We start from the raw sequence: 57,671 nt of genomic DNA on the forward strand, positions 1-57,671 counted from the left end.
CACTTTTACCTTCAGAAAGCCAGAGAATAGTTTGGGCACGTTGTCTTTCACGCCAATGTTTTGCATGCTTGGCCAGAAAAATGAGTCGTTCTCGCTGTTCTAAACTAAGTGGTACAGAAACAATTCGAGGCATGTGTGAACATCTGTTAACTAAAAAAACTTTTTCGCATGATTAGTTATTTTTGTCAACTTACAGGTAACTTACCAATATATTGTAAAGTGTAATCTATAATTAAATTATCAGTACTCGTTATCGTATTAATTGGTAGCTCATGGTTAAAAAGACTTAAATTCTTAATTTGTGACTCTAATACCGTCATTTTATTTAAGACTTGCTCAATAGCTTCACTTTCTGCAATAGATTTATTTTCAACCTTAGCAACTTCAAATTTCCCAAAATAACTTAAAAAAGATTGGTAATCATCTTTTTGAGAAGCTTCATAAGTTTTGACAATTTTTCTACTTAAGTCATCAATAAATTTTTCGACTGTACTATGTCTTAAATCTTTTCTATATGGTTCATGTTGTATATTGCCTGTATCAAATGAATAGTCCGTCTTATCATCTTTAACAATCACCACTGGTTTATTAAATGCTAATCGCATCCCAAGTTCAAACATGACATTGGCATTTTTATTACTCACATCACATACAATAATCGCATCGTTGTAAATATTATTAATGATTGAGCCATGAATAACCGTACTTTCCTCTGAATCGCTAACGATACGAGGAATAAACCCAGCTCTTTCAATCGACTTATGTAAAATTTGACGTATATCTGACCAATGTTCCGCGGTGTATTCTGATGACATAGTAGCTATTGGCATAATAATTCCACAAGTGAGTCTAGTATCTTTTGACTCTTGTGTTGTTACTTCTTCCCCACTTTGAATATCAACTTTTTTATTCATTATTTTTACCAAATTAACTTTACCTAAATCATATCTAAAATGGCACCAATTAACTAGCTACATTAATTCATGTATGTCGCCACTTAGGAAAAGAACTTTCACTGCAAATTTAAATCCCCCTTTGAAAAGGGGGACTTTGTCACGTAATCAAATTGATACACGTAGTTCCCTCTCTTTTTTAAAGGAGAGGGCTAGGGAGAGGATTATTATTTAATTGTCAAAACTTTAAGAATACAATCAATACAAACACTTCACACCAAGAATAACATGACCATCAAAAAAGTATCCTCCATCGCCAAACTCGAAGACTTAGGGCGCGTCCAGCTGTCAAAGTCCTTTTTTATGCGTAATTTCCTTTATAGTGATATCGCCAATTGGTACGGTATTCCTAACTTTCCAGACCATCCTGAAAAAGCCATCTACACAGGCACACAACTGTGCGAGCAACTGCTCGAACCACTCCAAGATAAATTTGGACGAATTGCGATTCGCTCGGCGTATCGCTCACCAAGCGTGAACCAACTCGGAAATGAAAAAGGACATAACTGCGCCAGTAACGAGAAAAACTTTGCCAGTCACATTTGGGACTATCCCGATGCAAAAGGTTATGGGGCAACGGCGTGTATTGTCATTCCATCATTTTTAGAGCTATATGAAAAAGATCAAGCCAATTGGCAACAACTCGCCTATTGGATTCATAACCACTTGAACTATAGTTATATGCAGTTTTTCCCAAAACTGTGTGCTTTTAATATTGGTTGGCATGAACAGCCAACACGGGAAATTTATAGTTATATCAAACCCAAAGGCTATTTATTACGTGGGGAAGCGGTGAATCAAGAATTTGAGCAGTTTTATCCTGATCTTATTTAGTTTTCTCTTTTAAATTACCCTCCCCCTTGCGCAGCAGTACTGCTCATCCAAGTGGGAGAAGGAGCTTCCATTACAAATTAAATGCCATCAAAACTTTGATATTGGAAAGGTCTTTAAAACAAGCACTAGTGATAAACTGCACTGTGGTGCAAGGGAGAGATAAATATTTAAATTTTAAAATGAAGAGCAGATCAGAAATTATGCGCTCCTCACTTCATTCCTCTCAACATATTCTTAGCCCCTGCGTGATTATAATTTTTGGCTAAATTCTGCAAAATGCGCTTGGCTTGCACTTCTGCGTTTGGAAAACGACTGCGATAACTCGACACACTGGTTAAACAACGTGCCACCAACATGCCAGATTCTGTATAAATACGCGTACCCTCTGCGCCCTGTAACTTGCCATAGTTATAAGCACGTTGCGCATTATTACAGGCATTAATTTGATTACGCCCACTGTTTAAATCACGACGTGCCGCCACATATAAACGTGTCTGTTGCTGTTGTGGTGTTTCGACCACACGTGGTGGGGCTGTTTTTACTGGTGCAGTCACTGGCTCTTTTTTCTCTTCAGGTTTTTCCTTCGCTTCAGCAACTTTGGTTGCATTAGTTGTTTTTGGATTACTTGGAGCTGCTTTAGGTACGGCCTTTGTAGGTGCAGAAGCCGCGCGGTAAAAGCGTCGCGCTTCATCTTCAGACATTATTTTAGTAACCAAACTCACCACTCGCGCTTCACCACGCTGTTCCAACTGTCGCTCCGCCACTGGCTCAATCGATACAATCCAACTTTCGCCCTGATTACCTACACAACGGTATGCCCCAATCCCCTGTTTTACATCTCGATAAGTATTGAGTAATTTTTTAGACCATGCATTTTTAACTAAACTCATTGAGCTTTTATAGGCAAGCGTTAAGCGTCCATTTTGTGACTGACAATAGCTGCCCATATATTTACGTGGAATCATAGATTCAGCAGGCTGATCTTTGCGCTGTGGCCCCCAATAATAGACATATTCTTTAGCAGCACCACTGGGCTGATTTAAGTTTTTTTGAACAATCAGTTCTTGTGCAGATGCAAAATGCTTCACCGAATTTGGGCTATATTGATCGACTGTTGCACAACCAAATAATAGGCTGCCCACCCCCCCCATCAAAAGTATTTTTTTGCAGGTCACGTTTCAATTCTCAATTGTTTTTATAGGAATGAAAATATATGAATTAGCGGAAAATAACAAATCTAACACCTTGATTTTATAGTTAAATAATCATCGCTTTATTTGAATCGCGTTTGATATTTTTATAAAACAATACAATTCATCACAGTTTTTTATGATTTTGAATACTAACACTCATATTATTTTTTATACAACTGTTCAGATCTATTTATATTTAGCAATCATGGCTCTGAACATGTGAACGCGACATCCACAACAAATCATGGATGTCGCCACCACAACTAGTGATCCAATGTCGATTCAAATGCTTTTAAACGCTTATAGATAGACAAGAGCTCAATAATGGTTGGCCAAGATGCAATCAGATACTGAAAAGATTCACGGACTTTGCCAAATACGTTGGCAATTTGCATCATCAAACCCAATGTAATAGCCCCTGCGGCAATACTTGGGAACAACACAAATAAACCATAAATATTGTCCAATTGCATGTACCAAATGCGTACCAAGTTAAAATAGGCATAGTGGAAATATAAACGGAAATAGTTCAAACGCACTTTGCTAAACAGTTCTTTTAAACTCAGCGGATCAGCACGTTCAGCGTGATCTTCACCATAAACCAATTCTTTACGATAAGCCGCCTCAACTTTTTGGTTATTAAATTCCAGACCTGGTAACTTCGCACCCACCACAATTAACACCACTGTACCAAATACTGCCCAACCCACTGCAGCCCAAACTAAGGCATACGAAATTTCCCCCACTATAGGCAGGGCTTTGACATGCACAGACAAACTAAACAGCACAGGTAAAAATGCCAACAAAGTCATTAGGGCTTCGACTAAATTTACCCCTAAAGTTTCCATGGTTCTGGCAAAGCGCATGGTATCTTCTTGAATACGCTGTGAAGCCCCTTCAATATGTCTGAGTTTTTCCCAATGTGCGGTGTAATAATTATTCATTGCCGTACGCCAACGAAAAACATAGTGACTAACAAAAAATAAATTCAAAACCATTAAGGTCACTGCCACCATGGCGATGTATAAAAAGGTCAGCACACCTGCATAGAGTTCATTGACATCTCCACCGCCACTACTGAGCATTTTTTGAATCAGGTCATAAAATGGGTTGTACCAGGCATTCACCACAACATTGACTTGTACCCCAAACCAAATATTAAACAGGATGAATGCCGATCCCCATACCGACCAGCGCTGCCATGGGTGATTTGCTTTAAGTTTCCAGAAAATGGCAAACAGCGTCGTTGCCACAAAAAACCACAGATAAAACCATAAAAATGCAGGTGACCAAAAACGGCTGACATCGATGGGTAATGTTGCTTCGGCATAGCCTTGCGGGAAGCCAATCCAACTACCCCATGCGCTACCGCCCGAGTACCATAAAGCCAGATTGATCGCGAACCAAACAAGCAATGAAATAAAAAACCACTTTGGATTTGGAAAAAATGACTTAAACATGCAGACAAAAAGCCTTTATTTTTTAAATTTGAATGTAAAACCCAGTGCCTTCACCACTTAAAAAAGCGTGAATGGATACTTTAACTTTTATACTTTATACGCTGTTTTTTCAGCAATAATTTTATTTTTATACTGAAAACTGTAAATTTCATCAATCGGCTATATTTTACTGCGCTGTTCATTTGCCATTCATCTAAGAAATTACATCAAATTTCAATTTCTTATATTTTTAAAATGTCAAATTATGAAGTATTGGGCAAATTTATTGCGATTTTTTGACCAACAATTCAAGTACAAAATATTTAAACCCGACACAAATTTACGATTTTGTGTAGATTATTCATCAATTTACTATATAATACAGTTGATTAAAAATAACTCATTTAGGGTGCGGTATGGAATCTCCAACAGAAAACATTGCTATTGAGCTACTTGAACCTATTGTTCTACGTAAAGAAAACTGCGCACCAATTGAATTCGAGCAAGGTACAATTTTAAAAGTTTTATTGGTTAATCCTAACTCCTACTTGGTTACCGTAGACGACGAATTTAACTTTACTGTCTCTTTAGAAGATGAAAATAAGGTGTGGCGTAAACTTTAATTACTGAGTCGCCACAAACTTTAATGATTGAATGTACGCAAAGCACATTCAATCATTAGATAAAGCTTGATAAATACGCTACTGCTTTCATGGCTTATAAAAACTAAACTTTCATTACACCTATCAATCACAGCATCCTTTTAATTTTTCAGAAGTCCACTTCGGGTATGGCTCTCTGAAAATGTTGCCTAAGATTCAGTTTTCAATCCTCTGTATATCATTGTAGATTTTGCAACAATCTCATCAAAATCACCTTTATATTGGGCAAAATGAGATAAAAATTAGCTTTAAATTTTCATCTTATTTTCTCTATAAAAATCAATAAAATATACCAATTGATCAAACCAAAACAACAACAGCAATGACTTTAAATTCACTTTTACAACTAAGCAAAACCAAAATTAATCAAAAATTATGATAAGATCATGCTTCTTGTAAAACACATTTTTTTATAAAGATGAGTTGCTTAAGCAATTTTTACTGTCTTTAGTGTGTTTTATTTTTTCTATTTTTTTAATTCACATCCTATTTTGACAAGATCTACTTGATCTCTAAATTTAGGATTGTATTTGCTTATTTTTATAATGCGGATATTTAAAATCCTGAATTGTGTCACTCAAAATTGGAGAAGTAATTAAGAACTCAAAAACTAATGGAGATAGCAATGGATCGAATTGCAATTATTGGCGCTGGCCCAAGCGGCATGGCCCAATTAAGAGCGTTTCAGTCAGCAAAGGCCAAAGGTCTACAAGTTCCTGAAATTGTATGTTTCGAAAAACAAAATGATTGGGGTGGACTCTGGAACTATACTTGGCGCACAGGTATAGATGAACATGGCGAACCTGTCCACGGCAGTATGTACCGTTATTTATGGTCAAATGGCCCTAAAGAAGCGCTAGAATTTGCCGATTATACTTTTGATGAACACTTCAAAAAACCAATCGCGTCTTATCCGCCACGCGCAGTGTTGTGGGATTATATTCAAGGTCGTGCAGAAAAAGCACAGGTGAAAGACTTAGTCCGCTTTAATACCGCCGTTCAGCATATTCATTATGATGATGCGACGCAAAAATTTACGGTTGATGTCGAAGATTACGCACAGCAACGTCATTATTCAGAACAGTTTGATTATGTTGTGGTGGCCTCTGGGCACTTTTCTACCCCGCGTGTCCCTGTTTATGAAGGCTTTGATCAATTCCATGGTCGTATTTTACACGCGCATGATTTCCGTGATGCACTGGAATTTAAAGGTAAATCAGTGCTGTTGGTGGGCAGCAGCTACTCTGCCGAAGACATTGGTTCGCAATGTTATAAATACGGCGCCAAACAAATTTACAGTTGCTATCGCAGTAAAGCCATGGGCTTTAAGTGGCCCAAAAACTGGTCTGAAAAACCACAATTACTGCGTGTAGATGAAAATACTGCTTATTTTGGTGATGGAACATCGGCCAAAATTGATGCCATTATTTTATGTACGGGCTATTTACACCACTTCCCGTTTATTGAAGATGGCTTGCGCCTCAGAACGCATAACTGCCTTTATCCACTAGGTTTATATCAAGGTGTGGTTTGGGAAAAGAATCCACGTTTGTTCTATTTGGGTATGCAAGATCAATGGTACACCTTCAATATGTTCGATGCGCAGGCATGGTTTGTCCGTGATGTGATTTTAGGCAAAATTGCATTGCCAAGTACAGATGAAATGCAAAGCCATACCCAAACCTTGCATGAAAAAGAACAACGCTTAATCAGCGATGAACAATCTGCACGTTTCCAAGGGGATTACATCAAACGCCTGATTGCGCAGACCGACTATCCATCTTTCAATATTGATGCAGTACACGATATTTTCATGCAATGGAAAAAGCATAAAAAAGAAAATATTATGGGCTTTAGAGATAAAGTTTATCGCTCAGTGATGACAGGAAAAATGGCTAAACCGCATCACACACCATGGCTTTATGCACTAGATGATTCTCTGGAAAGTTATCTAGAAGATGAAGCTCAACGTGAGGCGATGTAAGGCGTGATCTCAAAGATTAAAGCAGGCCTGCCGTAACGGAAAAACAACTACAAGCCTCATAAACATTGCTGATGAGGCTTGTGGTTTAAAGATTCATTTCAACTTATCATTGTTTAGAAATAGCGCTAATTATAAATCTGACTTGGCGCGTTTTAAGGCTTGTTGCCAACGCGATAAATGTTCAGCCCGCTCTGCCTCATTCATTTGAGGTTCAAATACCCGATCTAACTGCCAAGATGCTGAAATTTCAGATAAGTCAGAAAATACACCCGCCTTTAAACCTGCCATAGCTGCTGCTCCCCAAGCGGTTGATTCCAACATTTTAGGACGTAACACAGGCACATTTAAAATATCGGCTTGGAATTGCATCAACATATCATTTTGACTAGCACCACCATCGACTCGAAGCTCTTTCAGTGGATGATCTAAATCGGATTGCATCGCAGTGAGTACATCCGACACCTGAAATGCAATGGATTCCAAGGCAGCACGGGCAATATGTGCCTTGTTGGTGCCACGTGACATTCCACATAAAAGGGCTCGCGCTTCACTGTCCCAATGTGGCGCACCAAGCCCTGTAAATGCAGGAACTAGCACTACACCATCGCTAGAAGTTACACTATTGGCAAGTTGTTCCACATCGCTGCTTTTTTGGATAATACCCAAACCATCGCGCAGCCATTGCACCACCGCGCCTGCCATAAAAACACTGCCTTCAAGGGCAAAATGGGTTTGATTTTGACATTGCCACGCCAAAGTGGTAAGTAACTTATTTTGGCTAAATTGCACCTGATTGCCTGTATTAAACAACATAAAACAGCCTGTACCATAGGTGTTTTTTGCTGTTCCAACTTCAAAGCACGATTGCCCAAACAACGCCGCCTGCTGATCGCCTAAAATACCTGTAATTGGGATATTCGCGCCCAATAAACCCGTTGCGGTATCTGCAATATAGCTGTCGGATGCAATAATTTTAGGTAAAACTGATGCGGGAATTTGAAATAATTCCAGCAATTCTTCATCCCAAGTTTGGTGATGTAAATTCATCAACATCGTTCTTGAAGCATTACTCGCTTCAATGACATGCTCTGCGCCTTGGGTCAAATTCCAGATTAACCAACTGTCGATGGTGCCAAAAGCCACATGCCCCTGCTGTGCCAATGCTTTTAATCCATCGACATGCTCAAGCAGCCACACCAGTTTGCCTGCACTAAAATACGGATCTATACGCAGACCTGTTTTTTCCTGAATCAATTGCATCTGGTTATTTTGAATCAACTGATGACACCAATCAGCCGCACGACGATCTTGCCAAATTATGGCAGGTGCCAGTGGTTTGCCTGTGCGTTTATCCCACACTACAGTCGTTTCACGTTGATTGGTCACGCCAATCGCGTGAATGTCTTTAGCCAAAATACCTGCAGTCGCCAGAGCCTGTTGCACCACAGCAATTTGATTTGACCAGATTTCTTGGGCATCTTGTTCCACCCAACCTGAATATGGGGTCTGGATATGGGTTTCTCGTTGTGCCGTTGCCTGAACTTGTCCGTGTTCATTAAAGATGATGGCACGACTAGAAGTTGTGCCTTGGTCGAGTGCTAGTAAATAACTCATATTTTTTATTGTGTTTGACTTGAAAAATAAAATATTAGCGCAATTATGTAACTAAGCGCATCGAAATGTGTAATTGTGCAGAAAATACATCGTAATTTTTGCCAGCTATGCTATGATTGCGCTGTGATATGGGGGTGTTATTGGCTTCGACGCTGATGATGAAGCTCATAGATGCATGCCGAGAGCGCATTTTCTCTCGTAAATCAAATTTGCATTAAAATAGTCGCAAACGACGAATCTTACGCTCTAGCTGCCTAAGGGCCGCTTGTCCGCTTCACTGAATACTTGTGGTCAGTGAACCCGACTGAAGCGCACGCACACAAGTCCGTATAGAGTTGAGCCTCGGGACTTTATACCAAACTTAGAGGATCGCACTTTGAACCCTGTTCGTCGGGTCTTAGAGTGTTAAAACAATAGACGATATCTAAGCATGTAGTATTCTCGAGTGTAGTGTTGGCGGACGCGGGTTCAACTCCCGCCACCTCCACCAAATTCTTAAATTCATATGAAGTTACATAACTAAATATGACTAAAAAAGCCTTAAACATCAGTGTTTAAGGCTTTTTCTATGGGTTTTGCGTCCAATGCTATCCAGAACAAATTGACCCAAATTTGAATAAATTGGGTCAAAATTGCGTCAATTTGACCCACAACTTTTAGATCTATAATGACCTGAAGCGAAGTACATCTCTCAAACAACCCTTGTCATAAATTTGTAATGTTTGTTGCTTATAAATTCTTAGAAATTTCAACTTTATATTTTAAGGTTCAGGAATGTCAGCAAACATCAGCTTAAAGTATCTAAATTCATTGATCAGTGATGCTCAGACTAAAGGCAATAAAATTGAGAAAATATTATTGGGCTATAAGGCTTATTATTTTTTCATGTCAGATAGTGATTTCCATAAGGCAGTGACTAGCTCTGCACTCTCGCCAAGCAAACGTAAATATAAAGACCATAAAATTAAAGTGACCCAAGACGACTATCAAATTGAGGTAAAACTTCACGAAAAATGATCAGGATTGCTCACTTTTGCACAATACAGGTTCAAATCCACTTTTAGGATTTAAGCCTTTTTATTGGACGGTTTATTCATCTCCAAACATTTTTCGCTTTCACTCCCCAAACCGAATAACTCCCCCGCACAACAACAAAATAGATTATATTATCCTTAATTGATAAAAAATTATGCGGAGTACACATGCAGGTATTTCCCTTAGGAAAGCGAACTATTTCCGTGATTGTGGTCATTGTAGCTCTGGTTTTATTGTTAATTTACGTGGTCTTACGCACAGGCCCATTTGCCCCTGTCAACGTCACCCTCACGCAAGTCAAATATCAATCCATTCAACCTAGCCTGTTTGGCGTAGCAACCGTTGAAGCGCGTTATAATTATAAAATTGGCCCAACTGCAGCAGGTCGCTTAAAAAACTTAAAAGTAGATATTGGCGATAACGTACAAGCAGAACAACTGTTAGGCGAAATGGATCCTGTCGATCTAGAAGATCGTTTATTGGCTCAACGTGCGATAATCCAAAAAATTACCGCTCAGCAACAAGACACTCAAATCCGTCAAAATTTTGCGCAGCAACAAGTCAATCGTTATCAACAACTAGCTAAAATCAATGCCACCAGCCAAGAATCTTTAGCCATTAAACAACAAGAGCTCGATTTGGCAACGGCGGCACTCAGCGCGATGCAACAAGAACTCAATAAAGCACGTGCAGACCTGAATACCTTACAAGCACAGCGTGATAATTTAAATTTAGTGGCCACAGCTGCAGGTGTCGTCACTGCACGTTATGCAGAACCGGGTTCAACGGTGGTAGCAGGTCAAACCGTACTAGAAATTGTCGATCCTAACTCCATTTGGATGAATGCCCGTTTCGATCAATCCAGTGCGATTGGTTTAGCTGCTGACTTACCAGCTCAAATTCATTTACGTTCACGGCAAAATAATGCTTTGGCAGGTCATGTGTTATGGGTAGAACCTCGTGCCGATGCCATTACCGAAGAAATTTTAGCTAAAGTGGTTTTTAATCAACCTCCAACGCCTCTTCCGCCTTTGGGTGAGTTAGCAGAAGTCACCATCAGCCTCGCACCATTGGCACGCAGCTTAACCATTCCCAATGCGGCAGTTCACCGTATCAATAACCAAGTAGGCGTGTGGAAAGTTGTGGCCGAAAAGCCGCAATTTGTTGAAGTTCAATTAGGACGTTCAAATTTAGCGGGCGATGTGCAAGTGCTCGCAGGCTTATCCGAAAATGATCAAGTGGTGCTGTATAGTGAAAAACCCCTACATGCCAAAAACCGTTTACGGGTTGTCAAGCAACTTGCAGGAGCAGCTAAATGATTAGTCTGGCAGGTCGTGATATTTTCCATTCATGGGGTAAATTTGTATTTACTGGCTTTGGACTCGGCTTGCTGATTGGTGTGACCTTAATTATGGCTGGCGTGTATCGCGGCATGGTAGATGATGCCAAAGCCCTGCTGAATAACAGTGGTGCTGACCTATGGGTAGTGCAGCAAGATACACTTGGCCCTTATGCAGAACCTTCAAGTGTGCGTGATGATTTATATCGCAGCGTGATGAATATGCCCGGGGTGGCGCATGCTTCAAATATTACTTATTTAACCATGCAAGTGCATCATCAAGATAAAGATATTCGCTCGATGGTGGTCGGGATTCAAACAGGTGAACATGCGTGGAATAACTTGGGGTGGCCGCCACATTTATTGGCAGGACGTCAATTGACCCGCGGGCACTATGAAGCCGTAGCCGACATGAGTACGGGATTAAAGTTGGGTGATCGTATTAAAATCCGTCGTAACACCTTTACCGTGGTGGGTTTAACCCGACGCATGGTGTCTTCGGGTGGTGACCCGATGATTTTTATTCCGCTGAAAGATGCACAACAGGCGCAATTCCAAAAGGGCAATGCTGCCATTTTACAAGACCGTAGACGAATTGCAGTAAACCCAATTTATAACCGCCCTGCTTATCCTGACTTGCTTGAAAGCGTACTCAATGCACAAAGTAGCAACCGTTATGTGAATGCTATTTTAGTCCGTTTAAATGCAGGTGCTTCAGCTGAAGAAACAGCAGCACATATTCAGCGTTGGCAACAACTAACAGTCTATACCCGCCCGCAGATGGAACACATTTTAATCAGCAAAATGATTGCCACATCCGCAAAACAAATTGCCATGTTTTTAGTGATTTTGGCCTTGGTCAGCGCCGCGATTGTGGCATTTATTATTTATACCCTGACTATGGACAAAATTCGTGAAATTGCGGTCTTAAAATTAATCGGCACACGCAATCGCACAATCGCTTGGATGATCTTGCAACAAGCACTCGCGCTGGGATTAATTGGATTTGCTGTCGGTAAAATCAGTTCAACTTTTGCAGCACCATATTTCCCGAAATATGTCTTATTGGTTCCACAAGATTCGATTTTCGGATTTTTTGCGGTGATGCTGATTTGCATGTTAGCCAGTTTGGTTGCAATTCGGATGGCACTGCGTGTTGACCCTGCCGAAGCAATTGGGGGATAACATGACACACGGCATTTTAATTGAAGGTTTAAAAAAGCGTTTTGGACAAGGTGACAATGCCTTTTATGCCTTAAAAGATGTCAATATGCAGGTTGCGCCCGGTGAAGTAGTTGGGCTGATTGGCCCCTCAGGTTCGGGCAAAAGTACCTTACTCAAATGTTTAGGTGCAGTGATTGATCCTACCGAAGGACGCATGACTTTGGGCGATGAGGTGATTTTTGACCAACGTTGGTTAGTCAAAGACTTAAGTGCCTTACGCCGCGATAAAATTGGTTTTATGTTCCAAACCCCGTACTTAATTCCTTTTTTAAATGTTTTGGATAATGTAGCGCTGCTGCCGATGTTAGCAGGCGTAGCCAATGACATTGCCCGCGCCCGCGCATTGGAAATTTTAACGGCGCTCGATGTGCAGCATCGGGTACATGCCATGCCTGGGCAATTGTCTGGTGGTGAACAACAGCGTGTCGCCATTGCACGTGGTTTGATTAATCAACCGCCTGTGATTTTAGCCGATGAACCCACTGCACCATTGGATAGTGTACGCGCGATGACCGTGATTCGCTTATTACACGAAATGGCAGAAAAATTTCAAACTGCAATTATTGTAGTCACACATGACGATAAAATCATCCCTACCTTTAAACGCTTGTACCACATTCGAGATGGTGTGACTTATGAAGAACAAGGCGAAGGACGTCCTTTTAAGTAGGCTCTAAAGTTTTCAGCGCTGGAAACTGATGTTTTAGCTCAATATCAAAAGCAATAAAATATCTGCATTTCAAGTTACATGCGACACAATGCTAAAAAACGGTTGATGTGGTATTCTGATAGCATCAGAAATGCAAAAATATAATACTTACTAGCTTCATACTGTTCTTGGAATTTAATCAAAATACGCATATATTGATTAAATAGAGCAATTTATTCTTAATCCAAGAATTGACGCGCTAACCATGAAACTTAATCACCTAGAGGTTTTAGATATGTCAACTAGAAACCGAACCAATGAAAGTGAAATCGCTACAGCTGCAGCTGACGTTTTGCGTGAACGCTTCATTGCAGTAGCTCACAGTGATCGAGTACTTTATGTGGAAAATGATGCCTTAGTCAGCAAAACCCCGAATGGCAAACCAGTTTTAATCAAACAGTTATCTGGTCGGAACCCTGATCTAGCCCGCCAGTTTAATGGTCGCAGAACCTTTAAAATTAGAAAACGTAACATAGAGGCTACTGCAGAATAATTTATGTTGCCAAAAACACCTCGAATCAGAATGTTTGCGGGTCCAAATGGATCGGGCAAAAGTACGATGATTAATGGTTTAGATAGCCGTTTATCTAAATTGTTTTTGAATGCTGACAACCTTGAGCGCGATCTTAAAGCCACACCCATTCTTGATCTAAGTCAATTTGATATACGCATTAATGCAAACATATTGGTTGATTATCTTACTCAAGCAAGTCGACCACTAAAAAATGCAGATGGTACTCTAAGCAAAAGTCCTCTCCTCTCAGTAGATCCTGTGATTGATGGAAGCTTAATCGACTTAAGCGGGAACACGATTGATTCCTACCTCGCAGCCCGAATTCTTGATGTCATCCGTAAAGAGTTACTTACGCTTAAGGTTGGATTTACATTTGAAACCGTAATGTCTCATGAGAGTAAAATCGAGTTTTTGCGAGATGCTAAAACGCAAGGCTATCGTACCTATTTATACTTTGTGACGACTGAGGACCCTGATATTAATGTGGACCGAGTTAAACAACGTGTGAAAAATGGTGGTCATCCAGTCGAAGAAATTAAAATCCGTGAACGCTATTTCCGCACTATGCACATGTTGATTGATGCGATTGAAGTATCCGACCGAGCGTATTTATTTGATAACTCAAGTAATGCGACCAAGAATATGGCTTCTTATATCTGTGAAGTGACTAACGGAGATACATTGATCATTAATCCAGATTTTAAAGGAGAGTTTCCGATCTGGTTTGAAAAATATGTACTTGTTCATTTGGTTGATGAAGAATAAAAAAACCGCGCTTGAATCATTCAAACGCGGTTTTTTAAATATTCACAGGTCAGTAAACTGAACCCATCGGCATCTTACTCAGCCAACATTTTACTCAGTATTCATAGCCATTGTTGATTGACCATTGCTGCAATTTGCCATAATAGATTTCATCGTTGAACAGTAGGTCTGCTTTAGAGGCAGCATTACTTTCTTCAGTTGGGCAGAAACCATCATCACAATCGGCATCGACAACCCAGCAACCACGAACGAACAATACTTTATTGCCTTCTTGCTCCAGTTGTTTCTGAACGCGATCAATCGCTTCATGTAAGTCATCTGCGCCTAAATATGCGGTCAAATACGCATAAGAGCCTGTTTCATCGGATGCTTTACGGAACTCTACACCCACACAAAATAAATGTTTTTTCATTCTTGGCTCCTTGTCATCTTATACAACTAAGCTAATCTTTAATTTGGTCTAGGTCTAGTGCTTTTTCTTACACTTAACAATACGTTACCTATTCACAATACTGCAGTTCAAAGTAAAAACATAGTATCCAAATATTAGACTTAAGCCATAATCGCTGTATAAATGAGGTAGAACGCAACACCAATAACTGTCGTAGCAAATACCTTTTGTACAGTATTGCTATTCATGCGATGTACCAAAGTACGTCCAAGTAACATCCCGACAATACATGCCAGAACAAAGGTGATGGTGACTGCCATTGGGTACTGAAAGCCATCTAAAACGTGTGCTGAAATACTCACGCCACCAATCAGGAAAATAATCATCAAAGAGGTTGCGACGATACTGCGCATATCCAAATCGGTAAATTTACGCAATAACGGCACAATAATAAAACCACCGCCCACACCCAACAAACCCGTCAATAAGCCTGCAATTACACCCACACCACCAAGCAAAGACGCCGTTTTAACATTCCAAATTAAGCGTCCTGTGTTTTGGTTTACCTTACACGGTGGATTAACTTGGTCGTTGACTTTATTAAAGAAAATACGATACGCCACAATCAACATGACCAGACTGAACGCCAGTGTTAACCAAATGGGCGGGACAATACCTGCCAAATGCACCCCATAACGTGCAGATGGAATACTGATTAAGGCAATCCACAATGCAGCACGATAACGCACAATACGTTTGAACAAGCCTTCAACTGTGCCAACCAAAGCCGCCAAAGTGACTGCCAATAAACCGACAGGTGCAGCCTGCGCCACAGTCCAGCCCTGACTTGCCATAAGTGCAGGAACGGCAAGAATACCGCCCCCTGCCCCAGTTAAACCCAGCAAAGTACCAATCGCCAAGCCTTCTAGGATTAACATCCACATGCGTATTTCCCCCTATTCCATCACTATGTTGTGCTGTGCAAACATCACTTGCCACAAACTTTGTTGGCAGGCAAAGCCACATCAATATGTTTTGGATAAGGCAGGTTTAAATTCTGCATGAGGGTAATAAATTCCGCTTTGGTACGTCCTTGTCCTAAACGCGAGTTATTGCGTTTTTCCTGCCCAACGGTAGAAGATAAACGCCCTTTATAGTCATGCCCTGGATACACCAAAGTGTCATCAGGCAAGCTAAAAATTTGTAGATGAATGCTGTCATATAAAGTCGCTGGGTTGCCTTCCTGAAAGTCAGTACGACCACAACCATCAATTAACAACGCATCGCCAGTGAATACCATGCCATTGACCACATAGCTGGTACAGGCGTTGGTATGACCCGGGGTATAACGTGCTTCAATCAATAATTCACCCACACGAATGGCGCTGCCATCGGTAATGAAAATATCGCCACACACCACACCTGAATTACGATGTAATACAGTTTTACAACCAAAACGTGTTCTGAGTTCGTTGGCAGCAGTAATATGGTCAGCGTGTACGTGCGTATCTAAGCTATACACCAATTGCAAATCATGCTGTTCTAGAAAAGCAGCATATTGCTCAACCTCTGAAATTACAGGGTCAATCAGCACCGCTTCACGGGTTTGTTCAGATGCCAATAAGTAAGTATAGGTCGAGCTGTCAGCTTCAAAAAATTGATGAAAGATCATGAGATAGATACTGAGTTTTATATTTTGTTATTCTTAATTTTGCAAATATAGTGCCAACTTAATCTCTTTTAAATATATTAATAAAATACAATATATTAAGAAATATTGTTTAATTTAGATCATCCTCCATGTTTCACATCTGTTGCATTTTATGTTTCAATTGAATCAATAATGAAACAAAAGATGAAACATCATGAATGCGATACATGACTTTGAACAACAAGCCAGTCTTGAAAGCTTTTTGTTTCATTTACAACAACTTTGTCCAGACAGTTTGCTCTATGTTTATGACGACATTGCTCAAACATGGATTTATGAATATGCACAAGATGCTTCTGTTTCTGCAGCTACGGGTAAAACATTAAAAAATCAATTATTGAAATTAAAACTACAATCACAATCAGCATCACAACCACAGACAGGTCTGCTGCAACTCCCGAATAGTGCTAAGGCATGGCACTACCACAGCTTAAATATTCGTGTCCATACAGCCGATTTCACAGGATGTTTATTCTTTCTGCAGCCTAGCGTTGCAACAGTGTCATCACAAACACTCACCCCATCTGCCCAAGCACAAAATAGTTTGGCGGAGTTTTTCCATAGTGATTCGCCACAAATGCAGCATATGTATTCCATTATTGAACGGGTAGCGATTACTGAGTTTCCTGTTTTGGTGCGTGGTGAATCTGGTAGTGGTAAAGAGTTGGTGGCGCAAGCAGTACATGCACGCAGCCAACGGCATGCACAAGTCTTTATTGCGATTAACTGTGCTGCTTTAAATGCCAATATTTTAGAAAGTGAATTGTTTGGGCATGTGAAAGGTGCATTTACAGGGGCAATTCGTGAGCATAAAGGTGTGTTTGAACGTGCTGCAGGTGGTACTTTATTTTTAGATGAAATTGCAGAAATTCCACTGGAACTGCAAGCCAAATTATTGCGAGTATTAGAAACGGGCGAATTCACCCCTTTGGGCGGTGAAAAAGCGATTAAATCGAATGTCAGAATTATTACCGCAACCCATCGCGCTTTACGTGAAGAAGCGCGTTTAGGCAGATTTCGCCAAGATTTACTTTATCGTTTACGGGTGATTCCAATTTTTGTGCCACCACTACGTGAACGTAAACAAGATATCCCTAAAATTGCAGCATTTATTTTGCAACAACAAGCCCAGTTTCAGGTCACGCCACATTTGACCGAGCAAGTACTGAAGGTATTAATCAATTACGACTGGCCGGGCAACGTGCGTGAATTAAAAAATACCTTGCTGTATGCATTGACCATGTCAGCAGGTAAAACGGAAATTGATCAACACGATTTACCCGATGAAATTGTGCATGCTAGTTTGAAACTCGCCACAGCTCCCCCAACGCCACAACCTATTGAGCTGCCCATCAAAACCAACAATAAAGTAGATAAAGACACACTGCAGGATTTACTGGAAAAATATCAGGGGCAAACTGAATTGGTGGCACAAGCCTTGGGCATTAGCCGAACCACCTTATGGCGTTATCGAAAAAAATATCATTTATGAGGCGGAAGTTTGCTGAATAAAGGACGCTTTGCTTTGATCTGCATATTCATAAATGGTGTCTAAATCTTTTTGAATGGCAGCTGCGACTCGGCTAGGCATCAACTGATTAAGTTTTACAAAGACTTTTTCAGGATAACCGACCTGATAGGATTGACGGTCTGTTTGTAAAAATTGATACAGTTCTTGTGCCACAAATTCAGGTGAATCCACTTTTGTACCCATTTTGATATTCATTTCAATCACATCGGGATTATTCATACTGGTATTGGTCGCGCGTGGGGAGAAATATCTAAAACGAATGGCAGTCTGACAATACTCTCGCGCCAACGCTTCAGTTGCACCACGCAAGGCAAACTTACTGGCGCAATAACTCACATAGCCAGGATAGCCGATGCTGCCAAAAGTCGAGCCAATATTGATGATCTGACTCGGCTGACTGTCCGACATATATGGAATCACATCCTGAATCAGTTGCAGCGGATAAGCCACATTGACCAACATCATTTGCTCAATGGTATCCTGTGATTGCTGCGCAAACAGACGAAAATCATTCATGCCTGCATTGTTAATATAGTAATGAATCGGCTGTTTTAATGCGGCAAGTGCCTGAATAAAATCATGACGACTGCTGGCATCAATTAAATCACAACGCAGACTGTGTAATTGCAACTGAGGATACTGCTGCGCCAGACTTTGCTCTAGTTGTTGCAAGGTGTCTTGCTTACGCCCAACCAAAATTAAGTTTAAGCCTTTTTTAGCAAAATGATGCGCAATCGCATGACCAATCCCGCCTGTTGCCCCGAAAATCACCGCAGTTAAATTTGACATAAAAGATACTCTCAATTTTAAGATATTCGATACAACTCAATTATAAAAATGCAGGATTCAGTCCCAAGCCCATACAAATATAGAGTTTACGATCTTCTAATGGCACCAATATTTCACGTCTGCCATGCATAAAGCGCTTGTTATCAATGAGCACCACATCACCATCTTGCCAGTCAATTTCTGAGGTTTCACGCTCGCATCGCTCTGCCAACTCTTCCAATAATTCCGCTTGGATTTCGCTGCCATCAGCAAAGTAAAAACGCGGCTTTTCGTAATTATAAGAAGGCCCCAACAAGGTGTTGGCAAAGGCAGGCACAGCTTTTAAATTGTCATGGCGAATCATCGGCATGTGCAAGTCATACTGCACACCTTCATCATGCGCAGGACGAATCCGTTGTCCAGGAATCATCTCAATAAAATGAGCGAGTTCCTGCTGCCCGACCTGTACGGCATCGGCAATATTGAGTGCTGTCGCCACATACTTTTGCCACATCGCTTTGGGTAAGTAACGGCTGATGGTCATCGGTTCAGCAAATTTCTGCTTCAGTGTATCAGGCAGTTTTTGCCATACCTCATGTCCATCACATAAAGTAGTCTGCGAACCACGCGAAGCACTTTTTTCACTAAAAAAAGCAATAATATCAGGCGGCATTGGGGTTGAACCATTTTCTATATGCAGTCCCATTGCCTGCGTACCTGCATCTACTTTTTGCGATTGTCGGGTCACATTTTCACGTGCAGGGTCATAGGTCAGCTTTTGGCAAATATTGCTCATCAGCCCACTAAACGCATTCACATCATAATGTTCATTTCTAAGTAAAACCCAACCGTGCTCCACCAAACGATCTTTAATTTGTTGTGGGGAATGTTTGAATTGCTGTTGTGCAATATTCATGTGATTTCTCTCTATCTCTATTGATGACTGACAGGTTGATGTCTATCTGTGAAACATCTCCAAGATCAGCCATTAAATACGTTGTAGGATGTGCCAAAGCTGTCTGATACTGTTGCTGAATGACTGCTCTACGCAATTTTCCGTTATCGGTTAACATCTGATTATTTAAAGAAAAAGGTTGTTCAGCACGGCACCAGTGTTTAATTTGGGCATAATCAGGCATACGGGTATTGGCACGATAAATCGCGGCTGCCAATTGCGCATCTGAACGATGTTCCTCGGCATAAATCACTGCAGATAATGACGGCTGCGCTTCACCAAACACGGCAATCTGTTGAATTTCAGGCTCACTCAAACTGTTCGATTCAACCCATTCTGGTGAAATATTGCGCCCAAAACTGCTGACAATAATTTGCTTGATACGCCCCGTGATATATAAATAGCCATCTTCATCAAAATAACCTGCATCGCCTGTGTGAATATCGGCTGATACCGCATCCTGCTCACGCCCAAGTTCATGCATATATCCCAACATGGCATTGCCCTTGACCACCACTTCTTGATTGGCAGCAATTTCGACTTGAACATGCGGTAATACGCGGCCAACACTGCCAATTCTGCGAGCTTCAGGCAGGTTTAAACTCACGACCGATGCACATTCAGACAGACCATAACCTTCATAAACAGGTAAATTGAATTGCTGACACTGCTTGAGTAAATCTGCAGACACCTTGCCACCACCCACGGCAATAAACTTCAAAGTGCGCAAGCCCAAATCGCCGTATTGATGGATATATTCCACAATCGCTTTGAGCATTTGCGGCAATAAAATCACGCTTTCAATGCAATATTGCTGCACGGCATCGACAAAGCGTGAAACATCAAACTCATGGTTGGACAGCAAACCGAACTGGATGACTTCAGCCACCACCACTGCACGTCCCATGTGAAAAGGCACATACACGCCTGCGATATTTTCAAGCAATGTTGCAAATGGAATTAGACACAAATGCCGCCCAAGCTGGCTACTTTGTAATGCCTGACTTAAAGAGTGTGTAATTGAATTGATGGTGGCTTCTGCCAAACACACACTTTTGGGTGTACCTGTACTGCCCGAGGTATAAGTAATTTTTGTAGGCTGCTCAGCAGAATTTGGGGATAAATGCGGTTGTGCTGTTTCAACGCTTAGACGAAACAACTGCCCTTGATATAAATCTGATGGTGGCAAAACCTGTGCCTGAACTGCATCAATCATCTCCAACAAAGCTTCTGGAATAGCAGTATTTCCAATAGCCGAGTTAACATTGGACGGAGTATCGCTTTGTGCAGTATCCGTCAAAATACACAGCAACTCCGCTTGGCTGTCTTGCAGTAAATGTTGCACTTGTGCAGCAGTAAAAAATAAAGGCACAGGAATGACTGTCATTGCAGCTTTACGTGCGGCTAAATCGACCACAATCCAATCGGCCTGATTCACACCCCACAACGCCAAACGCTGTACTTGATAAGTTGCCAATTCTGCACTGAGCAACTCAACCCGTTGCTGTAATGTGGCATAACTCAGTGTGGTTTGTGCCGTCACAATTGCTTCACGCTCAGGGTCTGTTTGGGCATAGTGATTCAGGTTTTCAAATAACTCATTCATCTTTCAATTTCCGCCTTTCTGCATGACCTTAGGCATAAAAACAATATTGCTGTTGCGTGACCGCCAACGCTGCTGCAACGTCAATCGCCAGTACATAAGGCTTCTGTTGGTAATAACTGCCCCATTGATGCTGTGCATCGCCCAAGGCTTCGGGGTTGGCTTTTTCTAGTACCTGAAAATGCAAACCCATTTGCTGTAACACATAGCGCACTGCTGCTGTTCCTGTGCAAACTGCCCACGACACATTGTTCTGCGATAAGTGAAAGACCAAAAAAGCCACCATCAATTTGGCTTTGCTCATGTCTTGCGCTGCCAAGTTGCCAATTTCAACAATCTGCGCGCGCGTTACAGGCACTTGGCTCAATTGGGTTAAAATGGTTTCAATGGGTGCATCTAAATACTGTTCCAAAAAGGCTTGGTTTGCGCCCAATGGTTGCATGCCAATCACCACTTGCATGTCGTGGTTTACATAGCCTGCAAACAAGGTATCTGAAAAAGTATTTATGGATGCCTGATGGACTTTTTGGTATTTATCTCGAATAAAATGCTCTAATGCCAAGCGTTGTTTGCTAGCATCTTGGGTCACAGTTGTCACATTTAAATGTTGTGCTGTTGTGTGTGCTTGAATCACCGAGGCATAGCTGTGTAATACATCTAAATGTGGCTGTTCTAGGTTCAACTGTTTTGGGTTCGTTTGTGGTTTATACGGCTGCGCTACAGATGCATACCCGTTGAATTGTTTTTTATTTTTTTTCTGATGAAAATTCGCATCCAGAAAATGCGTTTGACTGGATGATTGAGCATCAAAATTAAATTTGATCATGTGCATCACATTGGATAGAAAATAACTCAATGCTCAAGATAGAAATCTAAACTTAAAGAAAACTTAAGTCGCTACAAACTGTCACAATTCAAAAAACTCTTCATGCACACAAAAAAAGGAGATGATCACTCAACTCCTTATATGTTTAAAACAATAAACTAATCAAAAATAAACAGTCATCCAATTATGCAAAACACAATTGTTCGCGCCCTACCTTAGATTTTAATAGGCATAAGATGCAATTGCCGTTGCAATTGGTTTATCTTCATCATTGACCATCGTCATACGCATGGTGCAGCCTTTACGCCCTAAACGCAAAGTTTCCGCACGGGCAATAAAATACTTGCCGCGTCCCGGTGCTAAATAATCCACTCGCATATCTACGGTAGCCAAACGAGTGACTTTTTTAATGGTATCGGGCAAATCGTCAGGTTCTGTCCGTTTATATAACTCCCCCATTGCCACAATACCGCCCACACTGTCCAAAATGGTTGCAGCAACACCACCATGTAAAATTTGGAAAGCCACGTTGCCCACCATATACGGTTGCATCTCAATATAGGCTTCAATTTGACCATCTACCACACGCATGCTCATGCCATTGTGTTGAAAAAATGGCGATCCATTAAATGCATTGACCAATTGTCTTAGCACGACATCAATATCGACTTTCGCGCCTAAATGTATATTCCCAGTCCAATTTTTCTCTGCATTACTCATAACGTGCCCAAAAGTCCAAACAACTCAATTTACCAACAATAAAAACAGCCAATGTATGCCCAAATGAAATTTAAGGGGCTACAATAGTCGTCTAGTTTAATACTGATCAGTGAGATTTTTATGACCTATACGTTCAATCGCCCTGCATTTCCTGCCACTCGTATGCGTCGTATCCGTAAAAATGATCAATTACGCGCCATGGTTCGCGAAACTCACTTAACCACAGATCACTTGATTTATCCTGTATTTGTTTTACCGGGACAAAATCAAACCCAAGATATTCCAAGCATGCCGAATATTCAGCGTTTATCGGCAGACTTATTACTCAAAAAAGCCGAGCGTTTAATGCAGTTGGGCGTGTCTAAACTGGCATTATTTCCAGTCACACCACAAGAAGACAAAAGCCTGACCGCAGAAGCAGCATGGCGTGAAGATGGCTTGGTGCAAAACACACTACGCCTGCTGAAAAAAGAATTGCCAGAGATGGTACTTATTACCGATGGCGCACTCGACCCGTACACCACTCATGGTCAAGATGGCATTATTGATGACACAGGCTATGTCCTGAATGATGAAACGGTTGAATGTCTAATTAAACAGGCTTTAAGTCATGCCGAAGCGGGTGCAGATGTGGTTGCGCCAAGTGACATGATGGATGGCCGTATTGGTGCGATTCGTCAGGCGTTGGAAAGCAACGGGCATATCTATACCTCTATCATGGCTTATTCAGCCAAATATGCCTCTAGCTTTTACGGTCCTTTCCGTGATGCAGTCGGTTCTGCCAGCAACCTAAAAGGCGGCAACAAATACAATTATCAAATGGATATTGGCAACCGTGCCGAAGCCTTGCATGAAATTGCACTGGATATTCAAGAAGGTGCAGACATGGTGATTGTAAAACCAGGCATGCCTTATTTAGACATTGTACGTGAAGTGAAAGATAACTTTGGTGTGCCAACCTTTGTCTATCAAGTGAGTGGTGAATACGCCATGCTTGCTGCCGCGATTCAAAATGGCTGGTTGTCGGACAGTGTGATTATTGAATCGCTAATGAGTTGCCGCCGTGCAGGTGCAGATGGTATTTGGACATATTTTGCCGAAGAAGCAGCACTCAAACTTAAAGATATGGCATAAACAGGCGACTTTCATGCACATCGCAATCATTGGTGCAGGCATCAGCGGTTTGTTGTCTGCACTCGAACTGGTAGAGCAGGGCTGCTCTATCAGTATTTTTGATCAACAACAAGCAGCACAAGCGGCATCATGGGCAGGTGGTGGAATTCTTTCTCCCATGTATCCGTGGCGTTATCCTCAAGCGGTCAATGACTTAGCCCAATTTGCCAAACCGCAGTACCAAGCATGGAATGAAAAACTCAAACCTATTACAGGCATTGATTTTGAAATCCATGAAACAGGCATGTTGATTTTTGATGAAGATGATTTTGAGATTGGTATAAATTATGCCGAACGTCATCATGAACCGATGCAGCAAGCTGAATGTCTGAATCGGGAACAGCTCGAACAAATTAACCCGCATATCCACCCCAAATTTAAACAAGCCCTGTATTTCTCACAACTTGCCAATGTGCGCAATCCGCGTTTATTACAATCGCTCACGCAATATTTGAAACAACATCCGCGCGTGCGATTTTTTGAACACTGCCCAATTCAGCAATTTCAGATCACTGAAGATCGTATTCAAGCCATTCAATCTGCCGATGGTCGCTTGCATCGTGCAGATCATATCGTGCTTGCGACAGGTGCATGGTCACAGCACTGGGCGGCACAACTGGGTTTAGAGATTCCTGTACAGCCTGTACAAGGGCAAATTGTGTTATTTAAAACCCCTGCACAATGGTTGCCAAGCATGTGCATGAACAAGGTGATGTACTTGATTCCACGTCAAGATGGGCATGTGCTATGCGGTTCCAGTATGCGTCACGTTGGTTTTGACACCACACCAAACCCGCAAACCCAACAAGATATTTTAACGGCTTGTTTTGAAATGGTGCCTGAATTGGCACAGTTCCCCATTGTGAAACAATGGGCTGGTTTACGTCCAGGCTCGCCTACAGGTGTGCCGTATATCGGCAAAGTGCCAAGCCTAAATAATGTATGGATGAATTTCGGACACTTCCGTAATGGCTTATGTATGGGCACTGCTTCAGCGCAGTTATTAAGACAGCTCATGCTTGGGCAAGAAACGATTGTTGATCCTGCCGCTTATGATCCAAAGCAGTTACAGCCCACCTCAATCTGTGCATAACACTCAGCAGCATCCTCTGTTTAAGTAGAGGATGATGCACCCAGACAAGCCGCTAGCGCCTGTTCAAGTTTTGGATATTGAAAGCAATAGCCTGCTTGTTCTAACGCTTGTGGTTTAACATATTGCCCATTCAGCACCAATTGCGATTGCTCGCCCAATAACCAACGCAAGACAAAAGCAGGTAACACCAAAAATGGACGACGTTTTAAAAGCCGAGCTGCGGTTTCGGCAAAGTCTTGCTGACTGGTTTTTTCAGGTGCAACCACATTCAAAATTTTGGCGTCTACAGGTTGCGTCATTAACCAGTGAATGGCCTGTAAAACATCTTGTATATGCACCCATGCAACAGGCTGCCGTCCATGCCCAATCCGCCCGACGGCATTTAAACGAATTGGTAATAACATTTGCGGTAAAATGCCACCACCGCGCCCAAACACCACGCCCAAGCGCATAATTTTAGTATTTTGCTGGCTGAAGCTTAACGCAGCCTGTTCCCATTGCTGGCACAACTGCGACATAAAAATATCTTGTGCTGCACTGTGTTCGGTACATACTGCTGACCATTGTTCCTGCGGGTCAATTCCGTAATACCCCACTGCCGAGCCTGAAATAATACACTTGGGGAAAATACGGCGCTTTTCAAGATATTGATATAAGTGCAGTGTGGTCTGAACTCGACTATCAAGCAATTTTTGTTTGCGTGCTGCTGTCCATCTGCCCTGCCCAATACTTTCTCCCGCCAAATTAATCACATAATCAATTTGTTCGGTGTCGAGTTCATCTAACTGCTGAATCCAGCGTAATTGTGGATGTTTGGATACTCGATTGGGCTGTCGGGTTAGCCCCACCACCCGATAATCCTGTTGCAATAAAAACGGCAACAATTGTGAACCAATAAAACCACTTGCCCCTGTTACCAGTACCAAAGGTTTATGCATCTTCCAATCTCAGCATGATGAAAAATATAGTTTTAGCTATACGTGATTTAGACTGAATGTTCAAGTCTAAGCAAATCATCATCACATAACTGATCATGTATATTTGAAGAAAATCAGATATTAACAACTTCTTTTATCAGCCAAACATTTTAACTGCCATACGCTGTGCCTGTTTACCATAAAACCAATAGGTCAGCAGATACAATGGAATTGCGATCAACAAGAACATGATCACCACCACACTCATAAATTGCGGCTGTTGCAAATACTGTAAAAAATCTTGCCAAATGCTTGGGTTTTGGCGAGAAAATATCGCCAAACCTAATAATAAAAACGCCAAGTTATAGCCCCAAAAAATCAGGCTAAATCCTAAAGTAAATGTCTTGCGTTCCTTGTCATTCGGCGCACGGCGTTGTTGTTTTAAAAACTTATACAGCACTAAAATCATGGCAACCAAATAAGGCACCGCAGTTAAAATCCCGCCTACACCCGCAGGTAATAATGCAGCCAATACGCCACAAATACAGGTCATCACAAAGCAATACAAGAAAAACCAGATAAAATAACGGCTTAGCGATACCATAAAGATGACTCAGACAAAAGATTCAGCCTAGTATAAAAAAAATTGATTTTTTTTTCATGAAATTGTCAACCGAATACAAAAGCCTGACGTTATATAGGCTACAAGGTCACAACAACCGTTAATGTGTATGGCATCCACAATATTTTCGGTGACCTGACTAAAGCAATAAATCGCATACAGTCATGCTTTGAACAGCAGCCAAAGCTTTACTGTATCGCAAGTTTTTCTTTGACCGACGATTTCATCATCACTCGAATCGTCGGTCTTTATTTTTTAAGGTCTTTTTTTAGCCTTTCTAACATCAGTATTTTAACTCTCTATATTTTTCTATACAGATCACGACAGATTTTACTTTCCCTTCTCTTTAAAATCTCTGCGACCTAAATTGTCGCTTTAAAAGCAGAAAACTGGTTTTTTGCCGCAGTGTTGCGCTCAGTTATGTTAAGTTATCCCATAATTCAACATCAAGATTGGAACACGCATGGCTGTTCATTTTTTACATACGTCTGATTGGCATTTGGGGCAATTTTTCCATCACCATGAACGTGAATATGAACATACTGAATTTTTAAATTGGCTCTTAACTCAAATTAAAAGCAAACAGCCGAATGCCCTGCTCATAGCAGGCGATATTTTTGATGTGGTCAATCCTGCTTCGAGCGCTCAGAAACAACTCTATCAATTCCTTACCGATGCGCATGTGCTTGCTCCACACATGCAAACCTTAATGATTGCAGGCAATCATGACTCTGGGTATCGCATTGAGCAAGTTGAACCCTTTTTAGACCGCTTCAACGCCAAAGCTGTGGGCGTGATTGGTAAAACAGCCGAGCAAAAATTAGATTTAGATAAACTCCTAGTGCCTATTTATGACGCTGCGCAAAATATTGTGGCATGGTGTCTGACCCTGCCCTATTTACGCAGTGCAGAAATTACAGGTTTAAATGAACATAGCAGTGACAATCAATCTGCGGTTGCTTACTTACATCAACAACTGATTGCAGAAGCCAAAGCCCGTAAACAACCCGATCAAGCCCTGATTTTAATGTCACATGCACACATGCAAGGTGGCGAAACTTCCGACTCAGAACGCCCAATTGTAGTGGGGAATGAAGAAGCCTTATCGACTGCGCTGTTTGATGAGGTGATTGACTATGTCGCACTCGGACACTTACACAAACCGCAACAGGTCGGACAGCCACACATTCGCTATAGCGGCTCACCCATCCCTTTATCATTTAGCGAGCTGAATTATAAACACCAAGTCCTTGAAGTTAGGATTGATCCATTACAGGCAGATGCACAGCGTTTCCAATATGAAAGCTTGCTTATTCCACGTACGGTAGAGCTGCTTCGGATTCGCTGTGAACTTTCTGAATTAATCACCGAACTGAATAAATTGCCAAAAGATGAAATTGCAGAAGTTTGCGCACGGCATTTTTTAGAAATTGAATATATCAGCGATGCCCCGCCACCCATTGATTTACGCCAACAAATTGAACAAGCACTGCCTGCCAACCGCTATCGTTTACTGCGCATTGCACGACGCTTTCAAAACTGTGAAAACTCGAACGTGCAACAATCAAAAATTGATTTAGAGCCGCCTACGCCTGAAAAATTATTTTTAGATTTATGGGAAAAAATGGGCTATCAACCTGACCCAGAAGTGAGCCAAGATTTTTTACAGCTTTTGACCGAAGCCCAACAAGAACTTGATCAGAATAAAGCTTAAGGATTTGCCATGAAAATTTTACGTTTAAGTTTAAATAATTTGGCATCTTTGGCAGGCACGCATGTCATCAATTTTGAAGATGAGCCACTGGCACAGGCAGGTTTAATTGCAATTACGGGCAAAACTGGTGCAGGCAAATCGACTTTGCTGGATGCCATGTGTTTGGCACTTTATGACGAAATTCCACGTTTGAGAGGTGCTACAGGCAGTCTGACCGATACCGCAGGCAAAGAAATTTCCTTAAAAGACTCTAAACATATTTTACGTCGTGGTACGACTTCTGGCTTTGCAGAACTTGAATTTATCGCGCTTGATCAAAAACGCTATTCGGCACGTTGGCAAATTCGCCGTGCACATAACAAAGTGGATGGAAACTTAAAAGTTGAACGTGCCATTACCTGCCTAGATGAGCAACGGGTTTTAAATCAAAAAATTTCTGAAGCTACGCCGATTGTAGAACAACTGATTGGTCTTAGTTTTGAGCAATTCACACGCGCAGTATTATTGGCACAATCGGAAGTTGGGGCATTTTTAAAAGCCAAAGACCATGAACGGGCAGATTTACTTGAATATTTAACCAATTCGCAAATTTTTACCGAAGTCAGTAAACGTGCAGCCGTTAAATTTAGTGAAATTAAACAAAAGCGAACAGATCTTGAAAATGTCATGGGGCATGTGGTGCTCCTCAGCGAGGAAACACTAAAAGACTTAGAAACCCAACAACATGACCTAAGTCAACAATTAGCTTTGCTGACCCAAACCGAAAAACTGTATGAAAATGATGTGAAATGGCACAAAGATTGCCATGAACTCTATGCCAGCACCCAAGCTAAAAAAGAAATATATGATGTTCAAGTCGATGCCGATCTTAAACTCGCCTCTCAAAAACAATTGCTCAAACATTTAGATGAATTTCAAACCATCCGCGAGCAATTTGTCTTGCGTCAGCAAGCAGATACCGAGCTAAAAAATCTGAATCAGCAGCTTTTGAAATTTGAACCAAACTTGCAACAAGCGGAATACGCACAACAGCAAGCGATTAGTCAGCAACAGCAAGCGGAAAAAGACCTTCAGGCATGGCAGCAGCATGTTGAACAATTGAAACCACAACTTGAAATTGCGGCACAGTTACAACATGAAATTTCTAGCAAACTTCAACAATATACCGCTTTGGATGCTGCACAAAAATTATTTGCAGAGCAGCAAATTCAGCCTGTGCAAAATAATTTGAAGCAACTGACGACTCAACTTGCAACCGAGCAACAACAACAGCAACATTTACAACAGCAATTCAAACAGACTGCGGCATGGGCAAATTTTGATGATAATTTAGCCCTTACGTTGCAACGTCTGCAAGATTATTTGCAGCTTGAACAGCAGCTACGTCAGCAAAACCCTACGCTGTTCCAATCTGCATTAGATACTTTAATTGAGCAACAACAACATACACAGCAACAACTGTTGGTTTGGGAAAAACAATATCAACATCCTGAACAACTTGAGCAGCAACTCACGGCAGAGCAACAGCAATTACAACATGCTTTAAAGAGTGTGCATGTTTTAGAGCGCTTGCAACAGGCACTTGAACAATGGCAACAACAGACCACCCTATTTGAGCAGTTACAACAGCGTCAGCAAGAAACTTTAAGTCTGCAACAGCAGACACAGACTCAAATTCAAACCCAACAGCAGCAAGTGCAAATTACTGAACAAGCCTTGCAACAATTACAGCAGATCTTTGAACAGCAGCGTTTATTGCAGCATCAAAGTGTGCAGGATTTACGTGCCCAATTAAAACCGAATGAAGCCTGTATGGTCTGCGGCAGCCATGAACATCCGTTTATTCAGCATGAAAATTTACTCAGTGACGCTTTAAACCAATTGCAGGATCAGCAATTGCAGCAGGCCAAAACTGAATTTGAGCATGCGCAAAAACAGCTACAACAATTGGAGCGTGCTCGCAGTCAATACGATGCAACTTATCATCAACAACAACAACGCAGTCTTGAACTGCAACAGCAACTTGAACAACAACAGACATTGGTGCAACAGCTTGCAACATCCTTATCTTTAGATTTGGATGCAGCGCTGCCTGTTGCAAAGCAAATTGAACACGTACAGCAACATTGGGCAACAACACATCAATCCACTCAACACTTGCAGCAGAGTATTCAACAAGCAAACGATACCCTGAAACAATGGCGCAATGCTGCACAGCAGGCAGAACAACTCAAATATGCTATTCAACAACGCCAAGACCTCGCTCAGCGTTTACAGCCTATTTTGTCGCTTTTAGATGCAGAACAAAGACACGCTTGGCTCAATCAACCGATTGAATACTTTCAAAATGCCTTACAACAGTTAGAGCAACGTCATCACTTGCAGCAGCAGCAAGTTCAACTGAGCAAAACGATTGAACAACTGACTCAACAACAGCAGCAAGTGCAAGAAAAGTTGCTATTTTTACAACAGCAACATGCAGAGAAAACCCTACAACTGCAGCAGATTAAAACTGCAGGAAGTGAGCTGCGTGATCAAATTAAGCAGCTTACAAGAACTCATGCGGGATGTGAATATCAGACCTATCAAGAATGGCAGCAGGCTTTAGATCAGCAACAACAGCAACTCAATCTTGCACTTAGCACACAACGAACTGTGCTTAACCAAGCAGAACAGGTGTTAAAAGACTTACAACTACAAAAACATGGTTTGGACAGTAAAATTCAACAGCGCATGCAGCAACACACTGAATGCCAGCAACACATTGCAAACTGGCAAGTGGCACACACGCACTTTCAAGCCAGCGTCATTGATGAATGTTTACAAATTTCTTATGCCGAACATCAACAAATACGCAAGATGCTACAGCAACAGCAAAACAGTTTGGAAAGTGCCAAAACGGCTTGGCAAACGCTAGAAGAACAATATCAAAAGCACTTAAAACAACAGCCAGAACTGAGTTTTGACGAGGTCACCACGCAACTGGCAGCACTGCAAACAGACAAAGCCAAACAACAGCAAAACTATAATGAGATTGAGGCACAGCTACGCCTGAATAGCACCAATCAAGGGATTTTTGCTACCTATCAAACTCAAATTGAAAGTATCAAAGCTGAAGAATACCGCTGGGGACGTATTTACGATTTAATTGGGCATAAAGAAGGTACGAAATTTAAGAAAATTGCTCAAGAACATCACTTGGATATTTTGGTGGAATACACCAATCAGCAATTGCTGCCACTGAGTTCGCGTTATCAGTTGCATCGTATTCCTGACAGTTTGGGGTTGGCGATTATTGATTTAGATATGAACAGTGAAATTCGCCCTGTTCTGTCTTTATCGGGTGGCGAAACCTTTTTGGTTTCTTTAGCTTTGGCACTGGCAATTGCCAATATGGCATCTGGCTCAATGAAACTGGAATCGCTATTTATTGATGAAGGCTTTGGCACTCTCGACCCGACTTCCTTGCACATGGTGATGAATGCCTTAGACCATCTGCAAAGTCAGGGACGTAAAGTGGTGCTGATTTCGCATATTCAGGAAATGCACGAACGAATTCCTGTGCAAATTCAAGTCAAACCAGTGGGTGCAGGGGCAAGTGAAGTCAATGTGGTGGGTTAAAGCCAATACTGCCTAAAATCTGAAGATTATTTGTCGATTGAAGAATTATTGAGATGACTGTGAGATTTCAGATTTTAGGCTTCCATGAAGTTGTATTGAATTTATTTTAAAATCACCCACACTTTAAGTACTTAATTTTATGGATATAAAAACGATTATTCTCTTTGCTGTATTGCCCAGTTTAAGTATTATTTTTCTCACATGGTTAATACGTTTCCCTAAACCTTGGGTTTTTAAAGCGGTTTTAATTTTTGAAATCATTCTCACCGTCTGCACTTTAGTCATTGAGTTGGATGCAAGAAAAACACCTGGAAATAGCGGTTGGACCATCATTTTCACAGGCTTCTTTCAGTTCTGTTTTTTGCTATTTTTACTGATTGCCCGTATTCGAATCTGGATAGAAAATAAATCTTGAATGTCTACTTCACCTATTTACTGGACGGGAGTGGCGCTTTCTAAAAATAGTGAAGGTTATTAAAAATAATCTACACAAGCCAAAACTTTGACAGCTTTACAGCATACATAACTAAAAAAGCCTCGACATCCTGTCGAGGCTTTCTAGATTCAGTTTTTGGTATAACTCCTGTCGTACCAAGCACTTCCGTGTTGTTCTATTTCTTATTCTTCTTATTTAGGAAACTCCCTGTTTCCCGATAAGTTCATATTAAGAAAATCCAACCTTCAGCACTAGCCGCAAAATTCCGCATTTAATGTCAGCCAAAACGTACAAGATAATGTTTGCAAAATCTTGGCAGATTCTTTGTTCATCTAGCAATTAAGCCTTGGAATAGTCACGTGCGCCAAACAATGCTGTACCAATCCGTACCATAGTTGAACCTGCTGCAATTGCGGCATTTAAATCGCCCGACATCCCCATACTCAAAGTATCCCAATCTTCAGGTTGTGCATGTTGTGCTTTCACTGCATCAAACAATTGTTTGGCATCTTGAAAAGCTTGAGGATGATCAGGTGCAGGAATCACCATCAAACCGCGTAGTTTTAAATGCGGTAATTGGCTGATCTGTCGGACTAATTCTGCAACTTCGCTCGGCTGACAACCATCCTTCGTGTCTTGCGCATCAATATTTACTTGTAAACAAATATTCAGGGGCACTTGTTGAGCATCGCGCTGATTCGATAAACGCTCGGCAATAATCAAACGATCTACCCCATGCACCCATGCAAATTTTTCTGCCAAATGTTTGGTTTTATTGCGCTGCACATGCCCAATAAAGTGCCATTCAATTTCTAAATCACTCAGGGCCTGCATTTTATCCAAAGCTTCTTGCAAATAATTTTCGCCAAAAGCGCGCTGCCCTGTCGCATACATTTCACGCAAGGCTTCACTCGGATGAGTCTTAGACACTGCCAACAATTGCACCGTATTTGGCTCGCGCTGTGCCAACTGGCATGCCTGTTGAATTTGTTGCAAAACCTGAGTGCGCATAAGCTGCAGATTATTCATTGATGCATTTCTCATTTCATTCATCTTTTTTTACCTTGTCCAGCAACTAACAGTTGGTTAAGCTGATGGAAAGCCGTATTATTCTATCAAAATAATTAAGATTTAATTGATCTCGGGGACTTTCATGGATATTACAGAATTATTGGCGTTCTCCGCTAAAAACGGCGCTTCGGATTTACACTTATCTGCGGGCATGCCACCACTGATTCGTGTGGATGGTGAAATTCGTCGAATTAACTTACCAGCATTAGAACATAAAGAAGTACACAAATTAGTGTACGACATTATGAATGATAAACAACGTCGTGATTATGAAGAAAATCTAGAAACGGACTTTTCTTTTGAAGTCCCAGGCGTGGCTCGTTTCCGTGTGAACGCATTTAACCAAAACCGTGGTGCAGGTGCAGTATTCCGTACCATTCCTTCTAAAGTTTTGACCCTTGAAGATTTAGGCATGGGACAAATCTTTAAAGATATTTGTGAATATCCACGTGGTTTGGTATTGGTGACAGGCCCAACGGGTTCAGGTAAATCAACCACACTTGCCGCGATGATTGACTTTATTAATGACAATCGCTACGACCATATTCTGACCGTCGAAGACCCAATCGAATTTGTACACCAATCTAAAAAATGTTTGGTTAACCAACGAGAAGTACACCGTGATACGCATGGCTTTAACGAAGCATTACGTTCGGCACTGCGTGAAGACCCTGACATTATTCTAGTGGGTGAGATGCGTGACTTAGAAACCATTCGTTTGGCACTGACTGCTGCTGAAACGGGTCACTTGGTATTTGGTACGCTACACACCACCTCTGCAGCAAAAACCATTGACCGTGTGATTGACGTATTCCCTGCCGAAGAAAAAGACATGGTACGTGCCATGTTGTCTGAATCTTTACAAGCCGTCATTTCACAATCCCTGCTCAAGAAAAATGGTGGTGGTCGTGTAGCTGCGCATGAAATCATGATTGGTATTCCTGCAGTGCGTAACCTGATTCGTGAAAACAAAGTAGCTCAAATGTACTCGGCAATTCAGACTGGTGCCAACTACGGTATGACCACCCTTGACCAGAGTTTGAAAAACTTGGTATCGCGCGGTGTGATTAGCCCACAAACGGCTCGTACGGTTGCAAAACAGCCTGAATCATTCTTATAAGTTTAAAATTCGAGATACGCGATGGACTTTAATGATTTACTGAATTTAATGATTCAGCAAAAAGCGTCTGACTTGTTTATTACAGCCGATGTTGAACCTTCCATGAAAATTCATGGACAAATTGTGCCTGTAGCCAAAAGTAAACTTACAGGTGAAATTGTCGGTCAGCTGCTTAACTCAATTATGAGTGAAAAACAGCGCAAGGAATTTGCCGAAACCCGTGAATGTAACTTTGCGATTACCAACCGTGAAAAAACAGCACGTTTCCGTGTCAGCGCATTCCAACAACGTGATGAGCCGGGCATGGTACTGCGTCGGATTGAAACCAAAATCCCGACCATGGATGACTTGAAACTGCCACCTATTCTCAAAGATTTGGCGATGACCAAACGTGGCATCATCATTTTTGTAGGTGCGACTGGTACAGGTAAATCGACTTCTTTGGCGTCTATTATTGGTTACCGCAACCAAAACTCCAAAGGTCATATCATTACCATTGAAGACCCGATTGAATTTGTGCATGAACATGCAGGCTGTATTATTACCCAGCGTGAAGTCGGAATTGATACTGACTCCTTTGAAATCGCCTTAAAAAATACTTTGCGTCAAGCACCTGACGTGATTCTGATTGGTGAGATTCGTTCCCGCGAAACCATGGATTATGCAATTGCCTTTGCCGAAACAGGTCACTTGGTATTTGCCACCCTGCACGCCAACAACGCTAACCAAGCAATTGACCGTATTATTCACTTCTTTGAAGCAGACCGACATAACCAGTTGTTCATGGATTTGTCGCTAAACCTGAAAGCGATTGTGGCACAGCAATTAATTCCAACCATAGATGGCAACTCACGTCGTGCTGCGATTGAAATTTTAATTAACTCACCATTAATTGCAGATTTAATCCGTAAAGGTGATGTGCACGAAATTAAAGACCTAATGAAGCGTTCTCGCGAATTGGGCATGCAAACCTTTGACCAAGCTTTATACGACCTCTATAAAGCCAAGCAAATTAGCTACAAAGACGCACTTAAACACGCCGACTCGCCAAACGATTTGCGTCTACAAATCAAACTTGCAGAAGAAGGTGGCGAGCGCTTGTTACATGCAACTTCGAATATTACCTTCGATGGGCAATAACATCACAACAACGCTTAAACACAAACAAAATAGGCTTCCATACGGAAGCCTATTTTTTATGCTTACAGCAAATTATTTCTTGCGTAAGGCTTCACGACATTCTGGCGCATCACAATAACCATATAAATTCAGCGAGTGCCCTGTGAGCTCAAAACCAAATTTTTCAGCTACATCATGCTGTTCTTTTTCAATGGTATCGTTAATAAATTCAACCACTTTGCTACAGTTCAAGCAAACCAAGTGGTCGTGGTGATCTTCCTGCATAATTTCAAACACAGAATGATTGTTCTCAAAATTATGACGCTCAATAATGCCTGCAGCTTCAAACTGTGTTAACACACGATACACAGTTGCTAAACCCACATCTTCACCCTGATCGAGTAAAGTTTTGTAGATATCTTCTGCACTTAAATGATGTTGTTTTGAATTTTCTAATAATTCTAAGATTTTAATTCGTGGAAGGGTAACTTTAAGTCCAGCTTTGCGTAATTCTTGATTTGAAATAGGCATGAAAAAAGGTCTCTCAACAAAATTAAAGTTGGAATATGCAACAAAGTTAAGATGCAGTATGATCTAACACTGGATCAAGATCAAATGCATCATAATTAATTTGGGATAGTGTAGCAAAATGCAAAAAATCATGTTGACGTTATTGGTCACTTCACTGCTCGCAGGCTGTTCGACCTTGGGCGTTTATAAAGTCGATATTCCACAGGGTACACCTTTAACCCAAGCTCAAGCGTCTAAAGTCCAAGTCGGTATGAGTCATCAACAAGTCCGCTTTTTGCTGGGCAGTCCTACCATCGCCGACCCGATGAATCCATTACGTTGGGACTACATTTACAACTATATCCCAGGAACTTATGCTAAAAAAGCCAAGATCCCTGCCGCGCATGGTCAGCATTTGAAAATCTTTTTCAATCAAAATGGTATTGTAGAAAAAGTTGAAGGATTGGAAACGATTCCAGAATCTCAACCAGGCCTACCAGGATCGAAAGAAGCGATTCTCAACGCGCCACCACTATAGCCGCTTTAGAATAAAAAGAAACCCCTCACTGAAATTCATCTGAGGGGTTTTTTAAATCATTGCAATTGTCTCAAGCGATTGCTTTTGGCATAACGCCCTACAGGGTTCTTTGCGGCACGTTTACGACGAATATCTTTCGGGTTAATGGTCAAAGCACGATAAATCTCAACCCGATCACCTGCTTGTAATACATACTGCGGCTCAACCCGCACACCAAAAATACCCAGCATCAACGGTTCAGGTAAAGTCGTTGCTGTCGTAAGTCCACTTTGCTGAATTGCATCTAAAGCGGTCATACCCTGCTGAAATGCGACAGCCACATGCCATTGTTGTTCGGGTGTGGCATACGCCACCCAAACCTGCGCCATTTGACTCATGCGATCCACTGTCCAATTAACGCCACCATCGCCACTACGATAGATACAGGTAACACCACACGTACTGCAATACGCCAAATGTTATAAAACGCTTCACTGCTAAAGTTCATGGCTTTACGCAAATGGCTGATTTTCATAATCCAGCCTGCAAAAATAGCGTAAATCAAACAAATAACTAAGCCCCAAAGCAACAAGGCAAAATTAAATACAGGACTAATGGCAGGAATTGCCCAAACCAAAGTTGCTGCAATCAATACAACCCACTGAATCGCAACCGCCATTTGACGTTGTGCCAATTGTTCACGTGCCAATTGTAATAAAACCGCTGCTGCTGCAACAGTTGCCGCCACCAAAGCCAATGCTGGAATTTGTGCTTGCACGGCAAAGAATGCAAAAGCAACGACTGCCAATAGCTGAGCAATCCAAATTGGCAATACCGTTGAAGTTGCTGCAGATTGTTGCTGTACTTGCGGCAAACTAGTTTGCCAGTACAAGCCCATGCCTAAACCACTGGCCACCAAAGCCAAAACGGTTGCACTGCCCCATTCGCTAAACTCAATTGAGGTGACTTGCCATGCAGGGAGTTCTGAACCCATCACCATCGATAAAACCAAAGCCGCCACAACAGCAACAGCGGTACATAGCAATAAAATTTGACGCGGCACTAATGACAATGCCAGTGCTAAAACAGCCACAATCACAAATAAGACATGACTAGCCAAGTCTGCAGCGGCATATTGATTTAAAATTTGCGCAGCATTAGACAACAAACCGCCTGCTAAAAATGGAATGAACACCACTGCAAGCCAGCCCACCAAACGCCATTTTTGAGAAGCATCGGCATCACGGGTTAAACTTAAAAGTGCTTGTAATGCTGTCGTTTTTGAGCGTTTGGCTAAGGCAATTTCCAAATAAGTAATCGGTAATGCCAAAATCAGCATAGTTGCTAGCCACAACAACCAAAAGTCGAGCTGACGCTCAACCTGAATACCTGTCATTGGTGCGAGTGTGGCAATAATAATGAATGATAAACCAAATGCCATCAGCGGCGATAACCATCGTGACATAGCATTGTCCTGCATGACGCTGTCCTAATAAAAATCTACGGCTATTTTGCCTTTGTCATCAAGGAAAAGCAAAACCTCAAAAAAGAAAAAGCAAACTATCGTTAGATAGCTTGCTGCGCAAATTTATAATTTTTATTCTTTCATTTTTTATGGCTTCAGACTTATGAGAAGAAACGAGCGAACCAGCCTTTACCTTTCTTCTTCTCATTTTCCTTAATAATACCCATCATATTCTCTTTCACTGCACCGACATAATCGGCGTCATCGTGTTGAATATGATTAATTAACCATTTTGATAAGACTTCATGCAATTCGCCTTCAATGGATTGTCCCATTTCATAACGATCGCGATAAGACTCAATTTTTTTAATGAATAAATCATGCACACGTTTATGTGGTACGCGGTATTTATAACCCGCTTCTTCTTGTAATGATTCTTCAAACGTAAAATGCGACTGGGTGTAATCAATAATATTATCTAAAATCTGCTTTACACGTGCTCGATCTGTACCATCGCTAATTTCAACAATTTCATTAATATAATCGAGGATACGTTTATGCTGATCGTCAATCACATCGATACCAGTATTGTATTCTGGAACCCATTTCATCTTCATACGACCACCTTACAGAAATAAATGATTAATCACATTGCGGAATGGTAGCCGTATTTCCCATAAATAAAAATGAAGCGAATTGGTAGGGATTGGTTTAAATCGCACAAAAACAACACAAGACATTGATTTAAATAAATTTTAACAAAAATACCCGACTAAAAGAATCAATTATTAATTAACCAATTTATACATTTTCATTCTTGATTTAATTGAATTATACAATAATAAAATGAATATTTTTCAACCACACATACCCGTATAAATTAGTATTGATCCGCTTTGGTGATCCGTCTTAATTCAGGATTTAAACGCTCACGTTCCAAACGCGCAATATGTGTCATTTGGGTTTTAATTGGGCGTCCATGTTGAAATAAAATCATTTCACCTGGCTGAAATGCTGTCCATGTTTCATTTTGAGTCAAGGGTTCAGTGGTAATCACTGCCACACAATCCTCTGCTGTGGTGACTTGGCTAAAATCAACCTCAACATCTAAATCAATTAATTGTGCAGGCTGAAATGGATAAGCACGCACCAACCAATGTAATTTGGTCACCGCATAACTAAATAATGCCTGACCATTGGACAAACAAAAATTAAAAGTGCCATGTTCTGCAATTTTAGGAGAAATTTCGGCTAACAAGTCAAAAATTTGCGTCAGGCTCGGTTCATCATAACCAAAATGATTTACCAATTGATCTAACAAATAACAAAATGCACGTTCACTGTCGGTATTGCCCACAGGGGTAAAACGACCTGATAAACGTGGATGAAAGTCATGTAAATCACCATTATGGGCAAAAATCCACTGGCGTCCCCACAACTCACGACTAAACGGATGTGAATTTTCTAAATTAATTTTGCCTTGTGTCGCTTTACGAATATGGGCAATCACATTACGCGATTTGATGGGATAGTTGCGGATCAATTCTGCAATGGGTGATTCCACTGCAGATTGATTATCTACAAATAAACGGCAAGCTTTATCTTCAAAAAAAGCAATGCCAAAGCCATCAGAATGGTCTGAGGTAATTCCTGCGCGCTGCGAAAATCCCCGAAATGAAAAGGTAATATCGGTAGGTGTCGCACAATTCATTCCAAGCAACTGACACATAAGGCCTTATCTTTATACAAATAATGAAATTATCTGATTATTGTGCATCAGCCATGTGGATAATTCAAATCTGAAAAAAGTAAATAGATTTCTACAGCACCATTTCATAGATATGCAGTGCTGTAGAAATCTCTGCTTAATTATGCTAGTTAAGATGCTTTCACTTTCTTTTGGCGAATAAAATGTTTCGCCATTTGTTTCACATCTAACAAAACAAAATAATCTAGACAGTTAAACTCACGGTCATAAAATGCTTGCTCAGACAACTTGGCATTCATTTTCAGATAAACATCAAACAATTTAGGAATTCGTTCATCTTGACTAAAACTATGACTTGGGCAACTTGGCTCAAACGGCTGCTGTGACTGAATATCACAGCGCTGATTTTCTGCCAATTGTTGAATCGCTTGATGGGTATGATACGCGCGTGCTTCATTACCTTCCAAACGAATACTGACACAGCCAATCATGTGTTTGGCACGCATTTCCCATAACACTTTAGGCACTAAATTCAGCCATAAAATAGAGAGTGTTTTGCCTGAACGATAACGTGGATGTACACAAGTACGCCCCATTTCGACAATATTCGAGAGATGCCCTAACTCATCTATAATTTTAAACTCGTGCGCACTATAACTGTTGGCTAGCTCATGCCCTTGCCAAAGTTTTAAACGAGTATAAGCAACAATTTCACCCGTAGATTTATCTCTGAGTACGGCGTGTTCACATCCAAAATCGTACAAGTCCTGGTCTAAACCCGATTCAAATTCAATGCCAAATTGCTTGGAAAATTGCTGTGCGCGAAAGCGCTGTACTTCTTGTAGTTGCTTTAAATTTTCAACCCATTCAAATGCATATTGCGTGGCTTTGCTGTTTTTTTTCTGTGCTTTACCCACTTTAACCATAGGAAAGCTAAACTGCTGACGATACTGATTTAATTTTTGTAGCATCATAGATACCTCATGTTTTCTCCTACACTAGGACAGCAGCATGACACTATGATGACCGCGATTTTAGCGACTACAATTTTAAGATTGCAGGATGGGTGCAAAGCAATTTCAAGGATGCTGAATCAACAAAATTTCAGTTTCCTGCCGTAAATTTGACATAAAAAAGAGCTTCGATATTGAAGCTCTTTTAGGGATCATCTTATAGAGTTTTATTTACGCGTTTGGACACGGTTGGTAATTAATGTTCCCACACCATGATCAGTAAAGATTTCCAATAAAGTAGCATGTGGCACACGACCATCTACAATATGTGCACTGATTACACCGCCTTTAACTGCATCCAATGCACAACCCACTTTTGGAATCATGCCACCGTAAATCACGCCTGTATCAATTAAACGATCTACTTCCTGCGTAGTCAAACCAGTTAACAGGTTTTTATTTTCGTCTAATACACCCGTAATATTGGTCAGCAAAATTAACTTTTCCGCACCCAATGCTTCGGCAACTTTACCTGCGACTAAATCGGCATTAATGTTATAGGTATTGCCTGCATCATCGACACCTAAAGGTGCAATCACTGGAATAAAGTCGCTGCTGGTAAACATTTCCAACACGTCGGTTTTGACACCCACCACTTCACCCACCAAACCAAGGTCAATTTGTTGTACTTCGCCTGTTTCAGTAGTTTTTTGCATCAATAATTTTTGTGCGCGAATCAAGTTACCATCTTTACCCGTCAAACCAATGGCACGACCGCCATGTTGGTTAATCAGATTGACGATAGATTTGTTGACGCTACCACCCAAGACCATTTCTACGACTTCCATAGTCGTAGGATCGGTGACACGCATGCCATCAATACGGTCAGACTCACGTCCCAATTGCTTGAGCATAGAATCCACTTGTGGGCCACCGCCATGCACCACAATCGGGTTTAAGCCTACAGTCTTTAACAACACGATATCACGAGCAAAAGAACTTTCCAGCTCAGGATCGGTCATGGCATTGCCGCCATATTTCACAACAAGGGTCTTGCCCGCAAAACGTTGAATATACGGCAAAGCTTCAGTCAAAATTTGCGCTTTGTCGATACCAGTCTGTTGATGTGGCATTCGCCTCTCCTTATTGAGCATCTAAAATGTCTTGGGCGATTTCAGGGTATCGCTCACTTAACATGGAAACAAATGTATCGCGAATATCATTCAGTCGTGATGGATTATCGGCATCAAAACGCACCGTAAAATATTCGCCTGTATTGGATGCTCGAATAATGCCAAATCCATCTTCAAAATCAAGTCTTACACCATCTATTTTACTTAATTCTGCACCACTGCGATGGCTAGAACTTTCAACATCATTTAAAACCGCACTCGGTTCAATATTCCGTGTGCTGATATACGTGTCTTCAGTGCAGCAACGCTCAGGGTATTTCTGCATCAATGCCGAAAGGCTGCTGTAATTACTGTGGCTTAAATATTCCAACACGCGCAGCGCTGCGTAAATACCATCGTCATAGCCAAAACCACGTCCATCATTGAATACATAATGTCCTGCGTATTCGCCACCGAACACAGCCTTGCCTTGCGACTGCGCCAAATAACGCCGCAAGAAGGTACTGCCCGTGCGAATCATCACCGCTTCGCCACCCAAATCACGCACGGTATTGCGCACCATAGTGGAGCATTTTACATCAAACACCACTTGATGCTGAGGATGAGTTTTTAAACACATTTCTGCAAATAAAGACAGCAAACGATCTGCTGAAAGCACATTGGCATGTTCATCCAAGAGGACGACACGATCACCATCGCCATCTAAAGCAATTCCAATGTCTGCCTGATGTTCACGCACCGCAGCTTTTAAATGTTGTAAGTGTTTTTCTTGTGATGGATCGGGTGCATGTTCTGGAAAATGACCATTGGCTTCGCAGCGTAAAGCAATCACCTCACAGCCCATTTTTTGCAAAACCAAAGCAGCGCAATGACCTGCCGAACCATACATCCCATCTAAAACCACTTTAAAAGTGCCCGCCAGTTGAATATCGTTCAACATTGCCTGCTGATATTGCTGACACGCATCTTCAATAAATTCATGTGAAATATTGGTGGCGTGTTGTGAGGCGATGGATGGTGCTGCATCGGTATTTAAATAATATGGCGCTGCATCGTGTGCCACGTGTTGAATCATTTCAGGGGTTGGCGGTTCGCCCTGCACAATCCATTTAATGCCGTTGTCTGATTTTGGATTATGACTGGCCGTAAGCATAATGCCATTGCCTGCCGTGTGTCGTGCCATAAAATACAACATCGGGCTAGAACAACAACCCACCATCGTCACTTGAAATTGATGGGCAAGAAAGACTTGGCGCATAATTTCAGCATAAGCGGGGCTATTTAAACGCGCATCATAACCAATACTAATTTGAGTTTGCTTTTCTTGTTGATATTGTTGCACCAATCCTTGTGCAATGGCGTGTACCAATTTCGCGGTCAGCACAGTTTCTTTGCCACGAATGTCGTAAGCGCGAAAAATATGCTGAGGAAAAAGTGTTTGTGGATTGTTCATAGGCTTACAACTACAAAGATGAGCCAACATAAAGTGAATAAATCTTGGCTCGAGATATTTTGAAAATTCTAATTAGATTTTTTAATAGATGTGCAATGGTCTCATCAGAGCTAGTGATTTACTTGTCATTATTAGTACATCTTTCGTTACTTTTCAAGAATTGTTGGTAAAGTTTCAAGTAAAACCTTACCAAACGATTTAGGCTAAAACCTCAGTAAACTCAGTTTTTACCCGTATGCCCAAAACCACCTGCACCACGTTCAGTGGCGACAAATTCATCTACCTGTTCAAACTCAGCCTGCACCACAGGTACCAAAACGTATTGCGCTAAACGCTCACCAGGTTCTAAGCTAAATGCTGTTTGGCTACGGTTCCACACCGAAACCATCAATTCACCCTGATAATCTGAATCAATCAAACCCACCAAGTTCCCCAACACGATGCCATGTTTGTGACCCAAGCCTGAACGCGGCAAAATCATGCCTGCAAAACCTGTATCTTGAATATAAATCGCTAAACCTGTTTTGACCAATACTGTTTGACCCGGCTCAATCACGGTGCTGCTGTCTACACAAGCACGTAAGTCCAACCCTGCCGAACCTGCGGTTGCATAAGTTGGCATTGGCCATTCTGTGCCTAAACGTGAATCTAAGACTTTAACTTGAACTTTCATGAAGTTTATCCTGTTTTTAAATTTTCAATGTAATTTCGATATAAATTATGCCCTTTGATGCTGTACTTGCATCAACACCGCTGAATGTTTTTCAGCGCTTAATCAGAGCACGTAAATTTTCCAAATAATGCTGTGCCTGTAATTTCGGATCGACATCACCGGCTAACTTTTTCTTACGTCCGAGCCATTCCAATTCATCTTGTGGTAATTCATCCAAAAAACGACTTGGGGTCATTTGTTTCATTTGCCCGCCCGCTTTGCGCTGCTCTGCCAAAGTAATGGTTAAGCCCTGACGTGCACGAGTAATCCCCACGTACATCAAACGGCGTTCTTCCTCGACAGTATCTGCCACAATTGAGTTTTTATGCGGTAAAAGCTCTTCTTCCAAACCAATCAAATACACGTACGGAAATTCCAAGCCTTTGGACGCATGCAGGGTGAGTAAATTGACTTTATCAGTGTCTTCTTCTTCCTGTTGCTGTTCGAGCATATCGAGCAGCACCATTTTACGAATCACGCTTTCAATATTCTTTTCATCGACATCTTCAGCACGGTTAATCAAACTTTGGATGCTGCTATATAGAACTTCGATATTATCTAGCTTGGTTTTTTCCTGCGCAGGGGTAGCTGCTTGCTCTTTAATGTAGTCGATATAACCTGCTTCGAGCATCATTTGACGGATGATTGGCACAGGTTCATCATCTTCCAATAAGTTACGCGTAAAATTGCTAATAAAATCTGAAAACTCTGCCAACTGCGTCGTGGCTTTTTTCGGAATTGCCATGGTTAGGCGCTGATCACCTGCAGCAGCCAATAATGACAAATGGTTTTCTTGTGCAAACAGCCCTAGTTTTTCCAAAGTCACAGGACCAATCGCGCGTTTAGGCGTGTTAATAATGCGTAAGAATGCGCTGTCATCTTCAGGGTTAATAATCAGACGCAAATAACTCATGATGTCTTTGATTTCAGCACGTGCGAAGAATGACTGCCCCCCCGAAAGCTTGTAAGGAATTTGCATTTGACGTAATTGGGTTTCCAGAATACGTGCCTGAAAGTTCCCTCGGTACAAAATTGCATAATCTTTCCAGCTTTTACCATTCATCAGTTTATGCGTGAGTAAGTCTTTAACCACGCGTTCTGATTCATCATCATCATTGCGGCATGTAATTACCCGAATCACTTCACCATGACCTTTATCTGACCACAGTTTTTTGTCAAAAATATGTGGATTATTGCCAATGACGGTGTTGGCCGCTTTTAAAATGCGACTGGTCGAGCGATAGTTTTGCTCAAGTTTAATCACTTTTAAATTCGGGAAATCATCTTTCAGCAAGGCCATATTTTCAGGCTTGGCACCGCGCCATGCGTAAATCGATTGGTCGTCATCACCTACCGCAGTGAACTGCCCCATCACACCCACCAATAATTTCACCAAGATATACTGTGCGGTGTTGGTATCTTGATACTCATCGACCAATAAATAACGGACACGGTTCTGCCATTTGTCACGCACTTCAGCATTTTCTTGCAAAAGTCGTGTTGGCATTACAATTAAATCGTCAAAATCTACCGCGTTATAGGCACGTAAATTACGTTCGTAAAGTTGATATAAATGTGCAAATTGGATGTCTTCTGGCGTTTCGCACGTGGTATGTGCCTGTTCTGGTGCGATCAGATCGTTTTTCCAGTCCGAAATCATCTTCATGGCTTTGGCAATCAATTCTTTGCTTTCTGCACCCGACAAATTATCGCGGTGCATTAAATCCATCAGAATACGTTTACAGTCATCGGCATCCAAAATAGAGAAGTTGGCTTTTAACGGCGTGTGTTTTAATTCAAAACGTAATAAATTCAGACCAAAGGTGTGGAAAGTCGAAACCGATAATCCTTTAGCTTCTTCACGTGACAACAATTTGGTCACACGCTCTTTCATTTCTCGTGCTGCTTTGTTGGTAAAAGTCATCGCTGTAATACGATGCGCAGGAATCCCGCAATGCTTAACCAAATAGGCAATTTTTCGGGTAATCACCGAAGTTTTGCCTGAACCTGCACCTGCAAGCACTAACAAGGGTCCTTGAGTGTATTTCATCGCTTCAAGTTGCTTGTCGTTTAACTGACTTGCCAGTGTCATAGTATTTCCTCTATTTCGGTTCGAGCTCGATTATAGTCATCTCCGCCAAAGATGACTAATCTAAAATGCTACTTTAGACGTCATTGTCTATTTGCTGAGTAGACCCTAGAAATTGCTTGCATAAAAAAACCGCCCGAAGGCGGTTCTTTACAATCTATACAATGCCAGATTATTGGATTGCATAAATGCTGATTTCTACACGACGGTTTTGCTCACGACCTTCTGCAGTAGCATTCGATGCGATTGGGTTTGCAGCACCGTGACCTTGTGCATTAATACGTGAAGTTGATACACCACGGCTAGCCAAGTAGTTTGCAACCGATTGTGCACGTGCTTGTGACAATGGAATGTTGATTGCGTCGTTACCAGTGCTGTCAGTATAACCTGTTACCAAAATACCGCTCTTGTTATCTTGGGTTAGCGTTTGCGCTACTTTGTCCAAGGTAGAATAGAAGTTTGGTTTGATGTTTGATTTGTTAGTATCAAACGTGATGTTACCCGGCATGATCAAGCCAACAGAACCATCGGCATTACGGTTTACTTCTACGCCTGTACCAGCCATTTGTTGACGAAGTTGTTTTTCTTTATTGTCAAGATAAACACCCGCAGCAGCACCCACTACAGCACCAATCGCTGCAGCACGGTTGTTTTGTGCGCTTGTATTTGCGTTACCTTTAGAGATGCCATAACCCGCAGCAGCACCAATTACTGTGCCTAACGCAGTTTTGTCATATTCCATACCACCAAGGTTGTTACCAGTCGTTTGACAACCAGTTAAAACCATTGCCCCTACGACTGCTGCCGAAATTGCTAATGCACGCATGGCATGCCTCCTTACTTGTGTTTTGTTGTATATGCTGAATATTGAATGAAAAAATATACTTAGACCATTGATTTTTTGTTAATAAAAAAACTTTTACTTACAAATATACATGATCATGTACAAATCTTGGTATAACTTCATCACAATTTCTACACACTTTCACTTCAACACTTTTTTATTTTAAAAACAACATTTATATTGGAGTCATCTACAAACACGTGACGCATTGGACGATTTATCTTCAGGATTGATTTATATGTCATCGCAAGCAAAGAAACACCCTTTATTAAAAAAAATCACAAAAGGTCTCACCGTGGGTACAGTCATCACTGGCAGTACATTTTTTCACGGCCCTCCTGTGTTGGCTTTGGGCTTAACCAAACTGTTAAAGCAGTCACGTAAGGTCGATGAAACCAATATTCAAATTACCAACAGTTGGCTCAGTGTAAACAACTGGCTGATTGATCATGTATTACCCAATACCCAATGGGATATCAGCATTGATGAAGATTTGCAACTGAGCATGCAAGGTCGTTATCTCATGACCTGTAACCATCAAAGTTGGGTCGATACCACAGTAAATCAGTATTTTGGCTTAACCCGTATGCCATTGACCCGCTTTTTTACCAAGTGGGAACTGATCTTTATTCCCTTTGTAGGACAAGCCTTTAAAATTTTAGGCTTCCCAATGATGAAGCGTCACAGCAAAGCACAAATTGCCAAAAAACCTGAGCTGAAAGACCGCGATATGGAAGAAGCGCGTAAAGCCTGCCAACAGTTATTAAGTCAGCCCTTTACCCTGCTGAATTATTTAGAAGGCACACGCTTTACCCAAGAAAAACATGATCAACAACAATCGCCTTATCAACATTTATTAAAGCCAAAAGCTGGTGGTTTAGCTTTGGCATTGAATATTTTGGGTGATCAAATTGATGCCTTGGTAGATATGACCATTGTGTACCCAGATGGCGTGCCGGGCTATGGCGAGTTTTGGTTAGGTGAGGTGCCGCGCATTGCGGTGAATTTACGCAAAATTAATATTCCAGATTGGGTGTTGGGAGGCAATTACGAAGATGATGCTGAATATCGTGAGCGTTTTCAGCAATGGGTGCATGAACTGTGGCTGGAAAAAGATCAATTGATTGAAAGCATGCAACAAAAACTTGCAGCTCCGACTGCATAACCATTCAGGTACGCCATGAAAAAGTCTGAAGAACCTGTCATCAAATCCTCTTTTCATCCCCTGCGTAAAGATTCATGGGGATGGAAAATTGCCTTGGCTTATGACTTGTTTTTGATGGGTTTAATCATCTTTAACTTGTTCTGTTTAAGTGCCAATGCCATTTTAATGAGTGATTTTGGCGAATGGTTGTTCGATTTTATTCGTCTACCTGAAATTTTACAGTTTTATCGAACAGAATTGCGCCCTTGGGTGGTGATTACCGAAGGCTGGTTTACCACGTTTTTAATTGTAGAGTTGGGCGTGCGTTGGGGTATTGCAATTATTTTCAAACATCATCAGCGTTGGTGGTTTTTCCCGTTTATTCACTGGTATGAAATTCTTGCAATTATTCCGCAATTGCGTTTTTTACGTTTATTACGTGCCATCGCGATTGGTTACAACCTGCATAGCCATGGCTATAAAGTCATTCCAGACAGTTGGTATAAACGCGGCAACTTTTACTACAACTTGCTAATGGAAGAACTGAGTAGCCGTGTGGTGCTCACGGTACTTAATGGTGTGCAACGTGAATTGACCACCAGTACCACTCACAAACAATTTATTGATGATTTGGTCGAGCATCATCGTCAATTACTCGCGATTGCCCTAGCCGATATTTTGCAGGAATCCTTAGGCAAAGAATTACAAATGCAGCGTCACATGATTGCGAAAAATGTTGGGTTGGTGGTGAATCAAGCCATTGAAGATACGCCTGAACTGACGCAATTGCTGCGCCTGATTCCATTGGTCGGTGGACGTATTGAACAGCAAATTCAAAGTATCGGACAGCGATTGGGTGAAAATATCACCCAAGGTTTAATTGAACCTTTTGCACAGCAGAATCAACAAGTACAAAATCCAACTTATCAAATGATTGCTGAAAAAATTAGTCAGATTGAGATTGAACATAATCAGCATATTGATAAATTAGTGGAATCGGCAATATTTGAAAGTTTAGAAGCGATTCGCAAACAAGTAAAAGTTAAACAATGGCAACAAATTTTAAATGAAGGACAACAACACGATATTTCATAAAGGTCTTTCGATAATTTCAGCTAAAACAATGTGAAATATTTTTAGTAACTGAACTAGAGAATTCACCCAATTTGTTCTAGGATTTGCTCTATTTATAAGATGACTTCAACAACCAGCAAAGTTAGAAGTGTTAAGGAATTATTATGGCTGACATACGGATAAAAGGCAGATTGGTCAATGCGATTCGCATTAGCTTAGACACCAATGATCATGATGCGATCCGCCAGCAACTAAGCCCAATGTTGCAAAAATCATTTCCACCAGGGGTTTTGGTGGTCATTGAAAGTTCAGTCGAACAAGAATTGATTGCGCTAATTCAATTGCTAATTAGCCTAGAAGCACAGCCAATTGCTGTGACTGAAGGCATTATGGCAGATCAGGCACGTGCTATTCAGTTCCCTGTCATCCCGCAAGACCGTCCATTGCAGGAAGTGAAAGCCACCAAAGAACAAGTGGTTGAAGTAAAACCTGAACCTGCGGCAGAACAGCAACAGACGGAAAATCAAGTCGCTGAAACTGCACCTGCTGTGGCGCATATTACGTCTTATCACGATGAAATTTTGCGTACAGGTCAATGCTTGGTACAACATCAGGGCGACATTATTTTAACCGCAGGCATCAACAGCGGTTCTGAAGTGATTGCTTCAGGAAATATACATATTTATGGTAGTGTACGTGGTAGAGTCATTGCCGGCGCGGGCGGGAATATTGCGGCACGAATTTTCTGTCATTCCCTAGAAGCAGAATTGGTATCTATTGCAGGCACGTATTGCGTGGCGGACGATATTCCTCAGCATGTGACTAAAAAACCTGTGCATATTTACTTAAATGATAACCAAGAGCTTGTATTTGAAGCTCTACAATTTTAATGTATAAATAATCACCAAAAATCCCCGAAAAAATATAGGGGAATTTAAACCATAACAGGAGTGGATTCGGTGGCGAAAATTGTTGTCGTAACATCAGGCAAAGGTGGCGTAGGTAAAACCACTACAAGTGCATCTTTTGCAACAGGTTTAGCCCTACGTGGTCACAAAACTGTTGTTATCGATTTTGACGTGGGTTTACGTAACCTTGACTTAATTATGGGTTGTGAACGTCGCGTTGTTTATGATTTTGTGAATGTATTAAATAATGAAGCGCGTTTACAACAAGCATTAATTCGCGATAAAGATATCGAAAACCTTTATATTCTTCCAGCTTCACAAACCCGTGATAAAGATGCCCTCACCGATGAAGGTGTGGCACGTATCATGGATGAGTTGGCACAAGAATTTGATTACATTATTTGCGACTCACCTGCAGGGATTGAGCGCGGTGCCATTCTTGCAATGTACCATGCCGATGAAGCGATTATTGTGACCAACCCTGAAATTTCTTCAGTACGTGACTCTGACCGTATTATTGGTATGCTTGACAGCAAAACCAAAAAAGTAGAACAAAACGAAGGTCGTGTGCGTAAGCACTTGTGTATTACACGTTACAACCCAGAACGTGCCGATAAACAAGAAATGCTGACCATTGACGACATTTCTAAAGATATTTTACGTGTACCAACTTTAGGCGTGATTCCTGAATGTAAGAGCGTACTTCAAGCATCTAACGAAGGTAAACCTGTCATTCTGTATAGCGATGCTGCTGCAGGTCAGGCGTATGATGACTTAGTTGCACGTTTCTTGGGTGAAGAACGTCCGTTTCGTCATATTGAAACAAAACCGAAAGGTTGGTTAGCACGATTATTTGGAGCGTAGACATGGCAGGATTTTGGAGCAAATTATTTAGCGGTGAAGATAAGCCATCTAGCGCACAAACAGCAAAAGATCGCTTAAAAGTGATTGTTGCTTCTGAACAAGGTCTAGGTAAACGCTTAAGCCAAGACAAAATTGATCAGATGAAAAAAGAAATCATGCAAGTGGTAAATCGCTACGTGCGTGGTGTCGATGAACAACATATTCAAATGTCTGTGCGTTCAGAAGCCAATATTGAAATGTTGGAAATGAATATCAATTTGCCTGAAGAGCGATAATCTGAATACTGATTAGTCAAGCAAATTGAATCAGGGCAAAATAACACTAGTTATTTTGCCCTATTTTTTTCAAAAGAATATAAAGGAGATTGCCATGGCATTATCTCAACCTGCGACCTTTAACGAAGCATGGTCGGATGAACGTGTATTTGCCTATTTGAATCAACTTCCACCTGCAGGTGTGAATGCAGATTTTCACGTACTCTATCACGCATTTAAACACATGCGTCCAAGCGACTATGAACGTCTATTGACACAATTTGTTGCCGATGGTCGCGATGTCAATGCCACTAATCCTGAAGGTCAGCGTATTCACGATGTGATTGCTGAATTTCCACGTCAAAAAGATGGTTTTTTAGCAGTTTTAGCCAAGTTTGCTTAAACTGTTTAAACACAATCTCTGGCTAAATTCAGCCAAAAAGATTGAGTGTAAAAAGAAAAAATCCCGCAATTGAATTGCGGGATTTTTTTATAGCACTACTTGATTCAAAATCAAACAGAAAGTGAAAGCTTTACACTAAAATTTCACGTTTCCCATTTGCTCCTTGCTCGCTCACAATGCCTTGCTCTTGCATCTGATCGACAATACGTGCCGCACGGTTATAGCCCAAGCTAAATTTGCGCTGTAAAGATGAGGTCGACACTTTACGTGTTTCCAAAACAAATGCTACACACTGATCATACAACACATCACGGTCTGGACTGCCTTCACCATCTTCAAAACCACGTGAAGATGGTTCTTCATCAAATGGCGTCAAGATTTCATCGACATAGTCAGGATCGCCACGCTCACGCCACGCATCACAAATACGGTTGACTTCATCATCCGAAATAAATGCGCCATGCACACGTTCTGGCTCAATTTTACCCGGCCCTAAAAATAGCATATCACCATGACCAAGCAGGTCTTCTGCACCGCCCGCATCCAAGATAGTACGTGAGTCAATTTTCGAGTTCACACGCAAAGCTACACGGGTTGGAATGTTGGCTTTAATTAGACCTGTGATCACATCCACCGATGGACGCTGAGTTGCTAAGAGTAAGTGAATCCCTGCTGCACGTGATTTTTGTGCCAAACGGGTAATCATTTCTTCCGCTTTCTTGCCCACTTGCATGATCATGTCTGCAAACTCATCTGCCACAATCACAATAGATGGCAATGGTGTTAAACGCGGTGCACGTTCTTGCGTTGCTGAATCTCCCGGCTTCCAAGTTGGATCAATTAAATCTTCACCATTGGCAATAGATTCTTCAACCTTACGGTTATAGTCGCTTAATTTACGAATTTTCAGGAAAGACATTAGCTTATAACGACGTTCCATTTCATTGACACACCAATTTAAAGCGCTGACGGCATCTTTCATATCAGTCACTACAGGCGTCAATAAGTGTGGAATATCGTTATAGTTGGCGAGTTCCAATTGTTTCGGGTCAATCAAAATTAAGCGTAATTGATCAGGCTTGTATTTCAGCAACATCGACAAAATCATCGAGTTCACTGCCACTGATTTACCTGAACCCGTTGTCCCTGCTACGAGCATGTGTGGTGCTTTGCCCAATTCAGTAATCACAGGATTGCCTGAAATGTCTTTCCCCATCGCCATAGATAAAATGCCGTTTGGATCTTCAAAAGCAGGCGTTTGTAATAACTCAATCAAACGTACCATTTCACGTGAACTATTCGGTACTTCAATGCCAATATACGGTTTGCCTGGAATCACTTCGACCACACGTACCGATGCCATCGACATTGAACGCGCCAAGTCACGAGAAATATTGGTTACTTTTGAAGCTTTGACCCCAGGTGCCAAATCCAGCTCAAAACGGGTCACGACAGGACCAGGCTGTGCTTCAACCACTTTGGCTTTGACATTAAATTCCTGTAATTTAATTTCCAGCAATTCCGACAAGCGCGATAATTGTTCTGCGGTGAAGTTCACTTTTTTGTTTGGATCGACTTTATCAAGCAAATCCAAACCCGGTAATGGCGATAAATCACGACGTTTTTCTGCAACCTGCATGGCGCGTGACATCGGACGACCATGTGCATCGGTCAGCGGCGCATCAAAATCAAAGTCATCTTCGTCTAGTGGTTTGCCTGCGGTTTCCTGCCAAGCTTCGATAAATGCTTCTTTGGATAACGCCACTTTTTCTGCTTGTTCAGCCTGTGTAGCAGTCGCTGCGTTTGCCATCACTGCGGCAGTGGCTGCCGTCTGAATAGGTGCCTGAACAAAAGCAGAACTTTGTGCATAGCTACTGGTACTACGCGCTACAGGCGCTTGATCTTGAAATGCATCTTGCTGTAACTCATCACCCAAAAGATCATCCACCAACAAGTCATCTAAACTGTCTAAATCATGCTGCAAATGGCGCTCTTGGCGTACAGCATGATTTTGCGTATTCGAAGCACTTGACGATGGCGGGTTAAAATCTGACTCAAATCTGCTGAGATCATCGTTAAAATTGTGAGCCGTAGGATTCGAGTGCGGATGCACTGTTTCTTGCTGGGTCACAGACTCATCTAAAGTATCCATTGCCCCGCTGTTTTGGAATGGGCTGTGTAAATCACTTGCAGCTTTGCCTTGCGGAACTGCTGCGAGCAATTCATCAAAAATTTGATCATCATCCCAATCTAACGAAGATTTTGCAGTGGCTTGAGATGCCGTAGATGCAGGACGCACTTCATCAAAAGGATTCGATTGTAGATGTGGCTCTGGTTCTTCAGAAGCACGTAATAATGCATGAATGTCTTGGTTATGCTGACTGTCGGTATTTTCTTGTAAAGCACGCCATACTTCGCCTGTCGCAACAATACGCTGGCTGTCTTGTTCTAAGCGATGCGCCTTTTCGATGGTTTTTTCTAACTCAACATCATCAATTTCATCTTGCACCAATAGCTGTTGCTGCGCCTGTTGCTCTTCTTCTTCACGTTGCTGCATGTGATTAAACATACGCTCTGCCGCAGGATGTGGCGCAGTTGTTTCAGCTTCTTTCGCCTGTGCAACCACGGGTTCACTTGCTGCTTCTAAATCAGTTGATGCCACTTCAACAGCAACCACAGGTGCAGCAGCGACAACGGTCTTTTTCACCTGTGGTGTAGAACGGTCAAAGTCAGATTCTGCTTCAGGTACATTGCGATAGAACAAATCTTGCAGATAAGCAGGTGTAGCTTTTAAAGTTGCCCACGTTCTGTTCCACTTCACCCCAAATGCGAGGGTAAATAAGAAAATCCAAAAGACGACTAAAAAAAGTGTTGCTCCATAAATGGTTAAAATTTGCGATAAACTTTTCCCAAGTTCAAAACCAATGATGCCGCCTGAGGCATTGTCTAACGTATCGGCAGGTACTTGCCAAAATAAATACAGCAAACTTGCTGTTGCCAATAAAATGAAGAATTGTGCAGCATAACGAAATGGTCGGTTTAAAAAACTACGTGGCCACCAGACTTGTAAGGCTTCAATAAAAAAATAAGCAGGAAGAAGCAGACTCGCCCAACCTAAAAAGCCAAACAGTAAATCGGCAATCCACGCACCTGCGATTCCACTCGCATTTGAAACCTGTTGGGTGTCACTGGAAATGTGCATCCAACCTGGGTCAAATGGAGTATAGGTCACCGTTGCAAGGAACAGATATATTCCAAAAGAGACCAAAAATAATGTCGCTATTAAGCGATGTGCATAAGCACCCGACACCGCAGTCATATATTGTCCTGTCGCCAATTCTTCATCAATGTTTTTTGTTTGTTCGATGGTCTTAAAAAGCCACCTGATTCGGAGCGTCTGTATTTCATTTAGCTGTGTCATTTAAGTTGCATTTCACGATGCAAGCTTCACCACACAGCAAGCTATAAATTATAACAGACCTTCTATTATGCATGTGTTGCCTAGAAAAAGATGCAAGATTATTGAAGTGTGTTGTTAACTTTTTCTATATAGCTCAAATCGATTTACATGATCAGTAATATCAACTTTAATCACACAGCAAACTCATCCTGTTTCACGTATAATTCCATAAATTTCTAAATAAAAAAAGGATGCTGTGCATGAGCGCTCGTCACTCACGTTTAATTATTTTAGGTTCAGGCCCTGCAGGTTATAGTGCTGCAGTATATGCTGCACGTGCCAACTTAAAACCGACTTTAATTGCAGGCTTACAATTGGGTGGTCAACTCACCACAACTACGGAAGTTGATAACTGGCCAGGTGATCCTGAAGGTTTAACAGGCCCAGCGTTAATGGAACGTATGCAAGCTCATGCGGAACGCTTTGGCACAGAAATCGTGTATGACCATATCAATGAAGTAAACCTGAATGTGCGCCCATTTGTACTGAAAGGTGATATGGAAGAATTTACCTGTGATGCTTTAATCATTTGCACAGGTGCGACTGCACAATATTTAGGTTTAGAATCTGAAGCAGCATTTATGGGTCAAGGCGTAAGTGCTTGTGCTACCTGTGATGGTTTCTTCTACAAAAACCAAAAAGTGATGGTCGTTGGTGGTGGTAACACGGCTGTTGAAGAAGCATTATACCTGTCTAACATTGCATCACACGTGACATTGGTGCATCGTCGTGATTCACTTCGCTCTGAAAAAATCTTGCAAGATCATTTATTTGCCAAAGAAAAAGAAGGCAAAATCAGTATTCTTTGGAATAACCAAGTTGATGAAGTCTTGGGCGACAACACAGGCGTAACTTCAGTACGTTTAAAATCAACCACTGATGGCTCTACTCAAATTGTTGATGTGTCTGGCTTATTCATTGCGATTGGTCACAAACCGAATACAGGCATGTTCGAAGGTCAATTGAACTTGCGTGATGGTTATATCCAAGTACAAAGCGGCACTTCAGGCAATGCGACTCAAACTTCTGTGGCTGGCGTATTTGCTGCAGGTGATGTGGCCGATTCAATTTATCGCCAAGCGATTACTTCTGCAGGTTCAGGTTGTATGGCAGCTTTGGATGCAGAAAAATATTTAGATGCACTTGGTGAATAATTTAGTGACCAAGTTTAAAGACCGCTCTCCTTGAGCGGTTTTTTTATCACGGCATTTTTAGGTATGATGAAATCAAGTTCATCGTAAAACTTCATACGGCAATTGATATGCACACGCTCCCGGCTTCACAATTCATTTTCCCCGATCCCATTGAAGTTGATCCTGAGGGTGAAGGCTTGATTTGTGTAGGTGCAGACCTTTCCCCTTCAACCTTATATGAAGCCTATACACATGGCTTATTTCCATGGTTTTCAGAAGGTGATCCTATTTGTTGGTGGAGTCCTGAGCCACGTTGCGTAATTATTCCGCAACATTATCAGCCGAGTAAGTCTTTAATCCGCAACATGAAAAAAATAGATTATCGCATTACTATCAATCATGCCTTTGAACAAGTGATTCGCAATTGTGCCTTGCCCCGTAGCTACGCCAATGATACTTGGATTTCTGAAGAGATCATTCAAGGTTATTGTCAGCTTTTTGCAGCAGGTTATGGCTATAGTTTAGAAGTTTGGGAGCAAGATAGTTTGGTCGGTGGTTTATATGGAGTCAGTATTGGCAAAGGCTGTTTTGGCGAGTCCATGTTTAGCCATCGTACCGATGTCTCCAAAATGGCATTTTATAGTTTGATGCTGCTCGGACAAGAACAACAATTGCCTTGGATTGACTGCCAATTGGTCAATGACCATTTAATCAGTCTCGGAGCATGTACACTTTCTCGCCAAGACTATCTTAAATCGTTACAAGATGTTGTAAAACAACCTGCAATCAATTGGAAAAAATATCAGGACAGTGTATTTTCAAGTAAAACAATAGCGCAGTATGCGCGCCTACTTGAATGACAATAACAGAGAGGGATCTTGACAATGAATTCATATCACCCAAAATCCCTGCTAAATGATTTGCAGTATTACATTACTCCGCCGCATGATTGCAGCTATTTACCTGAAAAATCTGCGCGGATGGTTTTTTTAGATCCTGCACATAAAATTGATGTGCTGACTTTGTCTGAACTCTCTCGGGTCGGTTTTCGTCGCAGTGGCGATTTTGTCTATCGTCCTGAATGCCATTTGTGCCGCCAATGCCTTTCTTCACGTATTCCTGTCGCTGAATTTAAAATGAACAGCACGCAAAAGAAAGCTTGGAAACGCAATCACGATTTACAGATCAAAATCACCAAGCCACAAGATGCAGGTGATTTGCATTATGCGCTGTATGAACGCTATATCAATGAACGACATGCCGATGGCGATATGTTCCCTGCCAGCCGTGACCAATTTGAAAAATTCCTAATCCACAGTTGTACCAGCAGCTTCTTTTTAGAGGTTTGGCAAGATGATCGCTTAATTGCAGTATCGACCTGTGATTATTTA

Annotated in this window: 54 protein-coding genes, 1 other RNA gene and 1 pseudogene (1 of these 56 running past the window's edge); 28 read left to right on the plus strand and 28 right to left on the minus strand. The window is 41.5% G+C overall.

Annotated elements, in window-relative coordinates; genetic code table 11:
* Both E0H79_RS11635 and E0H79_RS11640 read right to left on the minus strand, forming a co-directional pair.
* Positions 1-133: pseudogene (locus E0H79_RS11635) on the minus strand (helix-turn-helix domain-containing protein); the annotation flags it as partial.
* A 52-nt stretch (positions 134-185) separates the two neighbouring features.
* Entirely contained in the window at positions 186-914 is a 729-nt protein-coding gene (locus E0H79_RS11640; RefSeq protein ID WP_131261714.1) for a hypothetical protein, read from the minus strand.
* Between the two features lie 267 nt (positions 915-1,181).
* On the opposite strand from E0H79_RS11640, the gene E0H79_RS11645 reads away from it, so the two are divergent.
* Entirely contained in the window at positions 1,182-1,787 is a 606-nt protein-coding gene (locus E0H79_RS11645; RefSeq protein ID WP_131261716.1) for a hypothetical protein, read from the plus strand.
* Between the two features lie 209 nt (positions 1,788-1,996).
* On the opposite strand, the gene E0H79_RS11650 is transcribed toward E0H79_RS11645, so the two are convergent.
* On the minus strand, positions 1,997-2,938 hold the full coding sequence (locus E0H79_RS11650; protein ID WP_131261726.1) for a hypothetical protein: 942 nt from the start codon (positions 2,936-2,938) through the stop codon (positions 1,997-1,999).
* 305 nt (positions 2,939-3,243) lie between these two features.
* The gene (gene sbmA, locus E0H79_RS11655) at positions 3,244-4,440 is read right to left on the minus strand and encodes a peptide antibiotic transporter SbmA (RefSeq protein ID WP_004975393.1); all 1,197 of its coding nucleotides are present in this window, start codon (positions 4,438-4,440) and stop codon (positions 3,244-3,246) included.
* A 395-nt stretch (positions 4,441-4,835) separates the two neighbouring features.
* On the opposite strand from sbmA, the gene E0H79_RS11660 reads away from it, so the two are divergent.
* Together E0H79_RS11660 and E0H79_RS11665 are read left to right on the plus strand one after the other, a co-directional pair.
* Positions 4,836-5,042, plus strand: a complete 207-nt coding sequence (locus tag E0H79_RS11660; protein WP_004975391.1) for a hypothetical protein — start codon at positions 4,836-4,838, stop codon at positions 5,040-5,042.
* Between the two features lie 664 nt (positions 5,043-5,706).
* Positions 5,707-7,065 carry an NAD(P)-binding domain-containing protein gene (locus tag E0H79_RS11665; protein WP_004975389.1) on the plus strand — a complete coding sequence of 453 codons (1,359 nt, stop codon included), beginning with the start codon at positions 5,707-5,709 and terminating at the stop codon, positions 7,063-7,065.
* Between the two features lie 129 nt (positions 7,066-7,194).
* Here E0H79_RS11665 and glpK read toward each other — a convergent pair whose 3' ends face one another.
* Positions 7,195-8,679 carry a glycerol kinase GlpK gene (glpK, locus tag E0H79_RS11670; RefSeq protein ID WP_004975387.1) on the minus strand — a complete coding sequence of 495 codons (1,485 nt, stop codon included), beginning with the start codon at positions 8,677-8,679 and terminating at the stop codon, positions 7,195-7,197.
* Between the two features lie 130 nt (positions 8,680-8,809).
* Between glpK and ssrA the strand changes: the two genes are divergently transcribed.
* The 7 genes from ssrA to E0H79_RS11705 all read left to right on the plus strand — a co-directional run bounded on the left by ssrA (position 8,810) and on the right by E0H79_RS11705 (position 14,265).
* Positions 8,810-9,169: a transfer-messenger RNA gene (gene ssrA, locus E0H79_RS11675) on the plus strand.
* Positions 9,170-9,453: 284 nt separating this feature from the next.
* Positions 9,454-9,696: a hypothetical protein gene (locus tag E0H79_RS11680; protein ID WP_004975383.1), complete on the plus strand. Its 243-nt coding sequence runs from the start codon at positions 9,454-9,456 to the stop codon at positions 9,694-9,696.
* A 185-nt stretch (positions 9,697-9,881) separates the two neighbouring features.
* Positions 9,882-11,033 (plus strand): efflux RND transporter periplasmic adaptor subunit, encoded by a 1,152-nt coding sequence (locus E0H79_RS11685; RefSeq protein WP_004975381.1) that lies wholly within the window; start codon positions 9,882-9,884, stop codon positions 11,031-11,033.
* Positions 11,030-12,238, plus strand: coding sequence for an ABC transporter permease (locus tag E0H79_RS11690; protein ID WP_004975378.1), 1,209 nt, complete (start codon positions 11,030-11,032; stop codon positions 12,236-12,238). Before E0H79_RS11685 ends, E0H79_RS11690 begins: the two co-directional genes overlap by 4 nt.
* 1 nt (position 12,239) lies before the next feature.
* Positions 12,240-12,947 (plus strand): ABC transporter ATP-binding protein, encoded by a 708-nt coding sequence (locus E0H79_RS11695; protein WP_026438336.1) that lies wholly within the window; start codon positions 12,240-12,242, stop codon positions 12,945-12,947.
* A 274-nt stretch (positions 12,948-13,221) separates the two neighbouring features.
* Positions 13,222-13,479 (plus strand): hypothetical protein, encoded by a 258-nt coding sequence (locus tag E0H79_RS11700; RefSeq protein WP_004975373.1) that lies wholly within the window; start codon positions 13,222-13,224, stop codon positions 13,477-13,479.
* A 3-nt stretch (positions 13,480-13,482) separates the two neighbouring features.
* Entirely contained in the window at positions 13,483-14,265 is a 783-nt protein-coding gene (locus E0H79_RS11705) for a hypothetical protein (protein ID WP_225543583.1), read from the plus strand.
* Positions 14,266-14,359: 94 nt separating this feature from the next.
* On the opposite strand, the gene E0H79_RS11710 is transcribed toward E0H79_RS11705, so the two are convergent.
* The 3 genes from E0H79_RS11710 to E0H79_RS11720 all read right to left on the minus strand — a co-directional run bounded on the left by E0H79_RS11710 (position 14,360) and on the right by E0H79_RS11720 (position 16,328).
* Positions 14,360-14,677 carry a hypothetical protein gene (locus E0H79_RS11710; RefSeq protein ID WP_004975369.1) on the minus strand — a complete coding sequence of 106 codons (318 nt, stop codon included), beginning with the start codon at positions 14,675-14,677 and terminating at the stop codon, positions 14,360-14,362.
* 140 nt (positions 14,678-14,817) lie between these two features.
* A complete protein-coding gene (locus tag E0H79_RS11715; RefSeq protein WP_004975367.1) occupies positions 14,818-15,600 on the minus strand; it encodes a sulfite exporter TauE/SafE family protein in 783 nt (260 codons plus the stop codon).
* 44 nt (positions 15,601-15,644) lie between these two features.
* Positions 15,645-16,328, minus strand: coding sequence for an MBL fold metallo-hydrolase (locus E0H79_RS11720; RefSeq protein WP_004975362.1), 684 nt, complete (start codon positions 16,326-16,328; stop codon positions 15,645-15,647).
* A gap of 193 nt (positions 16,329-16,521) precedes the next feature.
* On the opposite strand from E0H79_RS11720, the gene E0H79_RS11725 reads away from it, so the two are divergent.
* Positions 16,522-17,859: a sigma-54 interaction domain-containing protein gene (locus E0H79_RS11725; protein WP_004975355.1), complete on the plus strand. Its 1,338-nt coding sequence runs from the start codon at positions 16,522-16,524 to the stop codon at positions 17,857-17,859.
* Here E0H79_RS11725 and E0H79_RS11730 read toward each other — a convergent pair.
* The 5 genes from E0H79_RS11730 to E0H79_RS11750 form a co-directional block, all read right to left on the minus strand.
* Complete coding sequence (locus tag E0H79_RS11730; RefSeq protein ID WP_004975352.1) at positions 17,854-18,687, minus strand: SDR family oxidoreductase; 834 nt, start codon at positions 18,685-18,687, stop codon at positions 17,854-17,856. The two genes, E0H79_RS11725 and E0H79_RS11730, sit on opposite strands and share 6 nt — an antisense overlap.
* A gap of 40 nt (positions 18,688-18,727) precedes the next feature.
* Positions 18,728-19,582 carry a TauD/TfdA family dioxygenase gene (locus E0H79_RS11735; RefSeq protein ID WP_004975350.1) on the minus strand — a complete coding sequence of 285 codons (855 nt, stop codon included), beginning with the start codon at positions 19,580-19,582 and terminating at the stop codon, positions 18,728-18,730.
* On the minus strand, positions 19,536-21,227 hold the full coding sequence (locus tag E0H79_RS11740) for an AMP-binding protein (RefSeq protein ID WP_004975349.1): 1,692 nt from the start codon (positions 21,225-21,227) through the stop codon (positions 19,536-19,538). Before E0H79_RS11740 ends, E0H79_RS11735 begins: the two co-directional genes overlap by 47 nt.
* Positions 21,228-21,255: 28 nt before the next feature.
* Positions 21,256-22,050, minus strand: coding sequence for a thermostable hemolysin (locus tag E0H79_RS11745; protein ID WP_004975348.1), 795 nt, complete (start codon positions 22,048-22,050; stop codon positions 21,256-21,258).
* Between the two features lie 222 nt (positions 22,051-22,272).
* A complete protein-coding gene (locus E0H79_RS11750) occupies positions 22,273-22,770 on the minus strand; it encodes a thioesterase family protein (protein ID WP_096902274.1) in 498 nt (165 codons plus the stop codon).
* Between the two features lie 120 nt (positions 22,771-22,890).
* Here E0H79_RS11750 and hemB point away from each other — a divergent pair, with 120 nt between their 5' ends.
* Entirely contained in the window at positions 22,891-23,904 is a 1,014-nt protein-coding gene (hemB, locus tag E0H79_RS11755; protein ID WP_004975342.1) for a porphobilinogen synthase, read from the plus strand.
* Between the two features lie 13 nt (positions 23,905-23,917).
* Positions 23,918-25,036 carry a glycine oxidase ThiO gene (gene thiO / locus E0H79_RS11760; RefSeq protein ID WP_004975341.1) on the plus strand — a complete coding sequence of 373 codons (1,119 nt, stop codon included), beginning with the start codon at positions 23,918-23,920 and terminating at the stop codon, positions 25,034-25,036.
* A gap of 20 nt (positions 25,037-25,056) precedes the next feature.
* On the opposite strand, the gene E0H79_RS11765 is transcribed toward thiO, so the two are convergent.
* Entirely contained in the window at positions 25,057-25,974 is a 918-nt protein-coding gene (locus E0H79_RS11765; protein ID WP_004975339.1) for a TIGR01777 family oxidoreductase, read from the minus strand.
* Positions 25,975-26,110: 136 nt separating this feature from the next.
* Complete coding sequence (locus E0H79_RS11770; RefSeq protein ID WP_004975337.1) at positions 26,111-26,557, minus strand: ABZJ_00895 family protein; 447 nt, start codon at positions 26,555-26,557, stop codon at positions 26,111-26,113.
* A gap of 481 nt (positions 26,558-27,038) precedes the next feature.
* Between E0H79_RS11770 and E0H79_RS11775 the strand changes: the two genes are divergently transcribed.
* The 3 genes from E0H79_RS11775 to E0H79_RS11785 all read left to right on the plus strand — a co-directional run bounded on the left by E0H79_RS11775 (position 27,039) and on the right by E0H79_RS11785 (position 32,325).
* Positions 27,039-28,289 carry an exonuclease SbcCD subunit D gene (locus tag E0H79_RS11775; RefSeq protein ID WP_004975334.1) on the plus strand — a complete coding sequence of 417 codons (1,251 nt, stop codon included), beginning with the start codon at positions 27,039-27,041 and terminating at the stop codon, positions 28,287-28,289.
* A 9-nt stretch (positions 28,290-28,298) separates the two neighbouring features.
* A complete protein-coding gene (locus tag E0H79_RS11780; protein ID WP_004975332.1) occupies positions 28,299-31,910 on the plus strand; it encodes an AAA family ATPase in 3,612 nt (1,203 codons plus the stop codon).
* A gap of 139 nt (positions 31,911-32,049) precedes the next feature.
* Complete coding sequence (locus E0H79_RS11785; RefSeq protein ID WP_004975329.1) at positions 32,050-32,325, plus strand: hypothetical protein; 276 nt, start codon at positions 32,050-32,052, stop codon at positions 32,323-32,325.
* 360 nt (positions 32,326-32,685) lie between these two features.
* Here the strand turns inward: E0H79_RS11785 and E0H79_RS11790 are convergent, their stop codons facing one another.
* On the minus strand, positions 32,686-33,375 hold the full coding sequence (locus E0H79_RS11790; RefSeq protein ID WP_131261727.1) for a YggS family pyridoxal phosphate-dependent enzyme: 690 nt from the start codon (positions 33,373-33,375) through the stop codon (positions 32,686-32,688).
* A gap of 124 nt (positions 33,376-33,499) precedes the next feature.
* Here E0H79_RS11790 and E0H79_RS11795 point away from each other — a divergent pair, with 124 nt between their 5' ends.
* Both E0H79_RS11795 and E0H79_RS11800 read left to right on the plus strand, forming a co-directional pair.
* Positions 33,500-34,537, plus strand: a complete 1,038-nt coding sequence (locus E0H79_RS11795) for a type IV pilus twitching motility protein PilT (RefSeq protein ID WP_004975327.1) — start codon at positions 33,500-33,502, stop codon at positions 34,535-34,537.
* Positions 34,538-34,558: 21 nt separating this feature from the next.
* A complete protein-coding gene (locus E0H79_RS11800) occupies positions 34,559-35,677 on the plus strand; it encodes a PilT/PilU family type 4a pilus ATPase (RefSeq protein WP_104852406.1) in 1,119 nt (372 codons plus the stop codon).
* Positions 35,678-35,749: 72 nt separating this feature from the next.
* Here E0H79_RS11800 and fur read toward each other — a convergent pair whose 3' ends face one another.
* Complete coding sequence (gene fur, locus E0H79_RS11805; RefSeq protein ID WP_004975325.1) at positions 35,750-36,187, minus strand: ferric iron uptake transcriptional regulator; 438 nt, start codon at positions 36,185-36,187, stop codon at positions 35,750-35,752.
* A 118-nt stretch (positions 36,188-36,305) separates the two neighbouring features.
* Between fur and E0H79_RS11810 the strand changes: the two genes are divergently transcribed.
* Complete coding sequence (locus tag E0H79_RS11810; protein WP_004975323.1) at positions 36,306-36,704, plus strand: outer membrane protein assembly factor BamE; 399 nt, start codon at positions 36,306-36,308, stop codon at positions 36,702-36,704.
* A 56-nt stretch (positions 36,705-36,760) separates the two neighbouring features.
* On the opposite strand, the gene E0H79_RS11815 is transcribed toward E0H79_RS11810, so the two are convergent.
* The 10 genes from E0H79_RS11815 to E0H79_RS11860 form a co-directional block, all read right to left on the minus strand.
* Positions 36,761-37,081, minus strand: a complete 321-nt coding sequence (locus E0H79_RS11815) for an RnfH family protein (RefSeq protein WP_131261718.1) — start codon at positions 37,079-37,081, stop codon at positions 36,761-36,763.
* On the minus strand, positions 37,078-38,163 hold the full coding sequence (locus E0H79_RS11820) for a hypothetical protein (protein ID WP_104852408.1): 1,086 nt from the start codon (positions 38,161-38,163) through the stop codon (positions 37,078-37,080). The genes E0H79_RS11815 and E0H79_RS11820 overlap by 4 nt, the downstream gene beginning before the upstream one ends.
* A 146-nt stretch (positions 38,164-38,309) precedes the next feature.
* Positions 38,310-38,765, minus strand: a complete 456-nt coding sequence (locus E0H79_RS11825) for a bacteriohemerythrin (protein ID WP_004975314.1) — start codon at positions 38,763-38,765, stop codon at positions 38,310-38,312.
* Positions 38,766-39,028: 263 nt separating this feature from the next.
* On the minus strand, positions 39,029-39,877 hold the full coding sequence (locus tag E0H79_RS11830; RefSeq protein WP_004975313.1) for a class II glutamine amidotransferase: 849 nt from the start codon (positions 39,875-39,877) through the stop codon (positions 39,029-39,031).
* Between the two features lie 149 nt (positions 39,878-40,026).
* Positions 40,027-40,827: a GNAT family N-acetyltransferase gene (locus E0H79_RS11835; protein WP_026438333.1), complete on the minus strand. Its 801-nt coding sequence runs from the start codon at positions 40,825-40,827 to the stop codon at positions 40,027-40,029.
* Positions 40,828-41,036: 209 nt separating this feature from the next.
* Positions 41,037-41,942 carry an acetylglutamate kinase gene (argB, locus tag E0H79_RS11840; RefSeq protein WP_004975310.1) on the minus strand — a complete coding sequence of 302 codons (906 nt, stop codon included), beginning with the start codon at positions 41,940-41,942 and terminating at the stop codon, positions 41,037-41,039.
* A 10-nt stretch (positions 41,943-41,952) separates the two neighbouring features.
* Positions 41,953-43,395: a phosphomannomutase/phosphoglucomutase gene (locus E0H79_RS11845; RefSeq protein ID WP_004975308.1), complete on the minus strand. Its 1,443-nt coding sequence runs from the start codon at positions 43,393-43,395 to the stop codon at positions 41,953-41,955.
* A 220-nt stretch (positions 43,396-43,615) separates the two neighbouring features.
* The gene (dut, locus tag E0H79_RS11850) at positions 43,616-44,068 is read right to left on the minus strand and encodes a dUTP diphosphatase (protein WP_019838282.1); all 453 of its coding nucleotides are present in this window, start codon (positions 44,066-44,068) and stop codon (positions 43,616-43,618) included.
* A 91-nt stretch (positions 44,069-44,159) separates the two neighbouring features.
* Positions 44,160-46,199: a UvrD-helicase domain-containing protein gene (locus E0H79_RS11855; protein ID WP_004975304.1), complete on the minus strand. Its 2,040-nt coding sequence runs from the start codon at positions 46,197-46,199 to the stop codon at positions 44,160-44,162.
* A 169-nt stretch (positions 46,200-46,368) separates the two neighbouring features.
* On the minus strand, positions 46,369-47,022 hold the full coding sequence (locus tag E0H79_RS11860; protein WP_104852412.1) for an OmpA family protein: 654 nt from the start codon (positions 47,020-47,022) through the stop codon (positions 46,369-46,371).
* Between the two features lie 256 nt (positions 47,023-47,278).
* Between E0H79_RS11860 and E0H79_RS11865 the strand changes: the two genes are divergently transcribed.
* From E0H79_RS11865 to E0H79_RS11890, 6 genes are all read left to right on the plus strand, one after another.
* Entirely contained in the window at positions 47,279-48,205 is a 927-nt protein-coding gene (locus E0H79_RS11865; RefSeq protein ID WP_131261720.1) for an acyltransferase, read from the plus strand.
* Positions 48,206-48,220: 15 nt separating this feature from the next.
* On the plus strand, positions 48,221-49,279 hold the full coding sequence (locus E0H79_RS11870; protein WP_131261721.1) for a preprotein translocase subunit SecA: 1,059 nt from the start codon (positions 48,221-48,223) through the stop codon (positions 49,277-49,279).
* 143 nt (positions 49,280-49,422) lie between these two features.
* Positions 49,423-50,148, plus strand: coding sequence for a septum site-determining protein MinC (gene minC, locus E0H79_RS11875; protein ID WP_096902696.1), 726 nt, complete (start codon positions 49,423-49,425; stop codon positions 50,146-50,148).
* Positions 50,149-50,217: 69 nt separating this feature from the next.
* Positions 50,218-51,030 (plus strand): septum site-determining protein MinD, encoded by an 813-nt coding sequence (minD, locus tag E0H79_RS11880; protein WP_096902697.1) that lies wholly within the window; start codon positions 50,218-50,220, stop codon positions 51,028-51,030.
* Between the two features lie 2 nt (positions 51,031-51,032).
* Positions 51,033-51,305: a cell division topological specificity factor MinE gene (minE, locus tag E0H79_RS11885; protein WP_096902698.1), complete on the plus strand. Its 273-nt coding sequence runs from the start codon at positions 51,033-51,035 to the stop codon at positions 51,303-51,305.
* Between the two features lie 94 nt (positions 51,306-51,399).
* Positions 51,400-51,687, plus strand: coding sequence for a PA4642 family protein (locus E0H79_RS11890; protein WP_004975291.1), 288 nt, complete (start codon positions 51,400-51,402; stop codon positions 51,685-51,687).
* Positions 51,688-51,817: 130 nt separating this feature from the next.
* Here the strand turns inward: E0H79_RS11890 and E0H79_RS11895 are convergent, their stop codons facing one another.
* Positions 51,818-55,006 carry a DNA translocase FtsK gene (locus tag E0H79_RS11895; RefSeq protein ID WP_104853253.1) on the minus strand — a complete coding sequence of 1,063 codons (3,189 nt, stop codon included), beginning with the start codon at positions 55,004-55,006 and terminating at the stop codon, positions 51,818-51,820.
* 341 nt (positions 55,007-55,347) lie between these two features.
* Between E0H79_RS11895 and trxB the strand changes: the two genes are divergently transcribed.
* The 3 genes from trxB to E0H79_RS11910 form a co-directional block, all read left to right on the plus strand.
* Positions 55,348-56,301 (plus strand): thioredoxin-disulfide reductase, encoded by a 954-nt coding sequence (gene trxB, locus E0H79_RS11900; RefSeq protein WP_004975288.1) that lies wholly within the window; start codon positions 55,348-55,350, stop codon positions 56,299-56,301.
* 107 nt (positions 56,302-56,408) lie between these two features.
* A complete protein-coding gene (aat, locus tag E0H79_RS11905) occupies positions 56,409-57,140 on the plus strand; it encodes a leucyl/phenylalanyl-tRNA--protein transferase (RefSeq protein WP_131261723.1) in 732 nt (243 codons plus the stop codon).
* A gap of 24 nt (positions 57,141-57,164) precedes the next feature.
* Positions 57,165-57,671: the 5' portion of an arginyltransferase gene (locus E0H79_RS11910; RefSeq protein WP_131261724.1), read on the plus strand. 309 nt of this gene lie beyond the right edge of the window; 507 of the gene's 816 nt are visible here — the first part of the coding sequence; its start codon is at positions 57,165-57,167; its stop codon lies off the right edge, out of view.

It is taken from the genome of Acinetobacter sp. ANC 5045, assembly GCF_004331005.1.
Classification (GTDB): Bacteria; Pseudomonadota; Gammaproteobacteria; order Pseudomonadales; family Moraxellaceae; genus Acinetobacter; species Acinetobacter towneri.

Coding starts and splice junctions, on each gene's coding strand:
- E0H79_RS11665 (WP_004975389.1), top strand. CDS start 5,707: ATGGATCGAATTGCAATTATTGGCGCTGGCCCAAGCGGCATGGCCCAA.
- sbmA (WP_004975393.1), bottom strand. CDS start 4,440: ATGTTTAAGTCATTTTTTCCAAATCCAAAGTGGTTTTTTATTTCATTG.
- E0H79_RS11790 (WP_131261727.1), bottom strand. CDS start 33,375: ATGAATAATCTGCAGCTTATGCGCACTCAGGTTTTGCAACAAATTCAA.
- E0H79_RS11660 (WP_004975391.1), top strand. CDS start 4,836: ATGGAATCTCCAACAGAAAACATTGCTATTGAGCTACTTGAACCTATT.
- E0H79_RS11775 (WP_004975334.1), top strand. CDS start 27,039: ATGGCTGTTCATTTTTTACATACGTCTGATTGGCATTTGGGGCAATTT.
- trxB (WP_004975288.1), top strand. CDS start 55,348: ATGAGCGCTCGTCACTCACGTTTAATTATTTTAGGTTCAGGCCCTGCA.
- E0H79_RS11835 (WP_026438333.1), bottom strand. CDS start 40,827: ATGCTACAAAAATTAAATCAGTATCGTCAGCAGTTTAGCTTTCCTATG.
- E0H79_RS11770 (WP_004975337.1), bottom strand. CDS start 26,557: ATGGTATCGCTAAGCCGTTATTTTATCTGGTTTTTCTTGTATTGCTTT.
- thiO (WP_004975341.1), top strand. CDS start 23,918: ATGCACATCGCAATCATTGGTGCAGGCATCAGCGGTTTGTTGTCTGCA.
- E0H79_RS11640 (WP_131261714.1), bottom strand. CDS start 914: ATGAATAAAAAAGTTGATATTCAAAGTGGGGAAGAAGTAACAACACAA.
- aat (WP_131261723.1), top strand. CDS start 56,409: ATGCACACGCTCCCGGCTTCACAATTCATTTTCCCCGATCCCATTGAA.
- E0H79_RS11765 (WP_004975339.1), bottom strand. CDS start 25,974: ATGCATAAACCTTTGGTACTGGTAACAGGGGCAAGTGGTTTTATTGGT.
- E0H79_RS11825 (WP_004975314.1), bottom strand. CDS start 38,765: ATGAAGATGAAATGGGTTCCAGAATACAATACTGGTATCGATGTGATT.
- E0H79_RS11895 (WP_104853253.1), bottom strand. CDS start 55,006: ATGACTGCGGTGTCGGGTGCTTATGCACATCGCTTAATAGCGACATTA.
- E0H79_RS11815 (WP_131261718.1), bottom strand. CDS start 37,081: ATGAGTCAAATGGCGCAGGTTTGGGTGGCGTATGCCACACCCGAACAA.
- E0H79_RS11795 (WP_004975327.1), top strand. CDS start 33,500: ATGGATATTACAGAATTATTGGCGTTCTCCGCTAAAAACGGCGCTTCG.
- dut (WP_019838282.1), bottom strand. CDS start 44,068: ATGAAAGTTCAAGTTAAAGTCTTAGATTCACGTTTAGGCACAGAATGG.
- E0H79_RS11705 (WP_225543583.1), top strand. CDS start 13,483: ATGTTGCCAAAAACACCTCGAATCAGAATGTTTGCGGGTCCAAATGGA.
- E0H79_RS11685 (WP_004975381.1), top strand. CDS start 9,882: ATGCAGGTATTTCCCTTAGGAAAGCGAACTATTTCCGTGATTGTGGTC.
- E0H79_RS11710 (WP_004975369.1), bottom strand. CDS start 14,677: ATGAAAAAACATTTATTTTGTGTGGGTGTAGAGTTCCGTAAAGCATCC.
- E0H79_RS11865 (WP_131261720.1), top strand. CDS start 47,279: ATGTCATCGCAAGCAAAGAAACACCCTTTATTAAAAAAAATCACAAAA.
- minE (WP_096902698.1), top strand. CDS start 51,033: ATGGCAGGATTTTGGAGCAAATTATTTAGCGGTGAAGATAAGCCATCT.
- E0H79_RS11680 (WP_004975383.1), top strand. CDS start 9,454: ATGTCAGCAAACATCAGCTTAAAGTATCTAAATTCATTGATCAGTGAT.
- E0H79_RS11860 (WP_104852412.1), bottom strand. CDS start 47,022: ATGCGTGCATTAGCAATTTCGGCAGCAGTCGTAGGGGCAATGGTTTTA.
- E0H79_RS11740 (WP_004975349.1), bottom strand. CDS start 21,227: ATGAATGAGTTATTTGAAAACCTGAATCACTATGCCCAAACAGACCCT.
- E0H79_RS11780 (WP_004975332.1), top strand. CDS start 28,299: ATGAAAATTTTACGTTTAAGTTTAAATAATTTGGCATCTTTGGCAGGC.
- hemB (WP_004975342.1), top strand. CDS start 22,891: ATGACCTATACGTTCAATCGCCCTGCATTTCCTGCCACTCGTATGCGT.
- E0H79_RS11725 (WP_004975355.1), top strand. CDS start 16,522: ATGAATGCGATACATGACTTTGAACAACAAGCCAGTCTTGAAAGCTTT.
- E0H79_RS11735 (WP_004975350.1), bottom strand. CDS start 19,582: ATGAATATTGCACAACAGCAATTCAAACATTCCCCACAACAAATTAAA.
- E0H79_RS11690 (WP_004975378.1), top strand. CDS start 11,030: ATGATTAGTCTGGCAGGTCGTGATATTTTCCATTCATGGGGTAAATTT.
- E0H79_RS11745 (WP_004975348.1), bottom strand. CDS start 22,050: ATGATCAAATTTAATTTTGATGCTCAATCATCCAGTCAAACGCATTTT.
- E0H79_RS11645 (WP_131261716.1), top strand. CDS start 1,182: ATGACCATCAAAAAAGTATCCTCCATCGCCAAACTCGAAGACTTAGGG.
- fur (WP_004975325.1), bottom strand. CDS start 36,187: ATGCCTATTTCAAATCAAGAATTACGCAAAGCTGGACTTAAAGTTACC.
- E0H79_RS11845 (WP_004975308.1), bottom strand. CDS start 43,395: ATGAACAATCCACAAACACTTTTTCCTCAGCATATTTTTCGCGCTTAC.
- E0H79_RS11830 (WP_004975313.1), bottom strand. CDS start 39,877: ATGTGTCAGTTGCTTGGAATGAATTGTGCGACACCTACCGATATTACC.
- E0H79_RS11650 (WP_131261726.1), bottom strand. CDS start 2,938: ATGGGGGGGGTGGGCAGCCTATTATTTGGTTGTGCAACAGTCGATCAA.
- E0H79_RS11695 (WP_026438336.1), top strand. CDS start 12,240: ATGACACACGGCATTTTAATTGAAGGTTTAAAAAAGCGTTTTGGACAA.
- E0H79_RS11785 (WP_004975329.1), top strand. CDS start 32,050: ATGGATATAAAAACGATTATTCTCTTTGCTGTATTGCCCAGTTTAAGT.
- E0H79_RS11820 (WP_104852408.1), bottom strand. CDS start 38,163: ATGCAGGACAATGCTATGTCACGATGGTTATCGCCGCTGATGGCATTT.
- E0H79_RS11855 (WP_004975304.1), bottom strand. CDS start 46,199: ATGACACTGGCAAGTCAGTTAAACGACAAGCAACTTGAAGCGATGAAA.
- E0H79_RS11700 (WP_004975373.1), top strand. CDS start 13,222: ATGTCAACTAGAAACCGAACCAATGAAAGTGAAATCGCTACAGCTGCA.
- E0H79_RS11750 (WP_096902274.1), bottom strand. CDS start 22,770: ATGAGTAATGCAGAGAAAAATTGGACTGGGAATATACATTTAGGCGCG.
- E0H79_RS11715 (WP_004975367.1), bottom strand. CDS start 15,600: ATGTGGATGTTAATCCTAGAAGGCTTGGCGATTGGTACTTTGCTGGGT.
- E0H79_RS11720 (WP_004975362.1), bottom strand. CDS start 16,328: ATGATCTTTCATCAATTTTTTGAAGCTGACAGCTCGACCTATACTTAC.
- E0H79_RS11730 (WP_004975352.1), bottom strand. CDS start 18,687: ATGTCAAATTTAACTGCGGTGATTTTCGGGGCAACAGGCGGGATTGGT.
- E0H79_RS11890 (WP_004975291.1), top strand. CDS start 51,400: ATGGCATTATCTCAACCTGCGACCTTTAACGAAGCATGGTCGGATGAA.
- E0H79_RS11810 (WP_004975323.1), top strand. CDS start 36,306: ATGCAAAAAATCATGTTGACGTTATTGGTCACTTCACTGCTCGCAGGC.
- minC (WP_096902696.1), top strand. CDS start 49,423: ATGGCTGACATACGGATAAAAGGCAGATTGGTCAATGCGATTCGCATT.
- E0H79_RS11800 (WP_104852406.1), top strand. CDS start 34,559: ATGGACTTTAATGATTTACTGAATTTAATGATTCAGCAAAAAGCGTCT.
- argB (WP_004975310.1), bottom strand. CDS start 41,942: ATGCCACATCAACAGACTGGTATCGACAAAGCGCAAATTTTGACTGAA.
- E0H79_RS11870 (WP_131261721.1), top strand. CDS start 48,221: ATGAAAAAGTCTGAAGAACCTGTCATCAAATCCTCTTTTCATCCCCTG.
- glpK (WP_004975387.1), bottom strand. CDS start 8,679: ATGAGTTATTTACTAGCACTCGACCAAGGCACAACTTCTAGTCGTGCC.